47 protein-coding genes (2 of these 47 running past the window's edge) are annotated in these 57671 nt (G+C 55.2%); 33 read left to right on the top strand and 14 right to left on the bottom strand.

Features of this window, described 5'->3' with window-relative positions:
* From G491_RS0118635 to G491_RS0118645, 3 genes are all read right to left on the bottom strand, one after another.
* Nucleotides 1–1795, bottom strand: the 5' portion of a protein-coding gene (locus tag G491_RS0118635; protein WP_028315657.1) for an SLC13 family permease. Its footprint begins 59 nt before the window's first position; only the first 1795 of its 1854 coding nucleotides appear in the window; the start codon lies at nt 1793–1795; the stop codon falls past the left edge of the window.
* Between the two features lie 42 nt (nt 1796–1837).
* The gene (locus tag G491_RS0118640; protein ID WP_028315658.1) at nt 1838–2290 is read right to left on the bottom strand and encodes a response regulator; all 453 of its coding nucleotides are present in this window, start codon (nt 2288–2290) and stop codon (nt 1838–1840) included.
* Between the two features lie 61 nt (nt 2291–2351).
* Nucleotides 2352–4037: a sensor histidine kinase gene (locus tag G491_RS0118645; RefSeq protein ID WP_028315659.1), complete on the bottom strand. Its 1686-nt coding sequence runs from the start codon at nt 4035–4037 to the stop codon at nt 2352–2354.
* Between the two features lie 830 nt (nt 4038–4867).
* On the opposite strand from G491_RS0118645, the gene G491_RS0118650 reads away from it, so the two are divergent.
* The 10 genes from G491_RS0118650 to G491_RS0118695 all read left to right on the top strand — a co-directional run bounded on the left by G491_RS0118650 (nt 4868) and on the right by G491_RS0118695 (nt 14520).
* Nucleotides 4868–6337, top strand: coding sequence for a sensor histidine kinase (locus G491_RS0118650; RefSeq protein ID WP_028315660.1), 1470 nt, complete (start codon nt 4868–4870; stop codon nt 6335–6337).
* Nucleotides 6337–7773, top strand: a complete 1437-nt coding sequence (locus G491_RS0118655; protein ID WP_028315661.1) for a sigma-54-dependent transcriptional regulator — start codon at nt 6337–6339, stop codon at nt 7771–7773. Before G491_RS0118650 ends, G491_RS0118655 begins: the two co-directional genes overlap by 1 nt.
* Before the next feature lie 191 nt (nt 7774–7964).
* The gene (locus G491_RS31475) at nt 7965–8357 is read left to right on the top strand and encodes a DNA-binding transcriptional response regulator (RefSeq protein WP_015947016.1); all 393 of its coding nucleotides are present in this window, start codon (nt 7965–7967) and stop codon (nt 8355–8357) included.
* On the top strand, nt 8357–10138 hold the full coding sequence (locus tag G491_RS31480) for a sensor histidine kinase (protein WP_035219448.1): 1782 nt from the start codon (nt 8357–8359) through the stop codon (nt 10136–10138). Before G491_RS31475 ends, G491_RS31480 begins: the two co-directional genes overlap by 1 nt.
* Nucleotides 10139–10150: 12 nt before the next feature.
* On the top strand, nt 10151–10585 hold the full coding sequence (locus G491_RS0118670) for a response regulator (protein ID WP_015947018.1): 435 nt from the start codon (nt 10151–10153) through the stop codon (nt 10583–10585).
* Between the two features lie 18 nt (nt 10586–10603).
* The gene (locus G491_RS0118675) at nt 10604–11044 is read left to right on the top strand and encodes a response regulator (protein WP_015947019.1); all 441 of its coding nucleotides are present in this window, start codon (nt 10604–10606) and stop codon (nt 11042–11044) included.
* Nucleotides 11041–12624, top strand: coding sequence for an SLC13 family permease (locus G491_RS0118680; RefSeq protein WP_028315662.1), 1584 nt, complete (start codon nt 11041–11043; stop codon nt 12622–12624). Before G491_RS0118675 ends, G491_RS0118680 begins: the two co-directional genes overlap by 4 nt.
* Before the next feature lie 81 nt (nt 12625–12705).
* Nucleotides 12706–12876, top strand: coding sequence for a hypothetical protein (locus tag G491_RS35570; protein WP_157468398.1), 171 nt, complete (start codon nt 12706–12708; stop codon nt 12874–12876).
* The gene (locus tag G491_RS0118690; RefSeq protein ID WP_028315663.1) at nt 12873–14114 is read left to right on the top strand and encodes a sensor histidine kinase; all 1242 of its coding nucleotides are present in this window, start codon (nt 12873–12875) and stop codon (nt 14112–14114) included. Before G491_RS35570 ends, G491_RS0118690 begins: the two co-directional genes overlap by 4 nt.
* Nucleotides 14077–14520 carry a response regulator gene (locus G491_RS0118695; protein ID WP_015947023.1) on the top strand — a complete coding sequence of 148 codons (444 nt, stop codon included), beginning with the start codon at nt 14077–14079 and terminating at the stop codon, nt 14518–14520. Before G491_RS0118690 ends, G491_RS0118695 begins: the two co-directional genes overlap by 38 nt.
* On the opposite strand, the gene G491_RS31485 is transcribed toward G491_RS0118695, so the two are convergent.
* The gene (locus tag G491_RS31485) at nt 14512–15261 is read right to left on the bottom strand and encodes a GGDEF domain-containing protein (RefSeq protein WP_051327372.1); all 750 of its coding nucleotides are present in this window, start codon (nt 15259–15261) and stop codon (nt 14512–14514) included. The two genes, G491_RS0118695 and G491_RS31485, sit on opposite strands and share 9 nt — an antisense overlap.
* Before the next feature lie 396 nt (nt 15262–15657).
* On the opposite strand from G491_RS31485, the gene G491_RS34195 reads away from it, so the two are divergent.
* From G491_RS34195 to G491_RS34205, 12 genes are all read left to right on the top strand, one after another.
* Complete coding sequence (locus tag G491_RS34195) at nt 15658–16152, top strand: MarR family winged helix-turn-helix transcriptional regulator (RefSeq protein WP_051327373.1); 495 nt, start codon at nt 15658–15660, stop codon at nt 16150–16152.
* 17 nt (nt 16153–16169) lie between these two features.
* On the top strand, nt 16170–17408 hold the full coding sequence (locus G491_RS31495; protein ID WP_051327374.1) for a multidrug effflux MFS transporter: 1239 nt from the start codon (nt 16170–16172) through the stop codon (nt 17406–17408).
* 125 nt (nt 17409–17533) lie between these two features.
* Nucleotides 17534–18916, top strand: a complete 1383-nt coding sequence (locus tag G491_RS0118715; RefSeq protein WP_028315664.1) for a sigma-54 interaction domain-containing protein — start codon at nt 17534–17536, stop codon at nt 18914–18916.
* A 195-nt stretch (nt 18917–19111) separates the two neighbouring features.
* Complete coding sequence (locus tag G491_RS34200; protein ID WP_051327375.1) at nt 19112–19693, top strand: NifB/NifX family molybdenum-iron cluster-binding protein; 582 nt, start codon at nt 19112–19114, stop codon at nt 19691–19693.
* A 15-nt stretch (nt 19694–19708) separates the two neighbouring features.
* Nucleotides 19709–20002 (top strand): DUF5320 domain-containing protein, encoded by a 294-nt coding sequence (locus tag G491_RS31505; RefSeq protein ID WP_035219451.1) that lies wholly within the window; start codon nt 19709–19711, stop codon nt 20000–20002.
* Nucleotide 20003: 1 nt separating this feature from the next.
* Nucleotides 20004–20363 carry a NifB/NifX family molybdenum-iron cluster-binding protein gene (locus tag G491_RS0118735; RefSeq protein WP_028315665.1) on the top strand — a complete coding sequence of 120 codons (360 nt, stop codon included), beginning with the start codon at nt 20004–20006 and terminating at the stop codon, nt 20361–20363.
* Nucleotides 20363–21208 (top strand): ATP-binding protein, encoded by an 846-nt coding sequence (locus tag G491_RS0118740; RefSeq protein ID WP_028315666.1) that lies wholly within the window; start codon nt 20363–20365, stop codon nt 21206–21208. The genes G491_RS0118735 and G491_RS0118740 overlap by 1 nt, the downstream gene beginning before the upstream one ends.
* A complete protein-coding gene (locus G491_RS0118745; protein WP_028315667.1) occupies nt 21201–22097 on the top strand; it encodes an ATP-binding protein in 897 nt (298 codons plus the stop codon). The genes G491_RS0118740 and G491_RS0118745 overlap by 8 nt, the downstream gene beginning before the upstream one ends.
* A 33-nt stretch (nt 22098–22130) precedes the next feature.
* Nucleotides 22131–22493 carry a NifB/NifX family molybdenum-iron cluster-binding protein gene (locus G491_RS0118750; RefSeq protein WP_015947033.1) on the top strand — a complete coding sequence of 121 codons (363 nt, stop codon included), beginning with the start codon at nt 22131–22133 and terminating at the stop codon, nt 22491–22493.
* Between the two features lie 109 nt (nt 22494–22602).
* On the top strand, nt 22603–22968 hold the full coding sequence (locus G491_RS0118755; protein WP_015947034.1) for a CGGC domain-containing protein: 366 nt from the start codon (nt 22603–22605) through the stop codon (nt 22966–22968).
* 130 nt (nt 22969–23098) lie between these two features.
* The gene (locus G491_RS0118760) at nt 23099–23551 is read left to right on the top strand and encodes an iron-sulfur cluster assembly scaffold protein (protein ID WP_136360610.1); all 453 of its coding nucleotides are present in this window, start codon (nt 23099–23101) and stop codon (nt 23549–23551) included.
* Nucleotides 23552–23555: 4 nt separating this feature from the next.
* Nucleotides 23556–24746: a two-component system sensor histidine kinase NtrB gene (locus G491_RS34205; RefSeq protein WP_028315668.1), complete on the top strand. Its 1191-nt coding sequence runs from the start codon at nt 23556–23558 to the stop codon at nt 24744–24746.
* Between the two features lie 404 nt (nt 24747–25150).
* Here the strand turns inward: G491_RS34205 and G491_RS0118770 are convergent, their stop codons facing one another.
* Genes G491_RS0118770 through nuoE form a run of 4 tightly spaced genes read right to left on the bottom strand, consistent with a single transcriptional unit; the run spans nt 25151 to nt 30604 of the window.
* On the bottom strand, nt 25151–27574 hold the full coding sequence (locus tag G491_RS0118770) for a hydrogenase iron-sulfur subunit (RefSeq protein WP_028315669.1): 2424 nt from the start codon (nt 27572–27574) through the stop codon (nt 25151–25153).
* Between the two features lie 21 nt (nt 27575–27595).
* The gene (locus G491_RS0118775) at nt 27596–28198 is read right to left on the bottom strand and encodes a 2Fe-2S iron-sulfur cluster-binding protein (RefSeq protein ID WP_015947038.1); all 603 of its coding nucleotides are present in this window, start codon (nt 28196–28198) and stop codon (nt 27596–27598) included.
* A gap of 17 nt (nt 28199–28215) precedes the next feature.
* Nucleotides 28216–30117 carry an NADH-ubiquinone oxidoreductase-F iron-sulfur binding region domain-containing protein gene (locus G491_RS0118780; protein ID WP_028315670.1) on the bottom strand — a complete coding sequence of 634 codons (1902 nt, stop codon included), beginning with the start codon at nt 30115–30117 and terminating at the stop codon, nt 28216–28218.
* A gap of 22 nt (nt 30118–30139) precedes the next feature.
* Nucleotides 30140–30604 (bottom strand): NADH-quinone oxidoreductase subunit NuoE, encoded by a 465-nt coding sequence (nuoE, locus tag G491_RS0118785; protein WP_015947040.1) that lies wholly within the window; start codon nt 30602–30604, stop codon nt 30140–30142.
* Nucleotides 30605–31088: 484 nt separating this feature from the next.
* On the opposite strand from nuoE, the gene G491_RS0118790 reads away from it, so the two are divergent.
* The 11 genes from G491_RS0118790 (at nt 31089) to G491_RS31520 (ending at nt 45374) form a co-directional block, all read left to right on the top strand.
* Nucleotides 31089–32798, top strand: a complete 1710-nt coding sequence (locus tag G491_RS0118790) for a sigma 54-interacting transcriptional regulator (RefSeq protein WP_248635442.1) — start codon at nt 31089–31091, stop codon at nt 32796–32798.
* A gap of 616 nt (nt 32799–33414) precedes the next feature.
* Nucleotides 33415–34197 (top strand): PstS family phosphate ABC transporter substrate-binding protein, encoded by a 783-nt coding sequence (locus tag G491_RS0118800; RefSeq protein WP_168161179.1) that lies wholly within the window; start codon nt 33415–33417, stop codon nt 34195–34197.
* Nucleotides 34198–34252: 55 nt separating this feature from the next.
* On the top strand, nt 34253–35209 hold the full coding sequence (locus tag G491_RS0118805) for a hydrogenase small subunit (RefSeq protein WP_028315673.1): 957 nt from the start codon (nt 34253–34255) through the stop codon (nt 35207–35209).
* A 49-nt stretch (nt 35210–35258) separates the two neighbouring features.
* Nucleotides 35259–36899 carry a nickel-dependent hydrogenase large subunit gene (locus G491_RS0118810; RefSeq protein WP_015947044.1) on the top strand — a complete coding sequence of 547 codons (1641 nt, stop codon included), beginning with the start codon at nt 35259–35261 and terminating at the stop codon, nt 36897–36899.
* Between the two features lie 68 nt (nt 36900–36967).
* Nucleotides 36968–37495, top strand: coding sequence for a HyaD/HybD family hydrogenase maturation endopeptidase (locus tag G491_RS0118815; RefSeq protein ID WP_015947045.1), 528 nt, complete (start codon nt 36968–36970; stop codon nt 37493–37495).
* On the top strand, nt 37464–37715 hold the full coding sequence (locus G491_RS0118820; protein WP_015947046.1) for a HypC/HybG/HupF family hydrogenase formation chaperone: 252 nt from the start codon (nt 37464–37466) through the stop codon (nt 37713–37715). Before G491_RS0118815 ends, G491_RS0118820 begins: the two co-directional genes overlap by 32 nt.
* A gap of 219 nt (nt 37716–37934) precedes the next feature.
* The gene (locus tag G491_RS0118825) at nt 37935–40820 is read left to right on the top strand and encodes an MMPL family transporter (RefSeq protein ID WP_248635444.1); all 2886 of its coding nucleotides are present in this window, start codon (nt 37935–37937) and stop codon (nt 40818–40820) included.
* Nucleotides 40821–40836: 16 nt separating this feature from the next.
* Nucleotides 40837–41775 (top strand): NADH-quinone oxidoreductase subunit B family protein, encoded by a 939-nt coding sequence (locus tag G491_RS0118830; protein WP_028315675.1) that lies wholly within the window; start codon nt 40837–40839, stop codon nt 41773–41775.
* A 16-nt stretch (nt 41776–41791) separates the two neighbouring features.
* The gene (locus G491_RS0118835) at nt 41792–43312 is read left to right on the top strand and encodes a nickel-dependent hydrogenase large subunit (protein ID WP_035219454.1); all 1521 of its coding nucleotides are present in this window, start codon (nt 41792–41794) and stop codon (nt 43310–43312) included.
* A gap of 3 nt (nt 43313–43315) precedes the next feature.
* Nucleotides 43316–44992: a PAS domain-containing sensor histidine kinase gene (locus G491_RS31515; RefSeq protein WP_051327376.1), complete on the top strand. Its 1677-nt coding sequence runs from the start codon at nt 43316–43318 to the stop codon at nt 44990–44992.
* Between the two features lie 22 nt (nt 44993–45014).
* Complete coding sequence (locus G491_RS31520; protein WP_051327377.1) at nt 45015–45374, top strand: response regulator; 360 nt, start codon at nt 45015–45017, stop codon at nt 45372–45374.
* A 77-nt stretch (nt 45375–45451) separates the two neighbouring features.
* Here G491_RS31520 and G491_RS0118850 read toward each other — a convergent pair whose 3' ends face one another.
* The 6 genes in view from G491_RS0118850 to G491_RS36135 are tightly spaced (at most 30 nt apart) and all read right to left on the bottom strand, a layout consistent with a single transcriptional unit that may run on beyond the window.
* On the bottom strand, nt 45452–46159 hold the full coding sequence (locus G491_RS0118850; RefSeq protein WP_015947052.1) for a cohesin domain-containing protein: 708 nt from the start codon (nt 46157–46159) through the stop codon (nt 45452–45454).
* 14 nt (nt 46160–46173) lie between these two features.
* Nucleotides 46174–47340 carry a FlgD immunoglobulin-like domain containing protein gene (locus G491_RS0118855; protein ID WP_169829472.1) on the bottom strand — a complete coding sequence of 389 codons (1167 nt, stop codon included), beginning with the start codon at nt 47338–47340 and terminating at the stop codon, nt 46174–46176.
* 20 nt (nt 47341–47360) lie between these two features.
* Nucleotides 47361–48293 carry a TolB family protein gene (locus G491_RS34210; RefSeq protein WP_028315678.1) on the bottom strand — a complete coding sequence of 311 codons (933 nt, stop codon included), beginning with the start codon at nt 48291–48293 and terminating at the stop codon, nt 47361–47363.
* Nucleotides 48294–48319: 26 nt separating this feature from the next.
* Nucleotides 48320–49351 carry a DUF3592 domain-containing protein gene (locus G491_RS0118865; protein WP_015947055.1) on the bottom strand — a complete coding sequence of 344 codons (1032 nt, stop codon included), beginning with the start codon at nt 49349–49351 and terminating at the stop codon, nt 48320–48322.
* 30 nt (nt 49352–49381) lie between these two features.
* Nucleotides 49382–54274 (bottom strand): RHS repeat-associated core domain-containing protein, encoded by a 4893-nt coding sequence (locus tag G491_RS0118870; RefSeq protein ID WP_028315679.1) that lies wholly within the window; start codon nt 54272–54274, stop codon nt 49382–49384.
* A 15-nt stretch (nt 54275–54289) separates the two neighbouring features.
* On the bottom strand, nt 54290–57671 hold the final stretch of the coding sequence (locus tag G491_RS36135; protein WP_028315680.1) for a PKD domain-containing protein. It continues 8555 nt past the right edge of the window; only the last 3382 of its 11937 coding nucleotides appear in the window; its start codon lies beyond the right edge, outside the window — the gene reads right to left on this strand; its stop codon occupies nt 54290–54292.

The following is a 57671-nucleotide window of genomic DNA, read 5'->3' on the forward strand; positions in this document are numbered from 1 at the left end:
TCACCACGATGTTGGCGACGAACCACATGGGGAGTCCCACCCGCAGGTAGTCCTTGGGCTCCAGGTATCCGCCCGCGTAAACAATGGCGTTGGGCGGAGTGCCGATGATCAGGCAGTAGGCGAAGGACGAAGCCATTGCCGTACCCATGGCCATAAAAGGCAGATACGTGGTGCCGGGATGGACCAGGCCGGCCATATTCAGGGAGATGGGGCCCACTGCCGCTGCAGCCGGGCCGTCCGCCATGAGGTTGGTGAGCACCGCAGTGAGGCCGTTGTTCACAAGCATCAGAGGCAGGCCCGAGTCCATGCCCAGAGGCGCCAGGGCGTCCAGGATGCTCCTGGCCATCCAGTAAGCGGCGCCCGTGCTGTCCAGAGTGCGGCCGAAGATGATGGCGCCGGCGTACAGCCACACAACGCCCCAGTCAACGCGTTCCTGATAGTCGCGCCAGTTGCACACACCGGTAAGCAGGTAGGCCACGGCGCCGGCCACGGCGATGACGCCGATGCCCAAACGGACGGGATAGATGCCCATGTCGAAAAAGGCCTTTTCCGTAAACCAGCCGAAGACCATGACCACAAAAATCACGAAGGCCCAGATTTGCTTGGAGTTCCACTTGCCCATTTTGTTTATTTCGCGGGACAACTGATCCATGGCGGGCGCCAGGGAGTGAATTTGGGGCTTAAACCGCCAGTTGACCATGAACCAGGTGATGGGGATCATGATGATCAAAAAGGGAAAGCAGTAGGTGACCCACTGGAAGTATCCGATGTCCATGCCGAACATATCGTTCAGATAGGTCATCATGATAACGTTCCTTGCGCCGCCCGAAGGAGCGCCGGGGCCGCCGATGTTGCACGCCATGGCGATGGCGATCATGAGCAGCTTGGCCAGTTCCTTGTCTTCAGGAACCTCTTTGCTCAGGCTGTTTTGATATAAAAGGATGCCGATGGGCAAGAACATGGCGGCCAGGGCGTGGTCGGAAATAAAGGCTGCCAAGGGGGTAATGATGACGAAGAAAATCAGGGTGACCCACTTGACGTTTGGCACGGCCAGCTTCTTGAACATCATGAGGCACACCCTTTTGTCCACCCCGGTTTTTACAAACGCGGCGGCGAACATAAGGCTGCCCATGATAAACCAGCAGGCGTCGCTCCAATAAAGCCCGGCCACGTCGTTGCGGGACACCACCCCGGTAAACACCAGTATGAGGCCGATGCAGAAGGCAACGCCCGGCAACGGAATGCACTCCGTCAGGAAGCAGAACACCACGAAAGCCATCATGGCTATGGCCACCTTGATGTGCCAGGCGCCCTTGTCCGCAGCGGCTTTGTCCTTGCCGGTCAGCTCCTCGTATTTCAGGTCGTGCTTTCGGAGTTTCAGGGCGTCCTGCATCATTTTCCCGAAGGCCTCGGCGGACAGATTATTCTCGACATAGGCCTGGGCTTTGTCAAAATTGGCCTGCGTGGCCTCAATGTCGTATTTGGAACACCATTTCATGTTGCGTTTCATAAAGCGGTCTTTAGTCAACGCGCCCATGCGCAGGTTCTGTTCCATCATCTTGGCCAGCAAAAGCTGCCATTGATCGGCATCGGCGCTGGTTTCGCCGAAAAGTTCTTGAGTGATAGAGTTAACGACGACTTTGGTCCCCACCTTGTATTCGGCTCCCACGTCTTTCATTCCGTAAGGCGTAGGCAGGATGAGGATGACGAAAAATAAAATCACCGGAATGCTGAACAATTTCCAATCGACGAACTTGTCGTAGCCGGTGGCCTTTCCCTTTTTTGTGTCTGACATGGCGATCTCCTGAACTTTATTGGACGGCCTGGAGGCAGGCGCCTACTCCGCCTTTTGCCTGAGTATTTCCCTGGGAGACTTGACGTATGACCGGGCCTGGGCCATGGAAATCCGCTCCTCAATTCCCTTGCGCCTCCTAAAGGCTTCTTCCACCCTGCCCAACAGATCGTTGATGTCGCACGGCTTCATGACGTAATCAGATGCCCCGGATTTCATGCCGTCCACCGCATCCTCCACGGTGGCATGCCCGGTCAGCATGATCACCTCCGTAAGCGGGTAAAGGGTTTTGATTTTTTTGAGCGTTTCCAGACCGTCCATGCCGGGCATTTTTACATCCAGAACAACCACGTGGACGGTGTGCATGCCTAGCAATTCCAAAGATTCTTCCCCGCTGGAGGCGGTGAGCGCTTCGTATCCCGCCTTGGTGAGGAGTTTTTTCGTGGTTTCCAGAAATCTTTCCTCATCATCCACCAGCATCAGTTTTAATTTCTCCATCCCTTGCTCCTTTCCCGGATGGCCGGTCATTACGACGTGCAATTCGGCCAGCCATTTTTGGTCATCCCGCCGCCGGCAGGGTAATCACGAATTCGGTTCCCACGCCCGGCTCGCTGTTAACGGTTATATTCCCACCCATTTTTTCAATAATTCCGTAGCAAATGGACAACCCAAGGCCAGTCCCTTTGCCCACGGGTTTGGTCGAGAAAAAGGGCGTAAAAATCTTTTCCATATTTTCCTGAGAAATGCCGCCGCCGTTATCCTTAACCCGGATGACCGCCTTATCGCCTTCCCGGTTGCAGTCCAGCTTCAACTCTCCGCCGCCTGCGGTTCCGTGCCTGTCCACCATGGCGTAGATAGCGTTGTTAATCAGGTTGAGCAGCACTTGTTGAAGCTGTGCCGGATCGGCGTTAACCCGTATTGGGGGGGGCTCGGTTTGGAGGGATAGGGCAACGCCGTCCAGCTCAGCCTTTCGGGCGATCATGTGCGTCACTTCGGGGAGGGTTTCGCACAGATCAATTGTCTGGGGAGTCAAATCTTTTTGCCGGGCGAATTTTAATATGGCGCTTGTGATGGATGCGCACCGGTCCACCTGCTTTTTGATTTGCTCCAAGGAGTCTTCCATATCCCTGGAGTCCTCGGATTCCTGCAACTCGCCGCGTTTTTTCAGGTCGGGGATTATAGTGTCGATAAGCGCGCTTTCCGCCCTGATAATCTGTAAGGGGTTGTTGATCTCGTGGGCGAACCCGGAAGACATCTCGCCAATCTCGGCAAGCCTCCCGGCCACCACCAATTGCTGGTTAAGCTGGCTTTTTTCCTGGTCTGCCTGCTGAATCCGGGCGATAATCCGGTTGCTCATATAAAAGGCCAGGACTGAAATCATGGCGCCGCCGACCAGGGCGATTATCAAGACCCAAAAGCCCGCCTGGTTAAGGTCTGCAAAGGTGTCGGACGTCTCCTGCCTGGCAACCAGCAGCCAGGGCTGCGAGGGCAGCCAGGTGGTGACGTAAAGATATTCGCTGGCGTTCTTGTCTTTTAGTATGCAACTGCGGGCGCCATGATGCTGCGTGAGAAGGTTTTCCGCCGCCGGATCCAGTTCCATCAGGTCTCCGCCCGACCGGCGGCTGGTCTGGAACACGCCTTCCTGATTCAGGATGTAAGCCTCGCCCGTCTTGCCCATGCGGACCTTCTCCACCACTTCCGTAAACAGATAGGGATCGATGGTGGCCCGCAACACCCATGTCCTGTCTTCATCCTTCTGGGCAATGGCGATTACAAAATGAGGGACTTTTCTGAACCCCTTAAATATATCGGATACGTAACTGCCGTTTTTCCTGACCTGATTGAACCATTGGGAGTCTGAATAGAGTTTGCCGGCAAGCTCGTAGGGGCCGTGATAGGCCACATGCACCCCGGCCTGGTCAAAAATGCCCAGGTCCAAAAACGCGTTGGACTCTTTTTGAAGAATTTTGAAAACCTGGGACAAGGTTTTCTGGTCGCTCAACGATTCATACCCATAGGCTTCAGCCACAAAGCCCAGGTCTGCCTTACGCTCTTTCAAAAAGGTGTCCACCAGGCCGGCGTGGTCCTCCACAATCCTCTCCATCTTGGAAACGGCGTCCGCCTTTGTGGATATGGAAAAATGCTCGTACGCCACCACCGCCGCCAATACAAAAGGAACCAGGGGGGTGATAAGCATGCTGGCCAAAATTTTTCTTTTTAACGAGAAATAGTGATTTTCTTGCATTGCGGCCCCATTAACCTTGGATTAATTGCGGTACGTAAAACGTTCCGGAAAGCTATATTGGCAGGATTGGCGCCAAGGGGATGCAGGATGGCTATTTTTGAATAACAAATTAAAATTACAGTAAAATTGAATGGTGAAATTATTGAAACAACCAGAAGAGGGACCGCTTTCTTTGTCAGGTATCTTTACGGGCTGTAAAAGCTCTCTAGCGGGATTCCCCCATGAACCCGGCCTCGCCGGCAGACGGGACATCCGTTGCAGGAACGCACATCAAGTTGCTTTTAAACAGGCAGGCTTTGAGTTGGGGAGACATGAACCTTATCTCAACTCTTTTGCCGGAAGAACATAAACTTTTGACGAGATGAAGTCGCGCCTTCCCTCTCCGGATGGATCATCCCGCCGCCCTCCTTTGTTGCGATGAGGGGGGAGCGAGACATGTGGGAAGAGGCGCCGGCGGGCGGTTCTTAAGAAAGTGGGGGCTGCGTCAGCCTTCAAAACCGTCAGCTTTTTTTACAGTTTGAAAAAATTTCATAAAGACCCGTCAAATCCCTCTGCATGTCATTTTTACAATCTGAAAAAACCCTCTTGCCAGACATGCACACAAGGCTCTATAATTATAGTAAATAGTATAGTTATTAGAGCTCCTTCATTTGTTGTAAGATTTTCTGGCGCCTTGGCAAAGGCTTTGCTATGTGTTTCATGGTGTGTAAACCGGCGTTAACGGCTTCCTGCGCGTTGCAGGTTGAAAAGCATTCCGCCCATTATCGCCAACCCCGGCCCGTAGCTCTGTTTTTTCGGTGAGCGACGCGCTAATGACTACAGGAGTTCTGATGCGCGCATATTTGACTCTTCGCTCTAAAATCTTTCTCCTTTTAGCTTGTTTGGCGGGCGTTAACTTTGTGGGCGCCGGCGCCACCCTCTGGTACACCTTCTCCACGCAAAAATTGTATAAAACGGAGCTTTCCAGCGGCATTGACTCTCTCATTGCAGCCCAGGAGGTGGAGACGGCCCTGATCATGCAAAAAGGCTACACCACCTATTTCTTCCTGGACGGCGACCCGCAGTGGCTGGAAAGCCTGAAGGCCCATCACCAGGCCTTTGTGAAAGGCATGGATCAAGCCGAAAAAGCGTCCTCCACGGATCACGAACACCGGATTCTTGAGAAAATCGCCGAGGCCTACCTGGAATTCAGCGTGCAGCGTAAGGTCGTGATTCAGCTTTACAAGGACGGCGACGACAAGGCGGGCGCCAACAAACACTGGGAGGTTCGCAAACAATTCCAGGCGATTTATACGCTTTGCGAAGAATATAAGGATCTGCAAAGAAGCCAGATTGAGGCCGCCCATAAAGCCTACCAGCAACGGGGGACTGTGCTTTCCGGCTTTGCCGTGGCTGCGGTTTTTGCGGCCCTGGGATGCGCGCTATTGCTGGGCACGATGATTTACAAACAGATTCTCAAACCCCTAAGGCGTCTGGCCACCTATGGAGAGGACTCCGGATCCCCCAGAGTCATGGGCAATGAAGTCCAGGCCCTGGGACGCCGGGTGGACAGCTTGATGCAAGACATGGGCCAGGCCCAAATGGAACTGGAGCAAAGCCGGGAGCATTTGATTCAAGCAGAGAAGCTGGCCATGGTCGGCAAGTTGTCCGCAGGCGTGGCCCATAGCATCCGCAACCCGCTCACCTCGGTCAAGATGCGCCTTTTTTCACTGGAAAGATCCCTGGACCTGAACGACATCCAGAGAGAAGATTTTGACGTTATATCAGAGGAAATCGGGCATTTGAATACCATTGTCGGCAACTTCCTGGAGTTCGCAAGGCCGCCCAGGCTGCGTATGCAGAGAACCAGCCTGTCTGAAGTAGTGGACCTGACTTTGCAATTGGTTCAGCACAGATTGGAATCCTACGGCGTGGAAGCCATTGTGCAGCGTAAGCTCAAGCTGCCTTCCCTGGTTGCGGATCCGGACCAGTTGAAGGAATTCCTCATGAATCTGATTATGAACGCCTGCGAGGCCATGGTGAACGGCGGCAAAATTTTCATCCGGGAAGAGGCCGCGGACGTCCAAGGTCTTGGGGCCTGCGCTTGTCTTCGCATTTGCGATACTGGCCCCGGCATTCCGGAAAACGTCGAAGAAAAAGTCTTTGAGCCGTTTTTCTCCAGCAAGGAGGAAGGCACAGGCCTGGGCTTAAGTATAGCCAATCGCATTATCATGGAGCACGGCGGCGTGTTCCGGCTGGAGCATGAGGAAGGCATGGGCGCCTGCTTTTTTGCAGCCCTGCCCTTAGAGGAGGAAGAATAGTGGCTACCATCCTGATTGTGGACGATGACCCCCAACTGAGGCAAAGTTTCGAGCGAATTCTACAGGAAGAAGGGCATTTGGTGCATACTGCCTCCTCCGGCGAGACGGGCCTTGTCAAGGTGGAGCAGGTCAAGCCGGACCTGGTAATCATGGACGTCCGCATGCCGGGCATGGACGGATTGGCTACGTACAAGGAAATCCGGAAAATCGAATCCCGCCTGCCGGTGATCATCATGACCGCCTTCGGAACCACGGAAACCGCCATTGAAGCCACCAAGATGGGCGCTTTTGACTACATCCTCAAGCCTTTTGACATCCCGGCCATCCTGGACATGATCGACCAGGCCGTCAAAGCCTCCCGCTTTATGCATTCCAAGGTCCAGGTGGGGGCTTATTCGGACGACGAACCCCAGGACGCTCTTGTGGGGGCGAGCCCGGCCATGCAGGAAATCTACAAAGCCATCGGAAGGGTTGCATCCACGGACGCCACGGTTTTGGTCAGAGGGGAATCCGGCACTGGCAAAGAACTGGCGGCCCGCGCCATATACCAGCACAGTGCAAGGGCTCATCGCCCATTTTTGATCATCAACTGCGTGGCAATTCCTCCCACCCTGCTGGAAAGCGAGTTGTTCGGGTATGAAAAAGGCGCGTTTACCGGCGCCTCCAACAGAAGAGTGGGTAAAATCGAACGCGCCAACCACGGCTCCATTTTTCTGGATGAAATCGGGGACATGCCCCTGGAAATCCAATCAAAAATCCTGCGCCTTCTCCAGGAAAGAAGTATAGAACGGCTGGGCGGACGCGAGCCCATCCCCGTGGACGTGCGCATTATCGCCGCCACCAACCGCAATCTGGAGGAAGCCGTGCGCCAGGGCCGTTTTCGGGAGGACTTGTACTACCGGCTCAAGGTGGTGACGCTGTCCCTGCCGCCCCTCAGGGAAAGGGCCGGAGACGTCCCCCTGCTGGCGGAATACTTTTTGTCCAGACACGCAAAATCCATGGGCATGCCCAACCCCGGACTCACCAAGGACGCCGCCCGCGCCCTGGAATCCCACCCCTGGCCGGGCAATGTTCGGGAGCTTTCCAACGCATTGCAGAAATCCCTGATTTTTTCCAAGGGATACCCCTTGGAGTCCAATGACATCAGCCGCGCTGCGGCATGGAACATGCCCGAAGGCATTCAAAGTGAAGAAACCGATTCCGAGCACATTGACGCCCTCATCCGCAAGTGGGTCCGGGAGCAGATGACCGTCGTCCACGATGGGCGCCTGTTCGAGCAAATCATGGATCATTTGGGCAGCCTGGTCATTGCCGAGGCCCTTCGCATGACCGGCGGAAACCGCACCAGGGCGGCCAAGATTTTGGGCCTTTCCCGGCCTACCCTCCTATCCCGCATTGAGAAGTACGATCTTAAGATAAGAACCTCCGTGGATTAGGCAACCAGCGCCTTTTTACAAAGTGTAAAAGTTTTTTACACCCCCCTGTAAAAAGTCTTCCTCCGCCCCTTGGGGGCATCCATCCTTTTTTACGTTATTTCAATTGGTTAATTATATATAAGACGGTCTTTAATTCTGGTACGCCTGTTGCGAACACCCTTAATAGCTTAGGCTGTTAAAGGAGAATAGGCATGCTTGGACCAGGAATTACAATTTGCGTCGCCGACCCAAACCCCAGGGTGAGGGAATTGCTTCGAAGGGAGTTTTCCTCCCTTGGCTGCATGGTGGAGATGGCAGGCGCCGCTCAGGAGGTGGTGGACAAATGTCTGTCGGCCCATCCTCCTGACCTGCTGGTGCTGGATCCGGAGATATCCCGCGCGGATTCCTCTCCGATCCTTTCCCGCATTTCCATGTTCATGCCCGGATTGCCTGTGGTGCTTCACGCCTTTCCCGGTGAGGCCCTTAATCATCCGGCCGCGCATAAAGCCGCAGCTATTTTGGAAAAGGGGGAAAGCACGCATCGACTACGCGACGTGGTTTCCCGAATTTTGAATGAACGCAGCGCTGCCTCCGGGGCGAGTTAATGGAAAAAGAAAGACATTACAGCGGTATTAAAAGGCGTCTGATGTTTCTCATCGTGTTGATTTCATTAGCGCCTTTGGCCCTCATAGCCATCGTAAACGGCTACCAGTTCAAACATGCGTATGAGTCCAAGGTGTTGGAGCACCTGGAACAGGTCGTTAAAAAACATAAGCAGAACATAGACACCTTCCTGAACGAAAACCTGGCCGATCTGCGGGTGATCGCCAACACCTATCCCTACGAACAATTTAAGGACGAAGCCTTCCTTTCGGAGCTTTTGCGCAATCTTCAGGCGGAGCATGGCGGAATGGTCGTTGATATGGGCCTGGTGGATGACCAAGGGGTCCAGGCGGCGTATTCGGGGCCGTTTAAATTGGGCAAGGCCGTGTATGCCGACGCGACATGGTTCAAGGAAGCCATGGGCAGCCAGAACTACATCAGCGACGTGTTCATGGGTCTTCGGGGATTGCCCCATTTTATCGTTGCCACCAAAATTTCCGCCGATGGCAGGGAGTGGCTTCTGCGATGCACCATTGACTTCATGGGCTTCAACAGGCTGGTGGAAAACATACGGATCGGCGAAACAGGCCTGGCCTTTATCATAAACAGGCAGGGCGCTTTTCAGACAAAGCCGGGAATCCAATTGGACGCCCACGTGGAATCCCTTCGAGATCTGGTGTGGGGCAAGCATTCGGCGGTCCCGGAGCCGAACCATAGCCATGTAAACAATTGGCCGGGGCCCCAATACAAAGATTTTGCGACCGCCATGCCGGTCCGCGCCATAGTAGCAGACGATCCTCAAAGGCCCGGATCAACTTCCATCTATGTCATGACTCAGCTTAAGCAGGGGCAGTGGGCCCTGATTTACCGGCAAGACACCCACGACGCGTTCAGCGCCTGGTACAAAACCCGGAACGCGGCGATCATCATTTTTATCGCGGGCGGCTTGTCCATTTTTTTTACGGCCTTTCTTGTTTCGGCGAAAACGGTCAAGCGTCTGGAAATGGCGGACCGCGAAAAGGAAATGATGAACGAGAAGGTCATTGAGGCGGGCAAGCTCGCCTCCCTGGGAGAGCTGGCCGCCGGCATCGCCCACGAGATCAACAACCCCGTCGCCATCATGGTGGAGGAGTCCGGATGGATTGGAGATCTGCTGGAGGAAGACGAGTTCGGGGATACGGAGAATGTCGCGGAAATCAGCAGATCGGTCGCCCAGATCAAGACCCAGGGAGATCGGTGCAAGGAAATCACGCACAAGCTTCTGAGTTTCGCCAGAAGGACGGACCCCAGGCAGCAGGAAGTAAACATGAACGAGCTGATCGGGGAAGTGGTGGATCTGAGCAGCCAGAGGGCCAAGTACGCCAATGTCAAAGTGCATCAGGTTTTGGACGACAATCTGAACCTTATCCAGGCTTCGCCGTCGGAACTGCAGCAGGTTTTGCTTAATTTAATCAATAACGCCATAGACGCCATTGATCACAAACAGGGAGGAGAAGTGACCATCTCAACGGAGAACGGCGACGGCGTGGTGAATATTCATGTGGCGGATACGGGTCAGGGCATTCCTGACGCGGTCCTTAAAAGAGTTTTTGATCCGTTTTTTACCACCAAACCCGTGGGAAAGGGCACGGGACTCGGCCTCTCCATCTGCTACGGCATTATCGAGAAGATGGGGGGCAAAATTTCAGTAAATAGTTCGGTTGGGGTGGGCGCCACCTTTCACATCAGCCTGCCGGCCTCTCGAGGCGAAAAAAACGGCGGGAACGCGGAACCAGTAAGTTAACAGGAGGAGAACATGTCTGATATCAAAGTGATGCTCGTGGATGACGAGCAATCTTTTGTAGAAGCAATGGCCAAAAGGCTGACCAAACGCAACCTTGAAGTCGTCCAGGCTTTTTCCGGGGAGGAAGGCCTTGAAAAACTGAAAGAGGTCTTTGGCGTGGATGTTGTTGTGTTGGATGTCAAAATGCCCGGGATGGACGGCATTCAAACCCTGCAGGAAATCCGCAAACGCTATCCTTTAGTGGAAGTGATCATGCTTACCGGCCATGCCACGGTGCAAAGCGCCATCGATGGGATGAAACAAGGGGCTTTCGACTACCTGATGAAGCCATGCGACATGGATGACCTTCTGGGCAAAGTGCGGGAGGCCAAAGCAAAGAAGGAAAATCATGAACACAAAATCGCCCAGGCACGGGCTATGAACATCGCGAACAGGCGAGGAGATTAGGGATAGAAAGGCCGCGTCATGAATGAAAACAGACCTGAAAAATCTCCGCTCCGGGTCTTGCTTGTGGATGACGAGCAAGGATACCTGCATGTGTTGGAAAAACGGATGGAACGCAGAGGCATAGAAGTCACGACTGCCGCCACCGGTACAGACGCTGTGGGGATATTGCGAGGGACGGATTTTGACGCGGCTGTGGTGGACTTGAAAATGGAAGACATGGACGGCATAGAAGTCCTGAATATTTTTAAAAAAATGGTCCCTGAGATGCCAGTAATCATCCTCACGGGGCACGGATCTGAAAAGGCTGCCAGGCAGGGCATGGCCCAGGGAGCATTCGACTATCTCACCAAGCCCTGTGACCTGGAGGACCTCTTGGAAAAGATTTTTCAGGCTTGCCAGTCCCAGGGAAAGGACTGCGCTCAAAGGGCTTTTTTGGCGCCTGGAAAGGACGAGTCATGATTTTCAAAAATAAGTATTTTCAATTGTGCCTGGCGCTTGGGTTGGGGATTATCGTCCTCTTATTGCCCAGACCGGAAGGCACGACTTTTAAAGTTATCGGCGATTTTGACCGCCTGGTGCTTGAGCAGGCGGCCGGCGACTTCGAACTGGTTTCGGAAAACGCAAAGGAGCATTCCTACAACATCAAGGTGGTCGACGCCGAAAAGGTCGGTCCGGAAATTGGCGATTACCTGAGGGACATTGCCGCCAATACAAAGGGGGACGGGCCCATCACCGTGGACTATGTGGATGGGTTGGATCCCAAGGGAAAACGGTTTCTGGCCATATTGGGAGTTTTGATATTCCTGTTTGTCATGGAACCCATACCCTTGGAAATCACGGCCATCGGCATCGGCGTTTCGCTTGTTCTTCTGGGAGTGGCGGACGTCAAAGACGCCTGGGCGCCGTATATGCACCCCGTGGTTGTCTTTATCATGTGCTGCCTCATATTCGCCATTGCCCTGGATAAGGCGGGGCTCACAAAGAGGTTAGGCTATTTTGTTGTGAAAATGGCTGGAACCAGCGTGGTGAAGTTCACCTTTATCATTTCCATTGGACTGGGAATAGCCTCTTCCTTTATGCACGACGCGGCGGCCGTGGCCGTGGGCATCGTCACCATGCTGCCTTTGATGAAAGCGGCCGGAATTCAGCCCCATTCCAAGACGGCCAAATTCATGATGCTTTCCCTGCCCTTTGCCTGTTCCTGCGGCGGCATGGGGTCGCTCATCGGCGGGGGGCGCTGCATGGTGGCGGCGGCGTTCTTAAAGGAATTCACAGGCATAGAAATCAGCTTTCTTGACTGGATCATTTACTGCATGCCCGCAGCCATAATTACAGTTCCTGCGGCTGTAATGGTTGTGTACATGGTGTACCGCCCCAACCCGAAATACCAGTTGCCCCAGTTCGACGAGTCTCTGGGTCCCTGGAGCGGCAGAGAAAAAATCACCCTGATAATCATTGGCCTTGCATTCATGGCGTGGCTCACCAAGGGACTGCACGGAATGGACTACTCCGTTACCGGTATGATCGCCGTGGGAGCATTGGTCCTGATGGATATTCTGCATTGGGACGACATTCATGAGCACCTGGAATGGGGAACCGCCTTATTCATCTTCGGCGGCGGAATCTCCCTGGGGCTGGGCATGGGTTACTCAGGCGCGGCGGCCTATTTCGCCAACCTGTTCTTCCCCTATGTGCAGGGAGGGGGCTGGCTGCTGCTGTTCATTGGCGTGGGCGTCTTCGGCGCTCTGGTAACCAACGCCATGGCCAACGTGGCCGCGGCCGCGTTGATCCTGCCCATCGTGATTCCCATGGCTCAGTTGGAAGGCGTGGACCCGCGGATCATGGCCCTGTGTTTGGGAACGGCCACCTCCTTCGCCATGCTGCTGGTGATCGGGTGTCCTCCCAACGCCATTGCCTACAGCTACAAATATTTTAAGGCATCGGACCTTACCAAGGTCGGCGCGGTGGCCACGCCGATCCTCCTGTCGATCCTGGTGCTGGTGGCTGCAGTCTGGTGGCATATTCTGGGTCTTACGTAAACCCGGATGGCGCCGGACGGCTTAAGTTTTGGATGAATTCGGGAAGCAGCATGGCTGAAAAGCCGGAAAGGAGCTTGGAAAATGCATAAGATTATCGTAACTTCCAGCAAACCTGACAAAGAAGGCAAAGCTATAGCAGCCATGCTGCATGTCCTGTTTCCTGAATGCGAGATCCGGATCACGGGCCTCCACAGCGAATCCCGGACAAAATCCGCAGCAACCGCTCAACATGGGGAATTTGATCAATCGTGAGCACCGAAAAGGCCGTTAAAGTATTATTAGTGGATGACGAGGAAGCCTTCCGGCAGGCTTTGGCCAAGAGGCTGGAGCGCCGCCGCATAGAAGTTTTCCAGGCTGCCGACGGAAACAGCGCCCTGGAAGCGCTCAAGGCCTTCCCCGCCAATGTGGTGGTCATGGACGTCAAAATGCCCGGCATGGACGGATTGGAAACCATGGCCTGCATTAAGCGCGACTTTCCTGATACGGAGGTTATCCTTCTGACAGGCCACGCCGCGGTGGAGGACGGCATTGCCGGCATTCGGGCCGGGGCGTTTGACTATCTTCGAAAACCGGTGGAAACGGAGAACCTGCTCAATAAAATCCGCCAGGCCTACGACAAGAGCCGACACCAGCACGACCTCGCCAAGGAAGCGGAGTTGCGGGAAGCCCTGGAAAAGCAAATGGCCACGGCGGAAAGGCTGGCTTCTTTGGGAACTCTTGCAGCCGGCGTGGCTCACGAAATCAACAACCCCCTGGCGATAATCTCTGAAGCCGCCGGGTACTTGCAACTGCTCCTGGAAAAGGACGAATGCAAGGAAATGCCTTTTCATGACCGGTTCGAGAAGGCTATAGGAAAGATAGAAAAAAGCGTGCAAAGGGCCCGGCGCACAACCATGCAGCTTCTGGGTTTTGCCGGGCAGCCGGATGCGGTATACCGGGAAATCGAGCTTGACGATCTTGTGGAGGAAGTCATCCTGCTGGCGGCCGGCCAGGCCTCGGCGGCCGGCGTGACCGTCATAAAGGAAGAGAGCCCCTGCTCAGCAGCCTTGTGGACGGATCCGCACAGGTTGAGGCAAGTGCTCATCAACCTGGTTTCCAATGGCATCGCAGCCTGCGACCGGGGCGGCCGGGTGTCCCTGGGTTACCACTCGTCCGACGATTGGGCGACCATCCAGGTTTCGGACACGGGCCATGGAATCCCCAAAGAAAACCTGGAGCGGATTTTCGAACCTTTTTTTACCACCAAACCTCCCGGAAAGGGCACCGGGCTCGGCCTTTTTGTAAGCCTGGACATCATCAAACGCCTGGGAGGCGACATGCAAGTGAAAAGCAAAGTGGGCAAGGGAACCATTTTTCAGGTAAACGTGCCTCGCCTGAGCAAAACCTGCCCCGAAGTTTGCAACGACATCGACTGGCGGGACAAAGCCAGAGAACTGGAAAGGAGAGACAGCCATGGTGCGGGTGCCCATCAACATACTCGTCGTGGATGACGAAGAAGATTTTGTGGAAATGTTTTCCCTGCGGCTGGAAGAAATGGGGGAAATCGTCAAAGGCGTGAACAGCGGCCAGGAGTGCCTGGATGTCCTTGAATCAACGGACGTGGACGTGGTTATCCTGGATATCAAAATGCCCGGCATGGACGGGATCGAAACCCTGCGGGAAATCAAACGCAGGAGGCCCATCACCGAGGTGATTTTGCTGACCGGCCACGGCACGACAGACACCGCCGTGGAAGGCATGAAGCTGGGCGCCTTCGACTACCTGAACAAGCCTGCGGATTTCAAGGACCTCATGGAAAAACTCGAGGGCGCCAGAAAACGCAAGGCGGAACAGGAGGAAAGAATACGCAAAGCGGAATCCCGCTCGCTCATGCGCAGATCAGGCAATTTATTCTAAATCAAAACAAACCACCTGATTGCGCCCCTTCTGTTTAGCCATATATAGACGCCGGTCAGCCAAGGCAACGAGGCTGCCGGCGTCATTAGGCCCGTCTTCCGCTTCATGAAGCCTTGCTGCGCCTGCACTCACGGTTACAGGGATGCAACGCCCCTTATGGTTTAAGGGTTCGTCGGCGACGGACGCGCGCAAGCGTTCCAGAATATCGCATGCGTCTTCCAACTCCGTGCCGGGCATGACGGCGAGAATCTCCTCGCCTCCATACCGTATGAGAATGTCTTCCGCACGCAGGCACTCCCGAAAAATTCGGCAGACATGCCTGAGCACCCGGTCTCCGGCCTGGTGGCCGTAAGTGTCGTTGACCGCCTTAAAATGATCCAAATCCAGCATGGCCGCACATAAGGGAGAACCTCGCCTTTGGGAGCGGGAAATTTCTTCGTTCAGACGCGTCTTGCCCACCCTCCGGTTATACAGGCCCGTCAACTCATCGTAAGCGGCCAGCATGCGCATGCGATGAAACAGGGACAGATTCTCCGAAGCCGTCATGAAATTCTTCTTCGCCATTGCCATGGCCTCATCGCTTAAAGGACGGCCGTCCGTGGGAGTCCAGGTCATGACAAGCACCCCTTTTTCCCCGTCGGAGCGCTGCATATTCACAAACAGCACTTTCTCGCGCTCCAAAGTTTTAGCCAGGCCGTCCTGGCTTATCTGAAAAGGCAATAGATTGATTTTGGGCATCATCGTTGCGTCGCTCCTGTTCATCAAATTACTCTTCCGGCCAAAAACCCGCATCCCCGGCATAGACAAATAAAGCAAACCAGGCGCCAAAATTCACCGCCGAAAGCCAGAGTAGCAAAATCGCAGCTAAAAACATATAACATCTTGAATTATTAGGATCATTACGTGACAAGTATTCGCATAGAATTTATCCGTGATAAGAGGTTTCCCATCGCGCCTCGCGAAAAGCCTTGGCAATGCGAAAAAAAATTCGACACCAAAAATTATTGATCCGGATGCACGCCCGCCCGGGTTAAAAACATCCCATGTATATGTTGACAAGCCGGCTTGGCGGGGTTATATATGCATATGTGCATATGTGCATATATTGCATGAATGCATATTTCAAGGAACGGCCTAATGACGACTGCAAATGAATGGAACGGCGATAAAAGCAGGGAACTCTCCATCATCCTGGAAAGGATGCACGGCTTGGCGGCCACCCGTCTTTTCCACAGCATGGCCCGCACCATGCACGCTTTTGACCTTTCCTACAGCCAGATGAACGCGCTTTTCAGGATATTCGGCTTCGGTCCGCAAAGCATAGCCTCCCTTGCCGAAGGGGTTCATCTCAGCCATGCGGCGGCCAGCCGGATGGTGGACAAGTTGGTGCGCCAGGGACTGGTGGAAAGAAAAGCAAACCCGGACTGCCGGCGTAAAAAGGACGTCATACTCTCCCCCGCCGGGCTGGAAATTGTGGAAAGCGTCCAGGCCATCACGGCCGGCGCTTATGAGGACTTCATGGCCGGCGTTCCCGAAAATCTGCTCCTGGACCTCCTGGACCTTCTTAGGAAAATAAAACCCCACTTGCCGGAATTTCTTCCCGGTCTGCGCTTTCCGGAGCGTCAACCTTAATTTTTCAGGATTATTTGATGTTAGTTCGACCCATAAAACCCCAAAGCCTGCTATACACAGGCATGCTCGCAGGGCTGGCTTCGCTGCCGCCTTTATCCATTGACATGAATCTCCCGGCCATCCCAGCCATTGAAGCCTCCCTGGGAATAGCCTCAGGCCAGGGCGCCTTGACCTTCAGCCTGTTTTTGCTGGGATTCGCCGTCGCTCCCATAGTGGGGGGGCCGGCGGCGGACCGGTTCGGGCGCAGGCCCACGTTGCTGCTGTCCCTGCTGTTTACGTCCATAGCCGCTTTTTCGTGCATGATCGCCCCCTCTTTCCGGACCTTGTTGATTTTTAGGCTGATCCAGGGAATCGCCAGCGGAATATGCATTTTGCTGCCCCTGGCCATTGTCAGGGATACGCTGAGCGAAGCCGAGGCGCCCAGGCTGCTTTCCCGGATCATGCTTGTTGTGGCTGTCGCCCCGCTCGTCGCCCCTATCATCGGCGCCTGGGTGCTCAGTTGGTCGGACTGGAGAACCATTCACGCCGTGCAAGGCGGACTAAGTACATTGTTACTCTTGCTGACGGCCATGGGTTTTGAGGAAACCCTGGAGGAAGACAGAAGGATCCCTTTGAGCATGAAGCAGATTGGAAGCGCCTATGCTGAAATTGCAACGAGTAAGACCTTTCTGGGCTTTTCCTTTTTAATGGCCTTCACTTTCGGGTGCATGTTCTCCTATATTTCCGGGTCGCCCGGATTGCTCCAGGTGCAGCTTGGTTTGTCCGAAAACCTGTACTCCCTGGTTTTTGCCTTCACTTCCTTTGGGCTCATGTGCGGTTCCTACATCAGCTACCGATTGGGAAAACGCGAGGTTCCCGCCCGGACCATAATCAACCGGGGCCTGGCGTGCATGGTTGTTGCGGTTGCGGCGGCTCTGGTCCTGGTATTGAACGGATTCGTCCACTTGGAAACCATGGCGCCGGCCCTGTTTCTGATCATGATGTGCGCCGGAACCATCCAGCCCAATTGCATGGCCGAAGCCGTGGCGCCCCTGCCCCACATCGCGGGGACGGCCTCCGGCGCCTTGAACTCGCTGCAGATGTTCATTGGTTCGGCGGCCAGCGCATTTGTCACCTTTCTGACCGGGTATTCTACTCCCGCCTTGGCTATGATGATTTCCATGGCGTGCTCCATAGCGCTGGCTTTCGCCATCTATCACGGACTCAGGACGGGCCGGTTTCCGGGTAAACCGGAAATGAACCCTGAAACCGACTGATCGCCGGGCGTTGCACGAAAAACTAATTGGACCGACATTGCCGAACGGGATAATAGGTGTTATTGTAAGTCAGGTCTTTTGAATTTGATATTTTTATAAAAAATTTCAAATAATAGGAAGCAGGCTTGACTGAACAAGACAAAAACACCGCCCCTCTGTTGGACAGAACGGACACTATCCTGGAAAGCATCTCCGACGGCGTGTTCACCGTGGATCACGATTGGAGAATCACCTCCTTTAACCGGGCCGCCGAGGACATCACCGGGGTCAACCGCCAGGAAGCCATCGGCCGTCTGTGCTGGGAGGTTTTTCGCGCCAGCATGTGTGAAAGCGCCTGCGCCCTGCGCCATACCATGGACACCGGCGAGAAAATCATCAATAAATCCGCCTATATTCTAAACGCCGACGGCGGCCGGACCCCCATCAGCGTTTCCACGGCTATTTTGCGGGACGAAGAAGGCAATGTGGCCGGAGGCGTGGAAACATTCCGGGATCTCAGCGTGGTGGAAGGGCTTCGCAAGGAATTGGAGGGGCGCTTTCAGGTGGGCGATATGGTCAGCCGAAGCGATTCCATGCGCCATATTCTGGACATACTCCCCCAGGTGGCGGCCAGCGACAGCACCCTGCTCATCCAGGGAGAGACGGGCACCGGCAAGGAAATGCTGGCGCACGCCGTGCATAACCTGGGGCCCCGCAAAGACGCCCCGTTCATCGCGGTCAATTGCGGCGCCCTGCCCGACACCCTGCTGGAGTCTGAGTTGTTCGGATACAAGGCCGGCGCTTTTACAGGCGCGGAAAAGGACAAACCCGGACGCTTCGCCCTGGCCGAGGACGGCACCCTGTTTTTGGATGAAATCGGAGACATCAGCCCCGCCCTCCAGGTGCGCCTGCTCCGGGTCCTGCAGGAAAAAACCTACGAACCCCTGGGCGGAACCCAGTCTCTAAAAACCAACGCCCGCATTCTGGCCGCAACCAACCAGGACCTGGCCAGTCTGGTAAAAAAGGGAAAATTCCGCCAGGATCTGTACTACCGCATCAACGTGGTGGCAGTGGAACTCCCGCCCCTCAGGGAGCGAAAGGCCGACATCCCCCTTTTGGTGGACCGCTTCGTGGCCAAATTCAACAGGATGCAAAACAAGTACCTTATCGGAATCACCCCGGAGGTGCTTTCCGCTTTTATGGCCCACGACTTCCCCGGAAACATCCGGGAATTGGAAAATCTCATCGAACACGCATTCGTCCTCTGCCAAGAAGGGGCCATAGAAATACAGCATCTGCCGGAGCATTTCCGCTCAAGCGCCATGGAACATCACGGCGATGCGGATCTCTCCGGAACCCTCCGGGCCGTGGAAGCCCAGGCCATTCAGGACGCCCTGAAACGCAATAATTACAACCGCCTGGCCGCAGCACAGGACCTGGGCATGCACAAGACCACCCTATTCCGAAAAATCAAGGCTCTGGGCATTCCCCTGCCCGCCAGAGACGGCCGGCGCCGCACTTCCAAATAGCGCCGGCCATACAGTAGCACTTCTGCAACAAAGCCCAAAAACAGAGTAGCATATCAGCTACTAAATGCCATTGAAACATTTCCGCATATCTAAAACCAACCAACTGTATTTATTATCTATAAATGAGAATAACGGCCATTGAAACTTTCTTGGCACAGGCCTTGCTTTAATAGGGCGGCAGAGCGAGGTGAACCAATGAGAATTGCCCTTTCAATTTGGAACAACAGGATATCCCCGGTATTTGACGTAGCCCGTCAAGTGCTGGTCCTGGACGTGGAGCAGGGAGAGGTGGTGGAAAGCCGCCTTGAAAACCTGCCGGATATTCCTGGCCAAAGACTGGCCGCCTTGCAGAACTTGCAGGTCAGGGGGCTTGTTTGCGGAGCCATATCCGAGCCCCTTGCCGCCCGCGCCTTATCGGTGGGGATAGAAGTGATGCCCTTTGTAGCCGGAGACGTGGATGAGATTGTAAACGCCTGTGTATCAGGCGCCCTGGATAATCCCTGCTTCGCCATGCCCGGATGCCAGGGGCTGCACAGGTACTATGCCCGGGCCTGCACATGCGGTCCGTGCGAAAGGAGAGGTTCCATGCCCAACCAGAACGGAACCGGGCCGCGGGGAAAAGGCCGCGGACAGGGCGGAGGACAAGGACAAGGACAAGGGCGCCGCAGGAATATAAATTCCAACACTGGAAAGCAGGACGGAACAGGCCGGGGGAGAGGTAAAGGCTCCGGCCAGGGAAACGCATCCAATAAAGGCCGCGGCAAAGGCGGCGTGTGAAAGGAGGTGAAAGCTATGCCAGGAGGAGATGGAACAGGCCCGTTGGGTAACGGCCCGTTGACTGGACGCGGAGCTGGTTTTTGCGGCCGGGGCGTCAGAGGCGCCGGACGCGGTCTCGGCATGGGCCGGGGCTTAGGCTATGGAATGGGCGCCGGACGGGGATTCGGGAATCGCGGGGTTGCGCAAGCAGGCCCTGTGAACGCGGATTATGTGGAGTCCGGAGACCAAGAAGAGCTGGAATCCTTGAGGTCCGAAGTTAAAGCCCTTAAGGAGGCCGTAAACCAACTAACCAAGAAAGAGACCGAATAAGATGTTGATATGCATTTCAAGTCAAGGCCCGGACCTTGACAGCCAAGTGGACCCCAGGTTCGGCCGGGCCGCTCAGTTTATCATTGTGGACACGGAAACCGGAGAGGCTAAAGCCGTAGATAACAATCAAAACCTGCAGGCGGCTCAGGGCGCCGGCATCCAGGCCGGCATGACGGTAGCCAATACAGGCGCCAAGGCTTTGCTGACAGGCCATTGCGGCCCCAAAGCCTATGTAACGCTCAACAAGGCGGGGATTGAAGTTTATACGGGGTGCAACGGAACCGTGGCCCAGGCCATTGAAGACTTCAAAGCCGGCAAACTGCAGAAAGCTGCCGGCGCGGATGTGGAGGGACACTGGTAGTGCATATTGCAATCGCATCCGGCAAAGGAGGCACCGGCAAGACGACTGTCGCAGTAGCCCTGGCCAGGGTGATGGGGTCGTGCGTTCTGGTGGATTGCGACGTGGAAGCGCCCAATGCGCATCTGTTTCTCAATCCCGACGTCCAAAATACCCAGGACGCCTACGTCATGATCCCGGAAGTGGACGACGGCAAATGCACGGGCTGCGGAGAATGCTCCCGGGTTTGCCAGTTCAACGCCCTGGCCGTTTTGGGCAAAAGCGTCCTCGTCTTCAACGAGTTGTGCCATGGATGCGGAGGGTGCGTGCTCGCCTGTGAGCCAAAGGCCATTACCGAAGGCGGGCGCCTGATTGGAACCATGCAATGGGGCAAGGCGGGAAATTTGGATTTCTACGACGCCAAGCTCCGCATCGGTGAACCCATGAGCCCTCCGCTGATAAAAGCGTTGAAACGCCAGGCGGAGTGTTTGGAGGCGAAAAATACGATTCTCGACTGCCCTCCGGGAACCACCTGTCCCATGGTGGAAGCCGTGGGCGGGGCGGATTATTGCATCCTGGTGACCGAGCCTACGCCCTTCGGCCTGCACGACCTTAACATGGCGTACCAGGCCGTCCAGCAAATGGACATCCCCGCCGGCGTCATACTCAATCGGGCCGGCATGGGGGACGACTGCATCCAGGAATACTGCAAGGCCAACGGCATTCCCATTTTGCTGGAAATTCCCCATAGCCGGGAGATCGCCGAAGGCTACGCGGCTGGCAAGGACATTTTGTCGTCCATGCCTTCTTTGGAAGACGGGTTTAAAAAAGTAATCAATACAATTAGTGAAGGATTGAATAATGGCTGAAACCGGCAAGGCCAAGACCATAACCATTATCAGCGGCAAGGGCGGCACAGGCAAAACCTCGGTGACCGCGGCGTTTGCAAGCCTTGCCGCTCCGGTGGTTGTAGCGGATTGCGACGTGGACGCGGCCAACCTGCACCTTTTGCTTTCCCCTGAAGTGGAAAAATCCGTGGATTTTTACGCCATGCCCATCGCCAGGATCAATCAGGATCTGTGCGTAGGGTGCGGCCTGTGCAACGATTTGTGCCGATACGACGCTATCGTGATCCAGGACGACAATTACTCCGTGGATCCCCTGGCTTGCGAAGCCTGCCTGGTTTGCAAGGAACACTGCCCGGAACAGGCCATCTATACCGTGGAGCGTCAGGCCGGGTACTGGTTTTTGTCCCAGGCGAGGACGGGCCCTATGGTCCACGCCAGTCTGGGCATCGCCCAGGAAAACTCGGGCAAGCTGGTGACCGAAGTGCGAAAAGCCGCCGCCGACGTTGCGGAAGAGGAGAAGCTGGACCTGGTTCTGGTGGACGGACCTCCGGGCATCGGCTGCGCTGTCATGGCGTCTTTGACGGGAGCGGATTTGGTGATCGCCGTCACGGAAGCCACCCAGTCCGGCTTAAAAGATCTGATTAGAGTAAATGACTTATGCAATCACTTTAAGATTCCCATCCACATCATAGTCAATAAATGCGATTTGAATCCCGAAGTGACCCAAACGGTCAGAAAGTGGGCCCAGGAAGCCAAGGCGCCCATAATCGGCGAAATCCCCTATGATACGGATTTCACCAAGGCCATGATAGAGGCCAAAACCATTGTTGAATATAAGTCCAGCCGGATAGGCGATGAGTTGAAAAACATCTGGAACACGGTTCTGGAAACCATGAAGTCCATTGCCTGATCCCAAATATAAACCCAAGGAGGAACGACAGAAATGAAGATTGCCATACCATCGGCCCAGGGAAAACTTTGTATGCATTTTGGGCACTGCGAGGTCTTTGCCTTTGTGGAAGTAGACCCGGAAGCCAAGAAAATTTTGGGCACGGAATTCCTAACTCCGCCCCCTCATGAGCCCGGCGTGCTGCCCCCCTGGGTGGCCGAACACGGCGCCAAGCTGGTAATTGCCGGCGGCATGGGCGGAAGAGCCATCCAACTTTTTCAGCAGGCGGGCGTCCAGGTGATTACCGGCGCTCCGGCCGATGATCCCGAATCCGTGGTCCAGAGTTATCTTAACTCCGCTCTGATCACCGGGGATAATGCTTGCGGCCACGGGCCGGATCATGTGTGCGATCACTAAAAGATTGGCCTAAAGAGGGAAGATTCAACCCGACGGCTTAAAGGAAATTGGAAATGGATCCGCGATTGCTCTGCCTGCAACCCGGACAACCGCAAAGAAAGAGGAAACAATGGAAAAGGTTTTGATCATTGGCTGCCAAAAGGCCATGGATGATGTTTGCATTGCATGCAGCCGCTGTTTGGTAGGCTTCAACCGTAAGGCCGGAGAGTTTGAAAAGTACAAGGACCAGGACGTGGAATTGATCGGTTTACTGGGTTGCGGCGGCTGCCCGGGCGTCGCCATTGTCACCAGGATGGCTCAGTTCAAGCTGTGGAACGCCCCCATGGAAGAGAAGCCCACCAAGGTGCACATCGCACCCTGCATCGTGGATCACTGTCCGCATAAGGAAACCCTGATTGCAAAAATCAAGGCCAAAGCGGGCGTGGAGGTGATTGAAGGAACCCATCCGTTCAAACCGGATAACATATACGCCTAACGGCGTCAGCAGAATGCTTTAAGTTTTCGGGGAGCGGCCGGATCGCTTTTAACCACTTGTCTCCCGGCGATCATCCTGTCCAAGGCGAGGCCGCTCCCCGAGATAATTTTTTGCAGTTGCGTTGGGGGGTATGATGGATAAGCAAACCATCCCCGAAATGGACGAAGGCGGCTTTGATCCCGGCATTATGGAAACCGCCGGGTACTCAGCCACGGCTATAAAATTTTGTAATGAGCAGCCCAACCGGGGCGTTCTTTCGGACGCCGACCAGGTATCGGAAGTGGCGGGTCCATGCGGCGACAGCATAACGGTTTACCTTCGCATCCGCGAAGGTAAGGTGGACAGGGCCAAGGCCCTGGTATCGGGCTGCCCTGGAGCGGTGGCCTCGGCCATGGCGGCTATGGAGCTTGTCAAGGGAAAGACCCTCACAGAAGCGCTGGCCATTGAAGAAAAAGACATTGTAAGAATGCTGGAATACCTGCCGGACGAAAAGCAGGACTGCATCCAGCTAAGCGCCAAGGCATTGCACAAGGCCGTAGAGGAATACGTTGTCGCCGGGCCTTCGTTTAAAAAGCGGGAGTAAGGGAATGAAAACGTCACGCGGGGCTGCAAACGATTTAAGCCCGGAAGAAGATCCCGGTCCTTCACACAAAGAGAAGCTGGATTTTAAAAGGGCTCGGGAAATATGCAACAGCATATTCGAGGAGTTCGGCCAGGAAGAAGTTGTGGTGGTGGATGGATCGTTCCGCATTGTGGACGCCAGCAGCCTCCCTTTGGAAAAGTACGGGTTGACCAAAGGGCATGCCATTGGCAGAAGATGCCATGAAATCTTTCATCATCAAAAAACCTACAACGAGGACACGCGATACACCTGTCCTCTTGCTGAAGTCAAAAAGACCGGTAAGCCCCATCGTTGCGTGCATATTCATTTGGATAAAGAGGGCCGCAAGCTGATTCATTCCATTTCATCCTATCCTGTTTTCGAGGGGGAAGAGGTGGCCGGAATGGTGCAGTTCCTGCGGGACATCACCTGGGAAACCAATCTGCAAAAGCATTTTGGAGACCAGGAAAAGCTGGCGGCTATAGGCAGATTGGCCGCGGGAGTGGCCCATGAAATCAACAATCCCCTGACTACCATCCTGACCAGCGCCATGCTCATTCAGGAGGATATTCCGGCGGACAATCCCGAACATGAGGAACTGGCGCTCATTGCCAAGGAGGCGCTGCGGTGCCGCAACATCGTCAGCAACCTCCTGGATTTTGCGCGGCAGTCCGAGCCTTGCAAGTCGGATCAAGACGTGAACGACATTGTGGCTGAGGCGGCGGCCTTGGTCAGGAAGCCCGCGAACTTTAAAGACATCCGCCTGACATGCGATCTTCATGGGCGGGAAATCCAGGCGCATTGCGACAAAGCGCAGATCCTGCAATGCCTGGTCAATCTGGCGCTTAACGCAATTGACGCCACCGAGCCGGGCGGGACCATTACCTTTGAAACCAAACTCCTGCCCGAAGGAAACTGGATGGAAATATCGGTGGCGGACACAGGGCCGGGGCTGCCGGAAAACATCGTTGATAAAATATTTGAACCATTTTTCACCACCAAGCCCACGGGAACCGGGCTTGGCTTATCAATCACTCATGGATTCGTTCGACAGCATCGGGGATTCATCAGCGTGGAAAACCGGGCGGACATTGGCGCAGCTTTTACAATCCGCCTGCCCGTACGCGGCGCAAAGGCCCCGGTTGTCTCATTGAAAAAAATTTTAAGCGTACCGTAAATTGGAATTCCGACCTTGATAACGGGGAGGATCAAAAGCCCGGGCCGATAATCCGGCATGGCTTGTACGCGAGGGGTTCCGGGAGCCCGCAAGGGTTCCCGGGTTTTAAAAACGAAGCAAGTGCAAAAGGTGAAAAAGTAGAGAGGGAAAGGCCTTGGTTCAGGAGGCCTTTCCCCCATGCCTTTGCTCCAGTGGCCAGAAAAGGACAGGGCTGTAAGCGGCATTTGGAGACGTTGATGCCGCCTACCCTGACCTGTCCTCTCACGCCGCGACAGGGAGGGTCGTTTGGAGCAAGCGCCCCCAAAACGTGGTTCAAGGCGTCTTGGGTGTGAAGAGGCGGGTTGCAGGGCGTATAAGCCCTGCAACCTTTTTTTATTTTACATAGTCAGCCGCCTGACAGCCCGCTATACCATAAAGTGGGCTTTGCGCTGCTTGTGGATCATGTTGACCTTTCCTTCAGAGGCCATTTCCATAAGCATCTCGGCGATGTAATCCTTGTCCGCATCCAGATGGACGGCCAGGTCCTTAATGGTCTGGGGTTCGCCCTGAGCCTTGAGGGCCCTGGTAAGGCGGGTTTGGGCGAATTCTTCCGCCAGGACTCCTGCAAATTCCTGATCGTATTCCAAAGCATGCCGTTGGGCGCCGCGGTATACGCTTTCCCACGGCCTGCGGAGGGCGGCGGAGAGCAGCAGACGCACCCTGGAGTTTTTGGCCGTATCGTAGATGGCGTGCAGTTTTTCCAGGTTCTGGGGCGTCCTTTCAATGGGATCCATGCCGGCGATGATTTCCGTGTATCCCGCAACTGTTTTGACAAAGCCTTCGGGATTGTTGAAATCCGCATGGGCGAGGGCGATGCGTTTTCTATCGAATCCGGCCAGGGCCAACAGCTTTTTCAGCATGTTCACCCTGCTCCAGCCATGGTCCACCCCAAAGGAGTGATGGCATTCCTCAGGCACGCAGCCGAAGAGGATGACGCCGTTGGCGCCGTCCAGCAGAGCCTTGGCCATGACCGTAGCATCGATCTGGCCCACACAGGGCACGTAGATCATGTGCAGGCGAGGATCCATTGTAAGCCCGGATTTGGCCACGTTATCCGCTGCGGCGTAACCGCCCCAGGTGCAGCCGAAAGCCACCACTTCGCCGGGAGCCAGTTCCTTGGCCAGGGCGCCGGCCGCCGCTTCGCGCTGAATGGTAGAGGCGTTCTGCAGGTACATGGCTTGTTCGGGGCACGCAGCCGCGCCCGTTCCGCCGCCGGTGCAGATCAAGGGGTCGACGGCTCTTCCGAAAGCGCCGCCGATGCCTTCCACCACCTGGATGGCGCCGCACTCGCACAGCTCTTCGCACTGTCCGCAGCCGATGCATTTTTCCAGATCAATGACGCTGACGATGGCGGGGGAGAACAGCTTGCCGTCCTTGGAAAGGTCAATGGTCTCGGCAACCTTGATAGCCGCCCTTCTGCCCTGGGCCAAAGCCTGGCTTAAGTCACAGGGATAAGCTGCGGAGCCGGCCAGGATGGCTTCCTTGCGTCCTACGTTTTCCGGCCTGACCTGGGCATGGTAAGCCCGCAGGAACCGGCCTTCCTTATGATCCAGGTTCAAGAGGGAGGCCACGTCTATGGCGTGTCTGCCGACCACGCGGACGGGGGAGAGAATAAGCTGATCCCAGGGGAGCTCCCGTTCCAGACCGTCATCCTTCACCAGATAGGTCAGGTTCCGCGCCTGGACCGTGGGGCAGATTTTGCCGTCGTACGCCACCCATTGGATGCCCAGTTTCCTGGAAATGCGGCGTTCTTCCGCAGACAGAGGCAGGGGCGTATCCTGGTTATGGAATATGGTGACGTTGCACTTGTCGGAGCGTTCCACCATAGCCCGGCCCAAAGACCAGGCGCCGCGCATGGAGAGATGAGCGAATTCAGGGGTTCCGGCTTCCACGTCGTTGATCCAAAAGACCACATTGCCTTTGTAAGGGCCTACCGTCCAAAGGTGTTCGTCCGCCTCGGACTGGCAGATCACCGAATCGCCGTTATGGCCGAATTCCGGTCCGGGGCTTTCCATCTCGCCGTCCAGACAAGCCATGATCAAACCGGCTTCCACGGCGATGGGCGCTCCGCCTTCAGGATTTTCAAAGCTGACGGAGTAGTTTCCGGTCTTGCCGTTTTTGGCGATGGGATCTCCCACCGTGATTCTTTGGACCAGGGGGCTTTCCTCCACGGCTTTCATGATATTGCGCACCCGGCCGAAATTCTGGCGTTCTCCGGGATATTTTTCATGAAGCAGGCGGATTTCCTCTTCATCATCTAGGGAAAGGGCCATGATGGATTCCACGCCGTGGCGGGCGAACTGCTGCGCCGCGGCATAAGTGGCGATGCCGTCGCCCATGATCAGGACGGGCTTCTCAATGGAGATCTGAAACCGGAGGCCCGGAACCATGGCGGCCAGGTCGGCCACGGAGCTCTTGACGAGCCTGGCGCCTTTTTCGGCCCTTTGGGCGGGCTCCAGGCCGGGATGCACCAGAGCCACGTGATCGCGCAGGTTGACCATGGCGATCTGGCCCACGTCCAGTCCGGAATCCTTCATTTCGTTTTCAAATTTTTTCATCATAAGGCGGCGAGAGCAGCCGGCAATGACGATACGATCCAGGCCAGCATCTGCAATGGCCTTTTTGATGCCGGCTATGCCGGGTTTAAGACACGGATAGGGCATGGTTTTGCAAAAAGCCACATCAGGGGTTTCCACAACCTTTTGAGCCAGAAGCCCCATGTCCACGTTGCCTTTGATCTTGTCTCCGCATTCGCAGAGAAAGACGCCTACTTTGGGTGCAGTACTCATAACATACCTCCTTGCCGGCCATTATGCGGCGTTGGTTTGGTCCTCTTCCATCTTCCCGCGCACCAGATCAATTCGCCTGGCCATAGCGCCGGTGGGGCACACTGACACGCAAGAGCCGCAAGCCACGCATGCTTCGTTCGGCTTCATGAACGGGGAGCCGATTTTTTTGTAAACGCCGCGGCTTTGGGTGGCGATGGCGTGAACCCCCACAACCTCCGCACAAACCCGAGTGCACAGACCGCACATGATGCAGTCCTGTTCAGGGTCCTTTATGGCAAACCGGGTGGATGTGACGCCGTATTTGGCGGCCATGTCCCGGATTTCCTGACTTGCCGGACATTCGGATAGAAGCATTTCGAAAATCCAGCGGCGCACGTTGGTGATCCGCTCGGATTCGGTGTACACGTTCAGACCGTCCTTGGCGGGATACACGCAGGAGGCGACCAGCTTGGTCCAGTCTCCTTCGCGCAATTCCACCATGCACAGGCGGCACGCGCCGCTGGCCTGGACGGCTTCGTGAAAACACAGGGTGGGAATTTCGATGCCGTACTCTCTGGCGGTTTCCAAAACCGTCCAGCCGGGTTCGGCCTCAACATCTATGTCATTTATTCTGAATTTCAGCATGATATTCGTTTCCTCCCTTAGGACACCAGCACTGCGTTGAACTTGCAGGTTTCCTCGCAGATGCCGCAGCGGATGCAAGCGTCTGTGTCGATGGTATGGGGTTCCTTTTTCTCGCCGGTGATGGCGTTGTTGGGGCATTGCTTGGCGCAGGCGCCGCATCCTGTACAGGCGTCCGGATCAATGGAGTAGGTGATGAGGTCTTTGCAGACCCCGGCCGGGCATTTTTGATCCTTGATGTGAGCCAGGTACTCGTCCTTGAAAAAGTGCAGGGTCGTGAGCACCGGATTGGGAGCGCTGGTTCCCAAGGCGCACAAGGCGCCGTCCTGAATGGATGTGGCCAGGGACATCAAGTCTTCAATGTCCTGCTCGCTGCCGCATCCTTTGGAGAAGTCGTCCAGGATCTCGCGCATGCGGGTAAGGCCCAGCCTGCAGGGGTTGCATTTTCCGCAGGATTCCTCTTCCAGGAATTTGAGGAAGTAGCGGGCTACGTCCACCACGCAGTCGCGCTTATCCATGACGATCATGCCGCCGGAGCCCATCATGGAGCCCAGCTTGGTCAGGCTGTCGTAATCCACGGGCGCATCTTTGTGCTTGTACGGGATGCAGCCGCCGGAAGGGCCGCCGGTCTGGACAGCTTTGAACTCGCCGCCGCCGGGGATGCCGCCGCCGATATCCTCGATGATGGTGGACAGGGACGTTCCCAGGGGAACCTCCACCAGGCCCACGTTGTTTACTTTGCCCACCAGGGAGAAAACCTTGGTGCCGGTGTTGTTGGGGGAGCCTATGCTGGCGTACCACTCCGCGCCTTTGTCGATGATCTTGGGAATATTCGCCCAGGTTTCCACGTTGTTCAAAACCGTGGGGCAGCCCCAGAGGCCTTCCTCCACGCTGCGGACGTATTTGGGCCTGGGCTCGCCGGCCTTGCCCTCGATGGAGGTGAACAGAGCAGTGGACTCGCCGCAGACGAAGGCGCCTGCGCCCCGGTTGATCTGGGCGTCAAAGCAGAAGCCGGTGTTAAGAATGTTGTCGCCCAAGAGGCCCAACTCCCTGGCGGCCGCCATGGCCATTTCCAAATGCTGGATAGCCAGAGGATATTCGGCCCGGACGTACATGTAGCCTTTTTCGGATCCCATGGCGTAAGCGCCCAGGATCAGGCCTTCCAACACGGCATGGGGGTCGCCTTCCATCACGCTGCCGTCCATGAAGGCGCCGGGGTCGCCTTCGTCGCCGTTAACCACCACGTAAAGAGGCTGATTTTTCCGCTCTTTGGCCTGCACCGCGCCGCGCCATTTGCGTCCCGCGGGGAAGCCTGCGCCGCCGCGGCCCCTGATGCCGGATTTTTCCACTTCTTCCAGAACCTGTTCCGGAGTCATGGTGGTGAGAGCCTTGGCCAGGGCCTGATATCCGCCCACGGCGATGTAGTCATAGATGTCAGTGGGGTCGATGGTTCCGATGTTCTTCAGAACGTTGCGAGTCTGAAGATTGTAAAAAGGAATCTCATCCATGGTCTGGAGAGGCTCCCCAGTGTTCACGTCCTTGTACAGCAGGCGTTCCACCGGCTTGCCGTTTTTCACCGTTTGCTCCACGATGTCCTCAACGTCCTTGGGGCTGACCCTTTCATAAAAGATTCCCTGGGGCATGATGGTGACCAAAGGCCCCCGGGAGCAAAACCCCTGGCAGCCGGTCGTCTTAACGCCGGGCATGACCTTGGCTTCAATATCCGTCTCGCCCAGGACCTTTTTAAAAGCCCGGGTTACAGCAGGGCTTCCGCTAACCAGGCACCCAGTCCCGTGGCAAACCACGATCTGGACTTGACTGGGATCCTGCCTCATCTGGATCTCGCGACGGAGCTGCACCAGGTCGTCGGAGGACTCCAGGCGTTTCGCGTCTATTTTCTCAGCTAAATTTGCAATTCCCATATTATTGGCCTCCTGCTACGACCTATTCGTTGTCTGTGATAGTTTTCAGCGTTTTCTGGATCTTCTTGGCGGTCACCTTGGGCACGTACTCTTTGTCCACCACAACAACCGGGGCAAGAGCGCAGGCGCCCAAACAGTTCACGGTTTCCAGGGTGTACCGCATGTCCTCCGTGGTTGCTCCGGCATGGACGTTCAGACGCCGTTCCAGTTCGTCGACGATTCTCGGTCCGCCTTTTAAATGGCACGCCGTGCCAAGGCATACGTGAATCTCATGCTCGCCGACAGGCTCCAGGCGAAAAGACTTGTAAAAGGTCGCCATGGAGTAGGCGTGCGTCAGAGGCACCCCTACGTGGTCGCAGGCGGCCTGCATGTTTTCCAATGAAATGTAGCCAAAGGCCTCTTGGATATCCTGGAGAATAAACACCATGGACTCCTGAACTCCCGGGTAGTGATCAATGATCGATTCTATGTCTACGGTTTGTTGCATGTTCCCTCCTTATATGTTGCTTTTTTAAAGCATCTTTGGGGGCGGCCCGCCGGATCCGGCGCCGGTCCCTTTTTCGTCTTGCGACCTACTCTAAGGCAAGGACCGGGCCAAGTTGTGTAACAACTTGTTTTTAAAGGAATTATCAACACGAGACGTGATTGAGCCATTCCGTGCAACATCCAGGAGGCCTGAAATTGTTTCAGCTTGCGTGTGACTTTCCATTTGATTTTGATTATAAAATATTGATATTATATAATTTATTAAATATGAAACATAATATGAAACAGATTTGAAACACTCCCGGCGGCTGAGCCAAGTTATACTTTTATGATATAAAATCAAATAAATACATTGAAAGAGCCTCTTGAAACATGGGTGAAACATTTTAGGAAAGAAGCCTTTGCAGAAAGGCCGCCTTCTGGTACTATGAACCATTATAAATCGCCGGTGTTTCAGGCATGGAATCCAGGACGCAGAATCATTCATGAGAAGACAGGAAATCGAAGGACAGCTTGCAATGTACGCCGGGGACGGAGTTGTGGCCCTGGATAAGGAATTAACGGTGATGGGATGCTCCCGCACAGCCCGCCGGCTGTTGGGGAGAGGCATCAGGCCCGGCGTTCCTTTTCCGCTGGAAGGAGTCATGAAAGGGCTCAGCCTGACTCAGGCGAAAGACGCCATGCACACGGCCATCACCCGGGGCGCCCCCAGGACCGGCGTTCGCGGTCAAATGATCGACGGCGAGGGCAAACGTTTTTCGTGCTTATACTCGGTCCATCCCCTTTTGGGGCACACAGCCAAAGTGATCGGCGTAATCCTGGTTTTCCGGGAAGTGAAATACTTCGCCGATACCACAGAGGAGGACAATTCCCTTGCAAGTTCCTCCTCTTCGTTGGGGGCGGTGTTCGACAGCCTGCCCGAGGGGGTTTTCACCATAGACACCAACTGGCGCATCACCTCCTTCAACCAGGCGGCGGAGCAAATGACGGGGTTTTCCCGCAAGGAGGCCTTGGGCAAGCAATGCCGTGACATCTTTCGGTCCGACTTGTGTGAACGGGGCTGCCCCATGCGTCAGGCCATTGAGTCCGGATCCGCCAAAATGGATCAGGACGTGCGCATTCTGGATAAAGGAGGCGCCAAGCTGAACCTTCTGGTCAACGTGAGCGTGCTTCGCAACACGGACGGCCAGTTAGTGGGCGCTGTGGAGACCTTTCGCTGCCTGACGGACGAGTACCATCTGCCCAGTCTGGCGGACAAGACCGGGCTGTTCCAGGGCATTGTGGGCCAAAGCAATGTCATGCGCAGGCTTTTTCAGATGCTGCCGGACGTTGCGGCCAGCGAGGCCAGCGTACTGCTTACGGGGGAGTCGGGGACCGGCAAGGAAATTTTCGCCAGGGCCATCCATTCCCTGTCTCCGTCGTCCAAAGGCCCCTTTGTGGCGGTGAACTGTTCAGCCATCGCCGAATCCCTGATAGAAGCGGAATTTTTCGGCCATGAAAAAGGCTCGTTCACCGGCGCCGACCAATCCCGGGCGGGGCGGTTCGAGGTGGCCAAAGGGGGCACGATCTTTTTGGACGAAGTGGCGGAACTCAGGCCCGAGCACCAGGTCAAGCTGCTGCGCGTCCTGGAGCAAAAAATGTTTGAGCGAGTCGGCGGAACCAAAACCATCCCCATGGAAGCGCGGGTGATCAGCGCCACCAACCTGGACATTACCGCCATGCTGGAGGAAAGAACCTTCCGGGAGGATCTGTACTACCGCCTGCGCACCGTGCCCATGCACCTGCCGCCCTTGAGGGAGCGGGTGGAGGACATCCCGCTATTGGTGCAGCATTTCATCCGTATGTTCAACAAAAAGCACCACAAGGAAGTGCGGGCCCTGGACCCCAAAGTGCTTAACTTTTTCATGGAGTATCACTGGCCGGGCAACGTGCGCGAACTGGAAAGGGTCATGGAATACGCCTATGTGTTCGTAAAAGGCCCCGTGATCATGATGAAGCACTTACCCACCATCGAGGAATTTGCCGCCAAACGAAAAAGCGGAATTCCCCAGGACATCGATGATGAGGCTTCGGAGCGCAGGGCCATTTTACGGGCGCTGGAAAAGGCCGGGAACAAGCGCCAGGAGGCGGCGAATCTGTTGGGCATGAGCCGCACCAGTTTGTGGCGGAGGATGAAAAGCCTGGGCATGTGCTAAATGTCCCCTTTTAAAAAATGCAAGTTGATTTTTGGAGTTATTTACAGAATGTAAAAGGACGGGTTTCCAATTTTATCCCACCCACGAGTAATTATTACTCAACATTGTGAAATTTTTTACATGGATTTTTTGGGTTTTTCACCTTTCATCGACTATGCTTCATTTTTTTAAATTTTTTTTCTCTAAAAACAAGCTCTCCGCTCTTTTTTCAGCAACGGCGGCCAAGTCCCGGGACGAAAAGCCGGATTTGCTCGAAATGCGTTGCCGGGCAAGGCTTGCGGCGTTCCGGACAAAGTTTTTTTTGGAAAAAAATTGATTAAGATTATTTGACTAAAAACTTCTTCGAGTGGTATTCTTATTTAAACTTTACAACCGGATCGACAAGGGGGCGTTTTCCAGGAACTTCCCCGCCCTTCTGATGGCATACTTAGTGCATTTTAAGTTCCTTTAATATTTCAGAATCACTCTTTTTCAGCAGCACTGTATCCAATCAAACCAATCTTGTGCAAAATCAGAGTCGGAATCCAACCCCTAAACCATCCTACGAAAGGAGTGCAAGATGCTACAACCCAAAACATCATTCCGAAAAAACGGGCGAATCCCGTCATGGGGAATTATGGGCGTAACAATCGCCTTATGTGTCCTCATGAGCCTGGCAGGCTCCCCTGCCTGGGCGACAGACGTCTTCACCATTTCCTCATCCTCCCAGGTTTATGAAGCATTCAAGGACCATGGCACGGAGAGGTTTGAAGCCAAGACAGGCGCCAAGGTGCAAACCGATGTCATGACTTCCGAAGAAGCGCTGGCTCGTCTGGTGAACGGCTTTTCCGACATGGCCGCCATCGCCGAAAGGCTGGACGCCGGCTTGAAACGGCAAGGCTATGTGGAAATTCCGGTTTGTACAGACGAGATCGCATTGCTCACCCACGTACAAACCACCGTGAAAAACATTACCAAAGATCAACTCCAGGGCATTTTTTCCGGGGACATCACCAACTGGAACCAGCTGGGCGGCCCGGACAAGCCTCTTGTCGTCATTGTTCCCTCTGAAAACTCCGCGGCTTTTCGCAACTTTGAACGAATGGTGATGGAAGGACGCCCCATGTCCTGGGATGTCATGGTATCCAAATCCACCATGGCGGAAGACATCATCCGGCGCATTCCCTGGTCCCTGACCTTTGTGGCTCAAGGCGCCACCCGCGGCAAACCGCAGGGCGCCAAGGTGTTGCAGGTCAACGGCATAGGGCCCGGCGATGAAGGCTATCCCTATGTACAGACCTACTCCCTGGTCACCAAAGGCAAGCCCGAAGGCTACGCCAAGGTGTTCATTGACCTGGTCTTTACGGACAGCGTCGCCAATCATCTGAAATCCCTGGGTATGAAGCCAATCGCCCCTTAATGGCTTCCCCCTTTGACGCATAAACATTCACCCGAATTGCCGACAGGAGTCTTCCATGCAAAACGAAAAGGAAAAAAACAGGCAAGAGTTTTACGAAAGGCTGGAGGAAAAGGGGATTTCCCGCAGGGATTTTGTAAAATTCTGTACATTTCTGACAGCTACCATGGGTTTGTCCGCCACCTACGTGGGACAGGTCGTGGATGTGTTCGCCGCCCCGGCCCAGCGCCCCCCGGTCATCTGGCTGCATTTCGCGGAATGCACCGGGTGTTCGGAAGCCGCCCTTCGCACCATGTATCCCTGGATCGACGAAGTGCTTCTGGACATCATCTCCATGGAATACCATGAAACCATTATGGCCGCTGCCGGTCATCAAGCCGAGGACAACCTCCACGCCGCCATGTCCAAATACAAGGACAAATACCTGTGCGTAGTGGAAGGAAGCATCCCCACCAAGTTCGACGGCGCATACGGCAAGGTGGCGGGCCGCACCTTTTTGGAAATCGGCCGCGAAGTCACCAAACACGCCATGGCGACCATCTGCATGGGGTCTTGCGCCACCTACGGCGGCCCCCAGGCAGCCAAGCCCAACCCGGGCGGGTATAAGGGCGTTTCCGCCGCCCTGGGGATCAAAACCATCAACATCCCCGGCTGCCCCCCCAACCCCATCAACCTGATAGGCACCATCGTCAATTATCTGCTCATGGGCAAACTGCCTGCCTTGGATTCCAACGGTCGGCCCCTGTTCGCCTATGCCAACACCATACACGACAAATGCCCCCGCCGGTCCCACTTTGAAAACGGCGAGTTTGTCACGGAGTTCGGCTCCGAGGAAGCCAAAATGGGTTTCTGCCTCTACGAAATGGGGTGCAAAGGTCCCGAGACCTACAACAACTGCCCCATCGTGAAGTTTAATGACGGCACAAGCTGGCCCATTGAGGCGGGCCATCCCTGCATCGGCTGCAGCGAGCCCGATTTCTGGGACGAGATGAGCCCCTTCTTTGAAACTCTGTAGACGGGCGTTTGTCTGTTGAGTCACCTTTTAGCATACGAAAGGAGCTACCATGGGCCAGATAATCACCATTGACCCGGTAACACGAATAGAAGGCCACCTTAGGATAGAGGTGGAAGTGGAAAACGGCATTGTCAAGGACGCCTGGAGTTCGGGCCAGATGTTCCGGGGGATTGAAATCATCCTCCAGGGCAGGGACCCCAGGGATGCGCCCTTGTTTGTGCAACGCTCATGCGGCGTGTGCACCTATGTCCATTACCTTTCCTCCGTGGAAGCCATTGAGGACGCAGTGGGAATCAAGATCCCGGACAACGCCCGGATCATCCGCAACCTGCTCCACGGAGCCCAGTTCCAGCACGATCACATCGTCCATTTTTATCATCTCCACGCCCTGGACTGGGTGGACGTGGTCAACGCCCTTAAGGCGGACCCCAAAGCCACCGCAACCCTGGCGGACAACGTAAGCAACGCCCCCTGGGGCGGCGCGTCCTATTTTAAAAGGGTGCAGGAAAGAGTGAAGTCCTTTGTGGACTCAGGCCAACTGGGCCCCTTCGCCAACGCCTATTGGGGCCATCCGGCGTACAAGCTCTCTCCCGAAGCCGACCTCATGGCCGTATCCCACTATATTGAGGCCTTACGGGTGCAGGCCAGAGCGGCCAAACTGCACGCCATCTTCGGCGCCAAAAACCCCCACCTCCAGTCCTTGGTGGCGGGCGGCGTCACCTGTGCGGCGGACCTCAAGCCGGACCGGGTCGCGGAATTCAAGTACCTGTGGAAAGAGACCCAGGAATTCGTCAAAAACGTGTACATCCCGGATGTCCTGGCTGTTGCAAGTTTCTACAAGGACTGGGGCGCCATCGGCGGAACCTCCAACTACCTGGCATACGGAGATTTCCCCCAGACCGGAGAAGGATCGTCCAGCGACCTTATGCCCGGTGGAACCATCTTCAGACGGAAACTTTCCGACGTCAAGAAGATGGACGAAGACAAAATTACGGAACACGTGGCCAGATCCTGGTACGAAGGCAAAAAGGACCTTCATCCTTACAAAGGCGTTACCGAGCCCAATTATACGGACTACGACCGCGAGGATCGCTACTCCTGGATTAAGGCGCCCAGGTACGACGGCAAGTCCATGGAAGTGGGCCCCCTGTCCAGAGTGCTGGTCGCCTACGGCAAGGGAGACCCGGGCGTCAAGAAATTGGTGGACGACACCCTCGCCCATCTGTCCGTACCCGCCGACGTCCTGTTCTCCACTCTGGGACGGACGGCTGCCCGCGCCCTGGAAACCGTCTTCATCGGCAACGCCATGGAGACCTGGTTGAACGAATTGGTGGGCAACCTCACCAAGGGCGATGATTCCACCTACACCCCGTGGGAAATGCCGGACAAGGGCATGGGCAGGGGCCTCAACGACGTGCCTCGCGGCGCTTTGGGCCACTGGATCGAAATCGACAAAGGCAAAATCAAGAACTACCAATATGTGGTTCCCTCCACCTGGAACCTGGGCCCAAGGGACGCCAAGGGTCAGATCGGACCGGTGGAAGAAGCCCTTATCGGCACGCCCATCGCCGATCCCAAAAGGCCGGTGGAAGTGCTGCGCACGGTGCACTCCTTTGACCCGTGCATCGCTTGCGCCATCCACGTGATCGACCCCAACTCCAACGAAGTGTACAAGGTGAAAGCCCTGTAGTATACCCTTGGAAGCCGGCCCCAGCGCCCCGCAGGGGCCGGCTCCCAACCTCAGTGAAAGGCGATTGCATGGCAAAGCCCCGTATTCTGGTTTTAGGGGTCGGCAACATCCTATTTCGGGATGAAGGCGTCGGCGTGCGCGTGGCCGAAGCCCTGGAACAAAACTATGAGTTTCCCGAGAATGTCACGGTCATGGACGGCGGCACGCTTGGGTTGAATCTTTTAGGCACCATTTCGGAAACCGATCACTTGATCGTGGTGGATTGCGTTCGCAACGGGGGCGAGTCCGGAGACCTGTACAGGATATCCGGAGACGCCATTCCCGAAAGGGTGCGGGCAAAAAACTCCCTGCATCAGGTGGATCTATTGGAATCCCTGACTTTGTGCCAGGCCTTGGGGCCTCCGCCGAAAACCGTGATCCTGGGGGTGGAGCCCCTGGACATGGAAACCATGGCGCTGGACTTGACCGACCTGGTCAACAGCAAGATTCCCGACCTGATGGAAATGGTTTTTAAAGAACTAAAACGGCTTAACGTCGGAGAAATTACGAAAAGGAGCAAACCGCATGTGCCTGGCTGTACCAGCCAAACTCATTGAAATGGATAATGGCATGGGGACCGTAGACGCAGGGGGCGTCAAGAAGAAAATCAGTCTTTTATTGTTGGAAGACGCGGCCCTGGGCGACTACATATTGGTCCATGCCGGTTTCGGCATTCAAAAATTGGACGAAAAACAGGCGGAAGAATCCCTCGCCCTGCTTCGGGAAGCGGTTATGGAGGTGGAGGCGCGTTACAAAAATGAGCAGGATCCAATGTAACCTTGCATTTTTATAGATAATCGGGTTATTGTCCGTAACTTAGCAATCTGAGTCTCTAAACAGAAATTCCTATTAGGCCCGGTCCTGCTCTCCATAGGACCGGGTCTATCCCGCATCTTACTTGGGACAACCCGACACATGCCGAGTCAAATTCCACAAGGACGTCTTCTAAAGATACTTCTCACCAGCGCATTAAAATGGCCTTGGGCGACCATAGCCTTGTTCGCCTGCGTTACCATTTTTTTCGCGGCCCATATTCCCCACCTTGGATTCCGGACTTCCATTTACGACCTGGCCGTGGAGGATCTGCCTTCCACCCAATATTACGAGAAATTCAAAAAAGAATTCGGAAGCGAGGAGGTCCTGCTTGTTGTTGTGCGCGCGGAGAACCTGTTTTCTCCTGAATCCTTTCAGTCCCTTGAGGCCATATCCAACGAACTCTCCGGGCTGTTGGGAGTGCGGAGGCTGATCAGCCTGCCCCAGGTCCGCCAGGACATGGACCTGACCAACAAATGGACCCTGAAGGAATTTGAAAAGATTATCGAACCCATAGAGCTTTTCGACCGGAATTTTCTTTCCCAGGACAAGAGGGCCACGGTCATCTCGATGCTGCTGCACTCCGGCGTGGACAGGAAAAGCATCATTAACGAGGTGGACGCCGTTATTTCCAAGGATTACAAGGGAATCAATACGATTTACCAAATCGGCATGCCGTCCGTAGCCCAGGCTCTGGCCACCTATACGGAAAAGGATTTCGCCCTTTTGCCGCCCATAACCTTTGGCGTCATCCTGTTGATCTTATACGGCCTGTTCGGAAATTTTCGAGGAGTACTGCTGCCTTCCGGAGCTGTGGCTATGTCCTTGACCTGGACCATGGGCATGATGGCGAAAACCAATACGGCCCTTTCCCTGATGACCATGATCACGCCGGTCTTCATAATCGCGGTGGGTACGGCCTACTGCATGCACATTATTTCAGAGTATAACAACAGCTGCCAAAAAGGGGAAATCCCCCGCGAAATCGTCTACCTGTGCTTCTCCCGGGTGGGATTCCCCACCTCCCTGGCCGTAACCACCACGGTAGTCGGGCTGGCGTCCCTGCTGGTCAACCGGATCGAAGGTATCCGGGAATTCGCCGTTTTTTCCTGCTTTGGGATGATAAGCCTGCTGCTTATCATGCTGTTGTTCCTGCCTGCTGTCATGAGTCTGCTGCCTTTGTCCAAAACAGTCTGCAGAGGGCCGGTCGCCCCGTGGGTGGAAAAAATACTGCATGGAATCTTCATCTTGAACCTACGGCACCGCAAAAAAGTGCTGCCTGTCCTGGGCGTGGTTTCCCTGGTATCGGTAATAGGGATCTTTTTTGTAAAGGTGGAAACCAACCCGGTCGACTATTTTAAAAAGAATACGGAAATCAGCAAGAATTTCTACGATATTTATAAAGACATGGCGGGGAGTTTTCCGGTCAATGTGGTTCTGGACGCTAAAAGGAACGACTTCTTTGAAGATCCTAAAAACCTGGCCAAGATGGAGGATATCCAGAATCATTTGGCCTTGTTCGAAGGAGTGGACAAATCCATAACCTACACGGATTTTCTGAAACTGGTAAACTACGCGAGCAACGACTTCGACCCCATCCATTACGCGTTGCCCATGGAGTCCTGGCAAATCAGAACCCTGACAAACACGTACAAAAGCATGCTTGGGCAGGACATGTACTCCCGGTTCATGGACCCGAATATGTCCAAGGCCAACATCATGCTTCGCACGCACGTTTCCAGTTCCCGGGAGTTCTTTCAGCTTCGAGAAAGCATCGAAAAATACCTGGAAGCGCATTATGCGGGAGACCTGAATTACAAGGTCACGGGATTGGGCATGGTCATATCGGAAAGCAGCTACATCCTCACCAGCAGCCAGGTGAAAAGCCTGTCCATTACCATGCTGGTGATCTTCGGCATAATGCTGCTTCTGTTTTTGTCCGGCAAGGTAGGATTCGCCGCCATAGCCACCAACCTGTTCCCCATTATTTTATGCTTCGGCTTCATGGGATGGGTCGGAATAAAGCTGTCCGTGGTGACCAGCCTCATAGCCAGCATAGCCATCGGCCTGGCAGTGGACGACACCATCCACTACCTTGTCCGGTATAACCGCGAGTTCAAACGGGACCTGGACAAGGACCGGGCCATGCGCGACACATTGAGAAGCGTGGGGCCGCCGATCATTTTCACCACCATCACCATCAGCCTGGGCTTTTCCATCCTGTTATTCTCCCATTTTCAGCCCACCTCGGTGTTTGGATTATTGATGGTGATCACCATGATAGCCGCGCTTATAGGGGACCTTGTCTTTCTGCCTGCGATCATGCTCCACATCGAGTTGGTGACAGCCTGGGACCTGATGAGCCTCATACCCAGCCTGGGCGGGATATCGCCTGCGGTGGCCCATGAGTTGCGTCAACCATTGAACGCCGTCAAACTTGGCAGCGAATATTTGCAGACGATGCTGGAAAAAGACCAAAACATTCCCCGGGAAGAGCTTGTCGAAGTCATCGATCAAATCGACTCTCAGATCAACCGGGCCTCCAGCTACATAGACCGATTGGCGGCTTTAGGCAAAAAACCGACAGGCGCTTTTGAGAAACTCAGCCTGAACACGCCGGTCAAGGACACCCTCTCCCTGATTGGCAGGCAGTTTTCTTTAGAAAATATTGATATCAGGCTGGATTTGGCGCCGGACTTGCCTGCTGTAATAGGGCATAGGAACCGTTTGGGCCAGGTGGTATACAACCTGCTCATTAACGGCATGGAGGCGATTGTCCGAAAAACCTGGACCGGCAGGGATACGCACCGTTGGATCGCGGTGAAAACCTTCCAGAAAGGGGATGACGTCATTTTGATGATAGCGGACAACGGCACCGGAATTTTGCACCAAATCCAGGACCGCATTATGGAGCCCTTTTTCACAACCAAGGAAAAAGGGCGGGGCCTGGGACTGGGGCTGCCCATATCACGGGAAATCATCCGGGACTACCACGGCCGCCTGGACTTTTTCAGCCACCCCGGAGACGGGGCTGTGTTTAAGGTTTCCTTTCCCAAGGCGGATCATTGAGTAAAAGGAGCAGATCATGAGCCTGAACCTGTTTTGGCTTCAATGCGGAGGATGCGGCGGGGACACTTGGTCCCTGTTTAATGCGTCCTCTCCCAATGTAGTGGATTTTCTTGAAGCCCAGGACATTAACGTACTATGGCACCCATCCCTCTCCGTACAATCGCACGAGGAGCACAGGGAAACCATCCGGCGGGTGACCGAGGGCAGAGAGCGTTTGGACGTCCTGTGCGTGGAGGGCTCAGTGATTCGAGGCCCGGGCGGGACGGGGATGTACGACGATTTTGACGGTTCGCCCAAAAAGGATCTGGTTTACGCCCTGGCGGCCCAGGCGAAGCATATTGTGGCTGTGGGGACCTGCGCCAGCTTTGGCGGAATAGGAGCGGACGGCGAGATTGAAGCCACCGGGCTGCAATTTCATAAACACGAGCCGGGCGGTTTTTTGGGGGAGGATTTTGTCTCGGGAGGCGGCAGGCCGGTCATTAACATTCCCGGGTGTCCTTGCCACTGCGACGTCATTATCGGCACGCTAAGCGCTATCGCCCAAGGAACGCCCCCGGAACTGGGAGATTACAACATGCCCCTGGAATGGTTCGGGGTGATGGTCCATCAGGGATGCACCAGAAACGAGTACCACGAATACCGGGTGGAAGAAAAACGCATGGGGGAAAAAGGCTGCCTGTTTTTCTACCTGGGCTGCCATGGGCCTCTTGTCCACGGGGTGTGCAATAAGCTCCTTTGGAACGGCAGGTCTTCAAAAACCCGGGTGGGCGTGCCCTGCTTTGGATGCACCCGGCCGGACTTCCCCCAGTTGTACCCGTTTTTTGAAACCAGAAACATCGAGGGCATTCCGCTGGAACTCCCTGAGGGCATGGATAGGGCGCATTACATGGCATACAAAGGCATGGCCGCCGCGGCAGCCCCCGCCCGCCTGAAAAAAAGAAAAACGCGCATCTAAGTTTCGGAGGTTGATTATGAGCGCCCGAAAAAAAGTCGTCGTTCCATTGAACCGGGTCGAGGGAGACCTGAAAGTTCATCTCGAGTACGATGGCAATAAAATCTATGACGCTTTCAGCGCCGGAACAATGTACCGGGGCTTTGAAAATATCATGAAGGAGCGCGGCCCTCTGGACGGGCTGGTCATCACGCCCCGTATCTGCGGCATATGCACCACGTCCCATCTATACGCAGCTGCAAAGGCCCTGGACATGATTTCCCAGGCCGTGGTCCCTGACAACGCCACGCGGGTGCGCAACATCACCTTGATCGCGGAGCAGCTTCAAAACGACGTGCGTCACCATACCATGCAATTCATGGTGGACGCGACCAATCCCGTCTATGAAAACGCCCCCTTTTATGAAGAAGCTATTGAACGATACACCCCAATTCGAGGAAGCAGCATTGTATCGGCAATCCAAAGCACAAAGCGGGTTTTGGAGATAGTGTCCATACTGGGCGGGCAATGGCCTCATTCCTCTTTCATGGTTCCTGGGGGCGTGGTTTCGGTTCCCGGCGCCAACGACATTATGCAGTGCAAGTATGTGCTCAGGCGCTTTAAATCCTGGTACGAAAAGCAAATTCTGGGCTGCACATGCGAAGAATGGAATCAGGTGCAAAGCGCCCGGGACCTTGAGGATTGGCTGGAATCCTCTCCCAGCCGCTATAGCAGCGACCTGGGCTTTTACCTTCGCTTTGGTCGGGAAGCAGGGCTTGACCGCCTGGGCAAAGGCACGGAGAACTTCATCTCATACGGCTTTTTGGATATGCCTCGTAAAACCGGGGTAAAATCGTTGGGAAGCACGGGATATTATTTTCCGGCCGGATTTGTAAGCAGCGGCATGGTCCGGCAGGTTAACCAGCACGAAATTAAAGAAGACATCTCCCACTCCTGGTTTACTAACGACGAGACGGAATTGCATCCTTACGAGGGCGTGACCATCCCCTACGCCACCGGCTCTGAGGGGCGTCGCTACTCCTGGGCCAAAGCGCCGCGATACGACGGGCATCCGGCGGAAACCGGCCCCCTGGCCCAAATGATGGCCCTTCAGCATCCGCTGTTTACGGACATGGTCAATCAAAGCGCCCCGTCCGTGTTTTCCCGGCAGTTGGCAAGAATAGTAAGGCCGGCGCTCACGATTTCCGTCATGGATCAATGGCTTGATGAAATCGCCGAAACGGATGAGCCTTTTTTCACCCCATACAATGACATCAAAAACGGCCAGGGACATGGAATGGTGGAAGCCCCCCGCGGCAGCCTGGGCCATTGGGTGATTATTGAAGACGGCCGAATCAAGCGGTATCAAGTGATTTCCCCCACGACGTGGAACGCCTCTCCCAGGGACGCAAACGGACAATTGGGACCTTGGGAAAGGGCCCTGGCGGGGACCGCAATAAAAAATCCGAACGCGCCCATAGAGGTGGACCACATTGTCCGGTCCTTTGATCCATGCCTGGTTTGCACTGTCCACTGTGCAGACTTGCGATGGGAGGTCTAAGGAATGATTCCCGACAGGATAAGCGACGTTATCAAGGAAAACCAGATATTGCGCAATGAAATCCGGGTCGCCAGGGAAGCGGCGGAAATCACGGCGCACCTGGTGGTCAAGCAATTTCAGGAAACCGAGCGCATCCTAAGACGCTTTCAACAGTCCAACGCCCAAAGAAAAGCGGTTTTGGACGCGGCCACGCAAATCGCGATTATTGCAACGGATTCACAGGGATTGATTACGGTTTTCAACACCGGCGCGGAAAACCTTTTGGGATACAGGGCCGAGGAAATTATCGGCAAAGAGACGCCCCTGTTATTTCATACCGATGACGAGTTGCAAGAGGCGGCCGGAACGCTGAGGGAAATTTGCAATAAGCCGGTTGCAGGAGTGGACATATTTCTGGAGACGGCTCGTCAGTGGCCTTCCCTGCAGCGGGAGTGGACCTATGTGCGCAACAACGGCGCGCAATTTCCCGTGGAAATGTCCATCAACCTTTTGCGGGAGCAGGATTACGCCATTTCCGGCATGATGTTCATCGCCATGGATATATCCGCGAAAAAAATATCAGAGCAGGCCTGCCAGGAATCCGAGCAAAAATACCGCGCCCTGTTCGACTCCAATCCCAATCCCATTTTTGTCCTGGACCCGGAAACCTTGAAGATTTTGGACGTCAATCCCATGGCCCTGGAAGCCTACGAATACAGGAGAGAGGAGCTTGTGGGGCTATCCTTCGCCTCGTTAGGCGATATGAAGGAGAACGACGAGCATTTCAGCATGATCAGGAAAAGACAGTACCACGAGGGCGTTAAAAGCCTCAAAGTGCGCCAGTTCAAGAAGGGCGGCAAGCCGTTTTACGTCAATTTCCGCACCTGCCCCATGGAGTACCATGGACGGGAGGCGGCCATCCTGACTGTGGACGACATCACTGAAATGCTTGAAAAGGATGCATTGCTGATTCAGGCGGGAAAAATGACCATATTGGGGGAGATGTCCGCGGGGGTCGCCCACGAGCTTAATCAGCCTTTGAACGCCATCCGGGTGGGCAATGAGTTCCTGAAGGTCATGGCGGAAAAAGACAGGCAAATTCCCCTGGACGAGCTTAAACTGGTGGCTGACGAAGTTACAGCTCAAGTGGATCGGGCGGCGGCTATCATCAACCGGTTAAAAGCCTTTGGCAGAAAAGCCGAGTGTGAAAAAGAGCCTGTTGATATCAATGTACCGGTTAACGGAGTATTAGGCATGATCGGCAGGCAGCTGGCCCTGGAGAACATTACGGTTACTCTGGAACTGGAAAAAAACCTGCCGCCGGTCATCGCCCATGAAAACCGCATGGAGCAAGTGCTGTTCAACCTGATTACGAACGCCAGAGACGCCATCGGCGACAAAAGGGATTGCTCCATGTCTCCGTACGTAGGGAACATCAATATTCGCTCCTATAGGGACGGCGATATGGTTGCGGTGGAGATTACGGACAACGGCGCCGGCATGAGCCAGGAGGTTCAAGAGCGCATTTTCGAGCCTTTTTTCACCACCAAGGAAGTGGGAAAAGGCATGGGCCTGGGGTTGTCCATCATATACGGCATTATCCGGGACTACGGCGGACGCATAGAGGTGCAAAGCAAGGAAGGAGCGGGGTCGGTGTTCACCTTCTTCTTCCCCGTAGAAGGCGCCCAAGTCGAAACATAGGAAAGACTGTTAGGAGGCGTTTATGAAAACCATTTTGGTGATTGACGATGAAAAACCGACCCTTACTATGTTTCGCCTGTTGCTAAAAGCCATGGACTATGAGGTTCTGCTGGCCGAGTCCGGCGAGGAAGGGATAGCACTCTTTGAGCAAAACAAGCCGGATGTTGTAATCACGGTTATAAAAATGCCGGGCATGGATGGTTTTGAAGTCATCAAAACCATCCGGGAGATGGACGCCGGCGTTCCCTTTATCATCATTACGGGGCATGGGGACGTCAGTCAGACGGAAGAGGCTGCGCTCTCCGACACCGTGGGATTCATCAACAAGCCTTTGCAGCGTGAGGCCTTGGAAGAGGCCCTGGAAAAAGCCTTTGCTTCCTAAGGCGCGGATAATCCGTAACAAAACCCGAAAGCCGAGGGGCTTTCGGGTTTTTTAATTCCAGATAAAGAAATCGGCGGTTATTGTTCGGATACGGTCTGAAGAATATAAATGGCTTCCTCCAGGCTGATTTTACCGGCGCCGTCCACGTCGGAGTCCAGGTTGGCGTCGTTGGCGATGCCGATCATGATTTTCAGCACCTGAATGGCGTCCGCCATATCCACCACAAAGCTGCCGTCCACGTCGCCCTTTAGAATTTCAATATCCATGGTTATGGGGGACCACAAGTCCACGGTCGCCGGATTATCGGAGGCGTCCATAATGGCCTGGGCCTGAAAGGTGACCGAGGTGGTTCCGACCTTTTTAGGAATAAAACTGACGGAAATGATGTCGGTTTCCGATACGGCCGAAACAGCGCCTATGTCGCCGGATCTGGTAAGGCCAAGGACCAGGGTTCCGGGGACGTCCTCCTGCAGGGCCGCGCGTAAAATCGTGGGGTCTGCGCCCGCGTTATTGAACAGGGTTCCCTCCGTGGTGGAAGGCTGAACCGGGAGCCCGTTTTCCAGATCCACAACCTCCAGGTATTCCGGGTCGTAAACCAGGTCAAAGGCGATTCCGTATGCGGCGCCGATAGCGTCCACGGACACGTTAAGGTCGAATGGGCGGCCTTTTAACTGGGTGGCGTCTGCGTTCAGGGTGACCGTCGCCGCCAGAGCCGGGGAGGAAAGCAGGGCTAAAGCCGCTAAGACGGCAAAGGCCCGAATCATTGACTTATTTATATGTTTCATGGCGCAGCTCCAACTTATTCATTATAGACTTCGATGGTGAAAGAATATGACTCCGTCTGGCCCCCCAGCCCCACAAGGTTGAACGTAACCTCATGGACGCCGTTTTCCAGGCTGGTTGTGTCCAGGACATAGGTGTATGGGGTTTGTGCGGATTCCTCTTCGTCAAAACGCTCATTATCCACAAACACCACAATTTCGTAGCGGCCTTCATAAAAGTCCTCCACGTCTTCCGCAGTCACTTCCATGGTCAGAGGATAATGGGAGGAAACCTTAATCGGGCCGGTTTTTCGCAGGCTTGCCAAGGGCGCGCCGGTTGCGTCATTAACCGTAAACTTAGGGGCGTCATGCCTTGCCCTGGCCACCAGATAGGCCGTGGAAATGCCGGTTGATGCACGTTCCAGGGAGCTTTTCCGCACCGTGCTGACAGTGATCAGCGCCTCGCCCGTCGTGCTGATTTGCTGTGCACTTTGGGATTTTGCATATGCGACATAGTCGTCGCTGCTTCCCTGCACCAGAATGGAGTTGACCGGCAGCTTGAAGCACAGGGGCAAAAGCATGGCTCCCTCCTGCTCCATGACCCTGATGGAGCCTCCGCTGTCCAGGCCGTTCCAGGCAACCGTATACGTTCCCTTGCCGTAAGGCGCCCAGTTTACAATACTCGCCAGAAACGGGCCGTTGTGGATGCCCGCCCGGATGTTGACCCGGACCGGCTCCTGCACGGTGAACTGCACATTGTAGCCCTCGGCCGTGGAAATCATTTCAAGCTGGATATCGGCTTTCTCGCCGCCGGAAAACGCCGTGGGATCGTAGGTGTAGGCGTCCCCCTGGGAGTCCCTGGCCTGCAAGGAAATTAAGTAGGCTTCATTGGGGACCATGGCGCCGGAGTCGTCCTTGCCGTCCCATGCAACGGAATTGATGCCGGCGGAACGGTACTCACCGTCCATCAGCACCCGAACGACCTGATAGTCCGGGGTGTAGATCATAGCGGTAACCTGAGCCGGCTGGGCGAGCCGGTAGGATATGGCCGCCGCCTCCCCTGGAACCAGAACGCTTTGGCTAAGACTGACCTGATCGATGACCGGCGGCGCACTCGCCCCAGCAGGCCCTTGAAGCGCGGTGATAATCCCTAACATAAGCGCAAAGGCCAATAGCGATTTTACGACTCGGGTTGCCGTCCTCATAATGTTTCTCCCTCTACCTATCATTTTACCCAACAGGGGTGTGAGCATGTACTTTTTAATTCCGTCACCTGGCGGCTGTCAGCGCCGCCGGCGTCAATCGTCCAGATTTCACGATGGCCGGAACGGCTGGATATAAAAGCGATCCTCGAACCGTCCGGGCTCCATGAAGGCTCCCCGTCGTAGGAGGGGCTCCGGGTCAAACGGGTTTTTTCTCCCTTGGGGTAGGAAACCGCCCAAATGTCGAAATTGCCCTCCAGGTTGGAAGTATAGGCCAGCTTGCTTCCATCAGGCGACCATACGGGAAAAAAGCTGTCCGCCCCATCATGGGTCAACTGACTTTGGCTACCGGTTTTAAGATCAATAACAATAATCTCCTCGATGACTCCCAATACAGGATCTCGTTTAAAGCTGGCGCAAGCCATTAACTTGCCGTCCGGGGAGTAGGAGGGAAAGGTCATCATAGGCGGAAACTTGGTTATCTTTTCCGGCAGCCGGAAGATATCGCCCTCTTTTTTTATTGAAAATATTTCCGCAGCGTCCGCCGGGACGGCCGTGTATTCCACAAAGGCCAGTTCAAACCCGGCGGGAGCCCACGTGGGTTGGGCGTAAATGCCTAAAGGCAGATTGACGGTGTCCGCCTCTCCCGTCAAGGAGTCCATGATCCTGATCTGCTTGCGGCCGCTTACGTAGGCTATATGCTTGCCGCCCGGACGGACCGCTGGAAATCGTTCGGTCTGCGTGGTGCGGGTCAATTGGCTTAGGTATTTAGTCTCGGGCTCGATAACCCACAAGTTCCATTGATCCTGGGCGTTTGCGGCGAAAACAATATCCCCGGTCTTCACTCCTCCGGCGCAGGCAGGGCTGCATAAAGCGCAAAAGGCCAAAAAGGCGCACGCCAGAATGGCCATGGCCTTTGCAGCCTGCAGCCTATTATGAGTATGGACGTTTTTCATTTTTCGCCTATTGCCGTTTGTTGGATTCATTTTGCTATCATATACTCGATGCGCGCCTTTATGGCGCCCAGATAATCTGCATGGGGCGTTTGGTAGTCCCGGTATCCTCTTGAAATATTCAAAGAGCGTCCGGACTGGCTTTGGATGAACATGATCCAGTTTTTTAGTGGATTCTCCTTCCGCCATAACTCCCTATAAAGCCGTATCTCCACGACTTCACTAAACGCCATGGTTTTCTCGCCTTTTGAAAAGCCGACGCGGCTCTCCTCCCTGATCTCCTTTTTATGGGCGTCCACGTACAAGGTGTAGGAAACGCCCAGGGATATGAGCAGGGAAAGAACGGCGGCGCCAATCCATATGGCGCAGCATATGACGCCGTACTGCTGCAGGCCCCAGCCGGGATTGACATCGTCTGTCAACAAGAGCAAGGGCGTTATGCCGATAAAACACCCGCCGAAGAACGGAACGCCCGCCTTCCACATGAGGGACATGCCTGTGTTGAGCTTTAGCACGGCCCCGGAATCTTCCACGCCCGGCGCATTGGGCAAAGGCGAAGCGCCGTCATACGTGGCGCCCACGGAATCCGCAGTCCTGCTGTCATTGCTTTCTTTAAGCATGACAGCGACGGCGAACACCAACAGGCCGACCAACACCGAAACGCCCGCGAACCAATCGCGCAGGAACTCCCTGCTGAGAACCGCCTGGCCGGGATCTTCCGGGTCATAGTACACCGTGATGGGGTCTCCCTGCTTGTAGCGGTATTGGATGCCGCCGTAGGTCTTGAGGGATTTTTCCCTAAGGTGATACCTGTACCCCGTGTATGACCTCCCCTGCACCGTGTAGGAATACTCCAGGTAATATCTCCGCTTTTCCTGGTCGTTCCACCAGCCGTCCTGGGAGACCTTTGCAACCACGCCCTGCACGGACTGCCACTGCCGGCTCATGGCGGATTGCTGAATAATCTGGTGCACGGTCCCGGCGAGAGCGAGGCCGAATACAACGGCCACGACCGCAAAAAGGGGCGTAAGCCGGGTTTGCTTTTTTTCTTCAGGAGCCAAAGTATACTCCTATTTCCAACTTGTTCGCGGTTAACCTCCGAAAATCGTCAATGGCCCGAATGGTCGGTTTATCTCGTAGAAAGTCTGCTCGTAAGTAAACTTCCAGATGCCGACGGTGCCTTTGATGGCGCCTCCGATACTTCCGCCGAAGGTTAGCTTAAGTCCGCTGCTGGAGCCCTCCAGGCATAGGTTCACTGCGCCCGTGACGCTGCCCGAAACATGGGCTTTAACCCAGCCCGAGTCCTTTTCCTCCATGGACGCCCCGAACAACGCCGCAAGCGTCAGGCTGCCGTTAATGCATCCCTTGGCGGAGTAGGAGTCGTTGCAGTTATCCGTGGCTCCGGCCACACTGCCGGAAACTCCCCAGCTAACCTGGGCGACCAGGCCGATAAAGCCCTTGGAGGTAAACAGCCAGTTGTCAATATCCCAGCTGACGCCCCAGGGGGTTTGAATGTAGCCGGTGTCTCCGCTCCAGGAAACTTCCAGGCTGAGTTCCTTGTCAACCCGGTATTCGCCTTTGTGCTTGGTGCCTTCTCCGCAGCATTTTTTACAGGCCTTGTAGTTGAAGGCCACTGTGGGCTCGCCCATGCGCTTGGCGACGAAGTCCGGCAGATACTTTTTCAGAAGCGCGCCGTCAAAGGAGAACGACGCCCCGGAACATTCCTCCGTAGCCGTGCCCCTGGGGTCCACATACCTGGCAGGGTTGGACATGGCATATTCGTAGAGATTCATGCCATCGACAAAACCCTTGGGGTCGGGATTCAGGAAGCGTCCAAGCTCGGGATGCAAATACCTGGCGCGGTAGTAGTAAAGGCCTGTTTCCTCGTCATACCGCTGACCGGTGAACAGGAAGGGGTTGCTTTCGTTGGATTGGCTGATGGAGGAGCCGTTTCCGTCAAAAAAGGAAACCTGGCCGTAAGGCGTGTAGCGATAGGTTTCCACCACGGCCCCGGTGGAGTCGGTCAGCGCGATGGTGGAGCCCAGCACGTCGGCGTGATAGTAAAGGTCTTGCACGCCGCGATGCATGAGGACGGGTTCGTCCAGGCGCATGCCGTACACGTAATGGGCGGTGACCACGCCGGAGACCTTTTCCTCTATCACCCGGCTGTCGTCGTATATATACTCTGTTGTGACGCCCCCGGCGACCTTCTTCACCCTGCGGTTAAGAGCGTCCACCGTAAATTCCGCCATCACCTGGGAGTCGGAATTCCGGGTGACTTTGGTCAACTGGTTTTCGTAATCGTAGGTGTATGTGTAGACTCCGTCGTTAATGAGGTTGCCATTGGAGTCGTAGGAGTAGCTCGTTCCGCCAACGTCGGTGTATTGGCTCATGACGTTGGGGGTGCGATTTTCCGTAACGGAGTTGGTTGTCACCGAGGTCCAGTTGCCCAGGCTGTCCAAGGTCCAGTCTTTTTCAAAGTCAGGAGAAGGAATTTCATGCGAGTCGTTTGGCGGGCCGCGCCGGAATTCCGTCAACCTTTGGGCGTTGTCGTAAGTGAACTGCTGGGAAAGAGCCGCCATGTCCGTGCGCAGGGCGTAAAGCCTGTTGCCTTCATGGTCGTAGCCGTACAAGGCCCCGAGGAATTCCGAGCCCGCGCTTTTATGCGAGATCCCCGTAATCCATCCGATCTGGTTGTACGAGTATTCAATCTCCAGGCCGTTGCCCAAGGTGCGGGTGATGGGCCGGCTGACCGAGTCGTAGTCCCACGAGGCGATGGTCGCTCCGCCTTCGTAGCCAACGCTTTCCAGCTTGTCTCTCAGGGTGTAGGCCTCTACAACGCTAACCCCGGAAGAATAGTTGATGGTGCGGGTGCGGCTGATGACGTCGCTGGAATAGGTGGTTACGGTTCCCGCCTGGTCCGCGGACAGGATGCGTCCGGCGGCGTCGTAGGTCATGGTGACCGTGCCGTAGTTGTTCGTGGCGGTCAGCAGCCTGCCCAATTCGTCGTATGTGTAGTCGTATTGCGACGAGTCGGGGTAGATGCGCGCCGTAATGCGGCCCACCTCATCCCGTTCGTACTGGATGAGCGTTCCGTTTTGATCGGTCTTGCTGATGATCCGGTTGGCCCCGTCGTACGTCACGGACTTTGAAGATCCATTCGCGTATTCCACAACCCGCAGGCGCCCGGCGTCATCGTAGATGTACTCGGTTTCGGCGCCTTTATCGTCCGTCATCTTCACCATGGCGCCAACCGCGTCAAACTCCAGGCTGGCGGTATGGCTCAAGGGGTCGGTAACGGAGATAAGGCGATTGGCCGCGTCGTATTCCTGGGTGGTGACCAGCCCCAGCCTATTGGTGACCTTAACCAGGTTGTACGCCTCATCATAAACGTAGGACGTGGTGTTTCCTCTGGCGTCAGTCAGGGTTTCAGGCTTGTTAAAGGGTGTGTAGGTGACGGTCTGGTGCGCGCCGTCGGCCACGGTGATTTTTGTTTTATTGCCGTTGGCGTCGTACTCGTAGGTCTCGAACAGACCGCTGGTATCCCCCACGGTCTTCAAACGATTCAGCTTGTCGTAGGTGTATTGAATAACATTGCCCGTGACCGTGGTGAAGCTCAGCTTATTGCCGTTTTCGTCGTAGGAGTATGCCTTGATTTCACCCAGGGAGTTGGTTTCGGTAATTACGTTGTTTCTGAAGTCGTAATCAAAAATCGTGGTTTCGTCCAAAGGATTGGTTTCTGAAATCCGCTGCCCAATGCAGTTGAACACCCGGGTGGAGACGATGTCGTCCTCGTCCGCTTCAGGATCCGTATCCGTTATCTTAATAATGACTTTGGTCTGATTGCCGACCGCGTCGTATTCGTAATAGGTGACATTGTCCTCGCCGTCCGTGGTCTTGATCCGGTTCCTTACGCCGTCGTACTCGTAGGAAACCGTGTTGCCAAGCGGGTCGGTCTCGGTAAGCAGGTTGCCCACCAGGTCGTAGGTATAGCTCCACGTTTTACCCCGGGCGTCGATCTTGGTCAGCTTTCTACCCATGGGGTCATACGTGAAGGACGTGGTTCCAAAGGCGTCCGTGACCGTTTCCTTTTGCTTGCGGTCGTTGTACGTCCAGGTTTTGGTGTTTCCCCTGGGGTCGGTTTCCGTAAGCACGTTGCCGAGAACGTCATAGGTGAAGGTGGTGGAATTCCCCAGGGAATCCGTAATGCTCGTTTTGCGGCCTTCCACATCGTAGGTGAAGGTGGTGGTTGCGCCCCTGGGATCGGTGGAAGTCACCCGGTTGCCATTACCGTCGTAGGTAAAGGTTTGGTGGTTTCCGTCCGGGTCTTCTATGTCGGTAACCCGGCTTAACAAGTCGTAGGTTGTCGTCCAGGTATTGCCCCTGAAATCCGTCTTGGTCACCATGCGGCCAAGATCGTCATAGGTGAAGGTGGATTGTTCTCCGTCCGGGTTTGTTATGGAAGTCTGGTTCCCGGCGTCGTCGTAGGTGTAGGTCCAGGTGTTGTTTTCGCCGTCGGTCCTGGTAAGCATCTGGCCTGCACTGTTCCAGGTAAAGGTGGTGGTGCAGGACAGGGGATCGCGGAGTTCAATCAGGTTGCCGCTGCCATCGTAGGTGTTGGTCCACGTATTGCCGCGGGCGTCCGTTTTTGTAGCGATCTTTTGAAAAACGGGATCGTAGGTATAGGTGGTCACATAGCCCAGGGCGTCCGTCTCCGTCAGAATTTGCCCGTAGCTATTATAGGTGTATGAGGTTTCTCCGCCGTTGCCGTCCGTGATTTTGGAGGGCCAGACATTGGCGCTGATTTCGGTGAGGATTTCGGTTCCGTCGGGCAGAACGCTTTTGGTTACGTTTCCGTTGCTGTCAAAGTAATAAGTATACTTATTGTTCAGCGGGTCGGTTTTCTCGGTGTAGCCGGTGAAATACTCATAGTAAAAGATTGCGCCCGGCCGCCCGTAGGACGTGCATTTGTCGTCATCATCATAGGTTATCACCCAGATGGTATTGCCGTTTTTATCCACCACGGAAACCAGGTTATGATTTTCGTCGTAGGTGTATTTGATGCTGTAGTTAAGCGGATCGGATACGCTGACCAGGTTATCGAGCAGGTCGTAGGTGTAGGTCCATTGCCTGTTCAGGTCATCCTTGACCGTTGCGATTTTTCCCGCATCATTAACGGTGAAGGTCAACTTTCTTCCGGAGGCGCTACTGGTCGCCGTTTGCATGGCGCCGTTAGCGTCGTAGGTGAAAGTCAGGGAGTTGCCGAGTATGTCCTCAACCTTGTCCAGGTTTCCCTGGGCGTTAAAGAGGTAAGACGGCCTGGACAGACCGGCTGAGCAAGCCGGGCAGTTCAGGTAATAGGTCCCGTCCGGATTTTCGGTCAAAGTATCCGTAACCGCTGAAGACTTTGGGACGTAAGTTCCGTCGGCATACTTGTCGAACTCCAGGCGCACCCCATTGCCCTGGCGAATAATGACCGTAACGCCTTCAGCGCTTTCGGTTTTAATCAGTTTGGCGGTCAGGTTGGAAACCCAGCCGTAGCCGAACGGGCCGTTGAATCTTTCCTGGGAGTGATACACCCGCGAAAGCCTCAGGGCCGGCCCTACTCCGGCGATATCCAAATCCACAAAACCCAGGGTGAAGTCGCCGGTGTCCACGTACACGGGGGACTTGGTGCCGTCCGGCTTGCACGTATTATTGCAGTCGGGTTTGCACTCCGGCTTGGGCGGCTCCGGCGGATCTTTGGGCGGCGGATCCGGCGGTTCCGGAGGATCGGGCGGAGGCGGATCCGGAGGATCGGGAGGATCAGGCGGTCCCGGGTCCGGGCCGGGAGGTCCGTCGGGCGGAGGATCCGGATAAGTGGTCGTGTTGTGGCCCGAGTCCCATGGGGCGTCGTAGGCCCTGGCCACCCTGGCCTGGTACATGAAGCACATGAAGAGTACCAGCACCAATGCCAGAGCTCGTTTTATGGTTTGGCTATGCATCGCCTGCTCCTTGAATTAATAAAACACTATCAACAATGCATTGGCGTCTTCGGACTTATTGCCCTCCGAATCCGTTGCAATGACCTTGATCCGATACACTCCCGGAGGCACAAAATTGCCTGCGTCGTTCTTTCCGTCCCACTTCATGCTGCTGACCGCTCCCGCGGGAACGTCCGAAGCCGTGACGGTCCTGACAATATAATTGTCTTCGTCGAAGATATTGACCGTGATGTCGGAAACCTTGGACAAATTGAATCCGAATGTGGCTTGATACTGGTCATCATAGGGATACACATCCGGGTTCAGATAGGTGGGCGTCACGGTCAGGTCCGCCACAACCGGCAGGTTGTTCACGATGATGGCGTTAGGCGGCAGATGCCAGCCGAAAACGGCGATGACGTAGTTGCCCGGATCAACCAGGTTGCCGATGTCGTTTGTACCGTCCCATACCAGAACGTAGCTGCCGCCCTTTTGCGGCTTGCGCATGACCAGGGTTTTCACCCGGGTTCCCGCTCCGCTGCTAAAGGGTGCGATGTAAACCGTGACTTCCGACTTGCCGTCCAGGGTATAGCGGAAGAAATTGGTGTCCGCACTGAACGGGTTGAACGTGGCGGGATAAACCACGCTGGGATAGTACAAGGCGGTGTTGACGTTGCCCGTCACATCATAGGTATAGGAAAGGCCGCCCGCCTCATAGTCGATGGTAAAGAGATACACCCCCGACCTGACCAAGTCGCCGGAGTCGTCTTTTCCGTCCCAGGCGTCCGAGTAGTATCCGGGATTGCGCACGGCCTGATCCACCAGCTTACGCACCACGGCGCCCACCCGGTCCTTAATGTATATGGTCACCTTGCACTGGGCCGTCAGGACGGAGTTAATGGAAACGGTTCCCAGGGCCGGATCGAACTGATCCCTGCTTAAGGAAGCAGTAATGCCTGCGGAGGCATTGATATTGACCGTATCCGTATCCTGCAGCCCGTCGTTGTCCGTCACCCGCAGGACGGCGTCGTAGGAGCCAGGCGCGTTATAAGTATGCGTCGTGTTCGGGCTGGCGGCGGAGGAGTAGTCGTAAGTTCCGTCGCCTTCAAAGTCCCACTCGTACAGGACTATGGTCCCGGCGTCATCGGCGCTGCCGCTGAAGGTCACCGCTAAAGCGGTTTCCCCGCTGGTTGGGGTTGCATCCGCATGGGCTGTGGGAGCGCCTATCTCCTTGACCCAGACCTTTACGGAGTCGGTGTCGGTCTTGCCGGAGTCGTCCGTCACGCGCAAGGTTGCCGTGTACTCGCCGACGGCGTTATATGTGTTGGTTGTCGCTCCCGTGCTGGTGGAGGTGAAGTCATAGGTCCCGTCGGTGGTGAAATCCCACTCGAACTTCCTGATGAAGCCGTCCAGGTCCTTACCGAACCCGTTGAACTCCACTTCCAGGGGAGAATTGCCTTCCTGGGGAGACGCCGAGGCGAAGGCCTGGGGCGCTCCGTCTTCGTTGGGAGGCAGCACATTGATGGTTACTGTCGCCGTATCACTGTATCCGCGGTTATCCGTCACTGTCAGGGAGGCGGTGTAGGTTCCGGGCAGCGAGTAGGTGTAGGTGCGTGTGGAGGTCCTGCGGCTGTCCCAGTCGCCCGTGGAGGTATCCAGCACGCCGTCTCCATTGAAATCCCACATGAAGTATTCAATGGTGCCCGTGGGGCTGTACGCATTGGATATGAAGGTCACGGTCATGGGCGCCGTACCCGTAGTGGGGTAAGCCCCCGGCAGGCTTTCAGGGAACACGCCCGCACGGATCACCACGGAGTCCGTGTCCGTATTCCCGTCATTGTCGGTAACCGTCAGGGTCGCCACATACTCGCCCAGATCCGGGTAGGAATGGGTTGTATTCCCGCTGTCCTGGGAGGAGAAATAATCCGTTTGGGCCACGTACCCGTCGATGCCGAAGGGGTCGTAAAATCCCGTGAATGTTTTCAGGAAATTTCCTTCTCCGTCAATCACATAGACCTTTTCCGACCCGTAATCGGAAACCCAAACATTTTGGCTGCCCGGAGCAAGGTAGCAATAGGCCGGATTCGAGAATCCGCTGACCCGCAGAAGCTCCTGAGTGCAGTCCTTGTTCACCCTGACCATCTGGTTGTTGTAATAGTCAGGAATCCAGATGGATTGATCCGCGGGGTTGATCGCCATGTTGTGGGGGCCGTTAACGCCGCCAACAGCCGCATGGTAGATATTCATGGTGTAGTAAGCGACCAGGCCCGCCTCGTTGCGGTCGATTTCGGCGTCCTTGGCGCCGTTTATCTCTTCCTGGGTCCTGACAATGTTCCAGATGCGAACCTCGTCGATCACGCCGTCCCAGAAGTTGCCGACTGACCCGTTGAAGGTGTCAAAGTCGGCGCCTATGAGCGCGTCGCTGTTTCCAAAGTCCAGGGTGGCGGTTATGGGATGAGCGTCCCCGTACTGTGCGCCGTCCACATAGGCTTTCAATTCGTGGGCGTCCGCATCGAAAGTAAGGGCCACGTGATGAAACTGGCCGTCGGTAAAGTTTGCGGCGCCGTCGAAAAAGACGTTATTGCCGTTATCCAGAACCGCGGTCAAAGAATCGGAATCCTGGACCCCGAAATACAGTTCGTTTCCGCCCGTGTTATCTCCCCGCATATACAGGCAGCGCGCGTTGGCGGAATCAGCCACAACCCAGGCCTCTACCGTGAAGTCATATAGATCCAAAGCGCTGTTGGAGGGGATCCGCAGATAATCATACGACCCGTCCACATACAGGCCTTCACTCAGTTTGCCGGCCATGCTGGAGACGTCTCCGGCATTGTTGGCAAAAAGATTGTTGGGACCGGAATCAGCCCGGTACGGCCTGTAGGAATCGTAGGTTGCCGGCGTGTCAGCCGGGAACTTCACCACTCTGTCGCCGTCATGATCCGAGACCCAAACAGAGCGGTCCTGTTCATCCAGCACCACATCCAGGGGATGGTTAAAGCCATAGTAGGTTTTTGAAACCACGCCGCCGGAATCCAGGTTGACGACCTTGCTATTATGCCAATCCGTCACCCAGACGGAGTCGTCCCAGGGATCAACCATGACGTATTGGGGATCGTTAAAACCGCCTATGCGCAAGAGTTCCGATCCGTTCGAACTCAACTTCACCACCTGGTCGTGATAGCAGTCCGCAATCCATACGGAACTGTCGGATGGCGTCACGTCAACGCCTCTGGGATCGTCAAAACCCGTGACTTCCATCAGGACGCCGGAGCCGCCGGAATCGTACTTGACGACCTTGTCCGAGTAACGCATGGACACCCAGGCGGAGCCGTCGTTGGGATCTACCGCCACGTCCCAGGGCCCGTCATAGCCGCCAATCTCGTTTTCCACGGAATAGCCTTTAAGCTGCTTGACCAGG

Source organism: Desulfatibacillum aliphaticivorans DSM 15576, from assembly GCF_000429905.1.
Lineage (GTDB): Bacteria > Desulfobacterota > Desulfobacteria > Desulfobacterales > Desulfatibacillaceae > Desulfatibacillum > Desulfatibacillum aliphaticivorans.

Bases quoted from the DNA above. Each gene is read 5' to 3' on its own strand.
- G491_RS0118640 (WP_028315658.1), bottom strand. From the start codon at position 2,290: ATGGAGAAATTAAAACTGATGCTGGTGGATGATGAGGAAAGATTTCTG.
- G491_RS0118645 (WP_028315659.1), bottom strand. From the start codon at position 4,037: ATGCAAGAAAATCACTATTTCTCGTTAAAAAGAAAAATTTTGGCCAGC.
- G491_RS0118650 (WP_028315660.1), top strand. From the start codon at position 4,868: ATGCGCGCATATTTGACTCTTCGCTCTAAAATCTTTCTCCTTTTAGCT.
- G491_RS31475 (WP_015947016.1), top strand. From the start codon at position 7,965: ATGCTTGGACCAGGAATTACAATTTGCGTCGCCGACCCAAACCCCAGG.
- G491_RS31480 (WP_035219448.1), top strand. From the start codon at position 8,357: ATGGAAAAAGAAAGACATTACAGCGGTATTAAAAGGCGTCTGATGTTT.
- G491_RS0118670 (WP_015947018.1), top strand. From the start codon at position 10,151: ATGTCTGATATCAAAGTGATGCTCGTGGATGACGAGCAATCTTTTGTA.
- G491_RS0118675 (WP_015947019.1), top strand. From the start codon at position 10,604: ATGAATGAAAACAGACCTGAAAAATCTCCGCTCCGGGTCTTGCTTGTG.
- G491_RS0118680 (WP_028315662.1), top strand. From the start codon at position 11,041: ATGATTTTCAAAAATAAGTATTTTCAATTGTGCCTGGCGCTTGGGTTG.
- G491_RS35570 (WP_157468398.1), top strand. From the start codon at position 12,706: ATGCATAAGATTATCGTAACTTCCAGCAAACCTGACAAAGAAGGCAAA.
- G491_RS0118695 (WP_015947023.1), top strand. From the start codon at position 14,077: ATGGTGCGGGTGCCCATCAACATACTCGTCGTGGATGACGAAGAAGAT.
- G491_RS31485 (WP_051327372.1), bottom strand. From the start codon at position 15,261: ATGATGCCCAAAATCAATCTATTGCCTTTTCAGATAAGCCAGGACGGC.
- G491_RS34195 (WP_051327373.1), top strand. From the start codon at position 15,658: ATGACGACTGCAAATGAATGGAACGGCGATAAAAGCAGGGAACTCTCC.
- G491_RS31495 (WP_051327374.1), top strand. From the start codon at position 16,170: ATGTTAGTTCGACCCATAAAACCCCAAAGCCTGCTATACACAGGCATG.
- G491_RS34200 (WP_051327375.1), top strand. From the start codon at position 19,112: ATGAGAATTGCCCTTTCAATTTGGAACAACAGGATATCCCCGGTATTT.
- G491_RS31505 (WP_035219451.1), top strand. From the start codon at position 19,709: ATGCCAGGAGGAGATGGAACAGGCCCGTTGGGTAACGGCCCGTTGACT.
- G491_RS0118735 (WP_028315665.1), top strand. From the start codon at position 20,004: ATGTTGATATGCATTTCAAGTCAAGGCCCGGACCTTGACAGCCAAGTG.
- G491_RS0118745 (WP_028315667.1), top strand. From the start codon at position 21,201: ATGGCTGAAACCGGCAAGGCCAAGACCATAACCATTATCAGCGGCAAG.
- G491_RS0118750 (WP_015947033.1), top strand. From the start codon at position 22,131: ATGAAGATTGCCATACCATCGGCCCAGGGAAAACTTTGTATGCATTTT.
- G491_RS0118755 (WP_015947034.1), top strand. From the start codon at position 22,603: ATGGAAAAGGTTTTGATCATTGGCTGCCAAAAGGCCATGGATGATGTT.
- G491_RS0118760 (WP_136360610.1), top strand. From the start codon at position 23,099: ATGATGGATAAGCAAACCATCCCCGAAATGGACGAAGGCGGCTTTGAT.
- G491_RS34205 (WP_028315668.1), top strand. From the start codon at position 23,556: ATGAAAACGTCACGCGGGGCTGCAAACGATTTAAGCCCGGAAGAAGAT.
- G491_RS0118770 (WP_028315669.1), bottom strand. From the start codon at position 27,574: ATGAGTACTGCACCCAAAGTAGGCGTCTTTCTCTGCGAATGCGGAGAC.
- G491_RS0118775 (WP_015947038.1), bottom strand. From the start codon at position 28,198: ATGCTGAAATTCAGAATAAATGACATAGATGTTGAGGCCGAACCCGGC.
- G491_RS0118780 (WP_028315670.1), bottom strand. From the start codon at position 30,117: ATGGGAATTGCAAATTTAGCTGAGAAAATAGACGCGAAACGCCTGGAG.
- nuoE (WP_015947040.1), bottom strand. From the start codon at position 30,604: ATGCAACAAACCGTAGACATAGAATCGATCATTGATCACTACCCGGGA.
- G491_RS0118790 (WP_248635442.1), top strand. From the start codon at position 31,089: ATGAGAAGACAGGAAATCGAAGGACAGCTTGCAATGTACGCCGGGGAC.
- G491_RS0118800 (WP_168161179.1), top strand. From the start codon at position 33,415: ATGGGCGTAACAATCGCCTTATGTGTCCTCATGAGCCTGGCAGGCTCC.
- G491_RS0118805 (WP_028315673.1), top strand. From the start codon at position 34,253: ATGCAAAACGAAAAGGAAAAAAACAGGCAAGAGTTTTACGAAAGGCTG.
- G491_RS0118810 (WP_015947044.1), top strand. From the start codon at position 35,259: ATGGGCCAGATAATCACCATTGACCCGGTAACACGAATAGAAGGCCAC.
- G491_RS0118815 (WP_015947045.1), top strand. From the start codon at position 36,968: ATGGCAAAGCCCCGTATTCTGGTTTTAGGGGTCGGCAACATCCTATTT.
- G491_RS0118820 (WP_015947046.1), top strand. From the start codon at position 37,464: ATGTGCCTGGCTGTACCAGCCAAACTCATTGAAATGGATAATGGCATG.
- G491_RS0118830 (WP_028315675.1), top strand. From the start codon at position 40,837: ATGAGCCTGAACCTGTTTTGGCTTCAATGCGGAGGATGCGGCGGGGAC.
- G491_RS0118835 (WP_035219454.1), top strand. From the start codon at position 41,792: ATGAGCGCCCGAAAAAAAGTCGTCGTTCCATTGAACCGGGTCGAGGGA.
- G491_RS31515 (WP_051327376.1), top strand. From the start codon at position 43,316: ATGATTCCCGACAGGATAAGCGACGTTATCAAGGAAAACCAGATATTG.
- G491_RS31520 (WP_051327377.1), top strand. From the start codon at position 45,015: ATGAAAACCATTTTGGTGATTGACGATGAAAAACCGACCCTTACTATG.
- G491_RS0118850 (WP_015947052.1), bottom strand. From the start codon at position 46,159: ATGAAACATATAAATAAGTCAATGATTCGGGCCTTTGCCGTCTTAGCG.
- G491_RS0118855 (WP_169829472.1), bottom strand. From the start codon at position 47,340: ATGAGGACGGCAACCCGAGTCGTAAAATCGCTATTGGCCTTTGCGCTT.
- G491_RS34210 (WP_028315678.1), bottom strand. From the start codon at position 48,293: ATGAAAAACGTCCATACTCATAATAGGCTGCAGGCTGCAAAGGCCATG.
- G491_RS0118870 (WP_028315679.1), bottom strand. From the start codon at position 54,274: ATGCATAGCCAAACCATAAAACGAGCTCTGGCATTGGTGCTGGTACTC.